The sequence below is a fragment of the Pantoea sp. BRR-3P genome, from assembly GCF_039621635.1.
Classification (GTDB): Bacteria; Pseudomonadota; Gammaproteobacteria; order Enterobacterales; family Enterobacteriaceae; genus Pantoea; species Pantoea floridensis.
Window position 1 is genome coordinate 2,072,294 of sequence record NZ_CP155066.1, and the last position, 57,671, is coordinate 2,129,964.

Consider the following 57,671-nt stretch of genomic DNA (forward strand, 5'->3'; position numbering starts at 1 on the left):
ACAGTAACCACTTCTCCACGCTGTTCCGGCGAGAATTTGGCTGCGCGCCCCGAGCGGAGCGCCAGCAGATGCTATAACCGGAGTGTTTTCTCATGCCGTTGCTCTTAACGCGCGAAGACTATTTCCCGGCCACCAATCTGCCGATTGCCGTGGCCGAGCGCATGCCGCAGCCCTCCTTTCCGCCACATCGCCATGAGTTCAGTGAAATTGTCATTGTCTGGCGCGGCAACGGCCTGCATGTATTAAACGATCGTCCATGGTTAGTGACCTGCGGCGATGTGTTTTACATCCATGACAATGATTGCCACAGCTATGACAGCGTCAACGATCTGGCGCTCGACAATATACTTTACTGTCGCGATCGCTTTCGCCTTGGCCTCGACTGGAGTCAGCTGCTGCCTCCACAGGAAGAGAATTCTCCCGGTTGCTGGCGCTTAACCACGCGCGGTATGGCATTGGCTCGCGGCGTAATTAGTCAGCTAGAACGCGAAAGCCGTAAAAGTGATTCACTTTCGATACAGCTCTCTGAAGCCCTGTTTTTACAGCTGGCGCTCATTTTGCGGCGGCACGGTTATGCAGCCGATCGCCCCTGGGCACTGCCGGAAGGCGAACAGCTTGATCTCCTGATGTCGGCGCTGCAAGGTGCCATCAGTCGCCCCTTCGATTTATCCCTTTTTTGTCAACAGAATCAGTTAAGTGAACGCGCATTAAAACAGCTTTTTCGTCAGCAAACGGGGATGACCGTTGGGCACTATTTACGACAGCTCCAGCTTTGTCAGGCGAAATATCTGTTACGGACGCAAGAGGGATTAATCAGTGAAGTGGCGGCGCGGTGTGGCTTTGATGACAGCAACTACTTTTCGGTGGTGTTTACGCGTGAAACGGGATTAACGCCGAGTGCCTGGCGGCAGCGCTTCCTGCCGCAGCGAGAACTCTTATCAGAAAAGGCCAAAGCCTGACACGCCATTTGGCGCATCAGGCTATTCATCAGGCCGCCATGCCTAAACCCACAATGTTGGCGGCAATGATAATCACCACACAACCCAGAGAAAGGACGCGTACTGGACGTTGCCCCACCGATTTCCACTCTTTCAGCACCAATCCGACCAAGCCGCCGCACAGCACGTAAAGACTCATATGCAGCATCCAGCTGACGAAGTCATACTGCGCTGGGATTTTGGCGTGGCCCCATGCGTAGAAAAAGAATTGCAGATACCACATGGTGCCGCCCAGCACGGCAAAGGCAATATTCGCAAGCAGCATGGGCTTAGCGACCGAGAAATCACGACGCACAGACAAATCGCTTTTTACCGCCAGGCGGATGAAGCAGTAAGCCAAATTCACCAACGCACCACCGCCCATGATTACCACGTAGCTCGGCAATGCCACATAGAGGGGATTGATACCTAAATTGGCAGCGGCTTCATGCATCGGCTTCGCGGCATCCATCGCAAACGACATGCCCGCAGAGAAGATGCCGCACATGACCGCCAGCACCAGTCCTTTTTTCAGGTTGAACTCTTCGGCATTGATACCCAGCGCACGCTCCTTCAACAGACCAGCACGTGACACGATTCCTACACCGATCAGCGCAACAAACACGCCGAGCAGTGTCATTCGTCCACCTGCCGAGCTGAACAACTCGACAAAACGCCCTTGCAGCAGCGGTGTCATCAGGGTTCCTACCACTAAGGTGATACCGATGGCGATACCGATGCCCATCGACATCCCCAGATAGCGCATGGTCAAACCGTAATTGATATTGCCTATGCCCCACATGGCACCAAACAGAAAGACCGGCATCAGCTGTGAAAAACTGAAACTGCCATAGTAACTCCAGAAGTGAGGAAGCAAGACGGCGCTGACCGCCCAAGGCAGAATCAGCCATGACATAATACCCCCGACCGACCACATCGTTTCCCAAGACCACTTTTTCACCTGCTTAAATGGAGCATAAAAACAGGCGGCACTGGCGGCACCCACCAGATGCCAGAAAATACCTGCAATGATGGCACTGTTCATTGTTATTCCTTCGTAAGGTTGAGGCCAACAGGAAACCGGCGGTCTCCCGATTACCGGCAGTCTACGGTGAGCCGCTTTCGCTCAGCCTTTGAATGGCTGCCGGAAAGCGCAGGTGACTGGCAAAATTCGGGGGGTCATCAACATAAGGATCACAAAATCGCATTTGCAGGCAGGGCAGCGGATGATTTTGATAAGTAGCTTATTATTCAGCATATTTTTATTTTTTGTTGTGTCGATCAGCACAGTATTTACTTCACTGCCAAAGCGTCCTTTAACATGGCAGTCACACAAAGCCGTGCGCCAGGCTTTCCCCGCTGACAAATAATCCGTATAACGTTGGGAAAATCATCAGGACGAAGGATTGAGATGAATACCAAAAGATTGAGGCTGCTGCTGTCGCAATCGGTGAGTCGCGTGATGCTCGATGACATCCGCGCTGTCGTGCCAGCGCAGGCGCTCAACGTCTTTATTAATGGACTGGATGAGGCACATTACGCCACGATTGATTGCCTGCAGAGCGAAGAGAACTGCGCCCTGCTGGCGTCGGTGATTGTGGTGTGGCGCCAGCTGGGACACGTCCACAGTATTCATTATCAAAAAGGTGAACATCTGCGTCAGGTTGATGACGCAACGCAATTCCAGCTGTTCAGTATGATGAAAACCCATCGCGCGATCGTTCAACTCGCATAACTCACGGGATTATTATGAAAATCGGACTGCTTTTCCCCATTGCCATCATTATTGCCGGCGTTAGTTTTCTAGCGTGGTTTATTGTAAGTGGTGCAGCTGTACCGGGTTCCTGATAACAATTTAACATTTGCCCAGGCGCAACTAACCACCTGAAAACGCGGCATTTCGCCAGGAATGCTGCGTCCGTCACGCTCTTCTTCCCTTCTTTGCCATCCCACCCTTCGTCCTGGCAATGACGAAAAGGTGCGACACCCTGATCTGTTTCACTCTTTATTTCACAGAATTTTAACGAAAACGATCGCGGGGAGCCTGCATATGACAACACATCACCAACATTATATTAATGGCGCATTTGTTGCCGACCAGAATGATAAATGGATAGAAGTTATTAATCCGGCGACAGAAGTATTGCTTTCGCGCATACCCGAAGGGCGTAGGCAAGATGCCGCGCAGGCGATTCACGCCGCCGAAGCGGCGCAACCTGATTGGGAAGCCCTGCCCGCCGTGGAGCGCGGAAACTGGCTGCGCAAAATTGCGGCAGCTATTCGCCAGCGCGAGCCGGAACTGACCGCGACTATCGTTGCTGAGGGTGGCAAAACGCAAGGCCTGGCGCAAACCGAAGTGCTATTCACCGCCGATTATCTTGAGTACATGGCTGAATGGGCGCGCCGCTATGACGGCGAGATCATTAACAGCGATCGTCCCAATGAAAACATCTTTGTTTTCAAAAAAGCCATCGGCGTCACCACTGGCATCCTGCCGTGGAACTTCCCTTTCTTCCTGATTGCGCGTAAAGCGGCGCCTGCGCTGGTGACCGGCAACACTATCGTGATCAAACCCAGTGAACTGACGCCGAACAATGCGGCAATTTTCGCGCAGATTATTCATCAGGTTGGCCTGCCAAAAGGCGTGATCAACTTTGTTTACGGCTATGGCCCGGAAATTGGCCAGGAGCTAGCAGGCAACCCGAAGGTGGGCCTGGTGAGCCTGACCGGCAGCGTCAACGCCGGCATCGCAACCATGGAAGCAGCGGCGAAAAATGTCACCAAAGTGTCGCTGGAGCTGGGCGGAAAAGCACCAGCAATCGTGATGAATGATGCCGATTTGGATTTAGCGGTTAAAGCCATTGTCAGTTCGCGCGTAATCAACACCGGGCAGGTGTGTAACTGTGCTGAGCGTGTTTACGTGCAGGAGGGCATTTACGACCGCTTTATCAGCGCACTAACTTGCGCGATGCAGCAGGTGAAGTTCGGTAATCCAGCTGAGCAAAACGACATTGATATGGGCCCACTGATTACGTCCGCCGCGCTGGAGCGCGTTGAACACAAAGTTGCAAAAGCGGTCGCTGATGGCGGCAAAGTGGTTCTGGGCGGCAAACGTGCCGGCAATAAAGGCTTCTATTTTGAACCCACCATTATTACTGGCGTGCGTCAGGATATGGAGATCATGCAAGAGGAAATCTTCGGACCGGTGCTGCCAGTGATGAGCTTTAAAACGCTTGATGAAGCCGTCACGCTGGCCAACGATTGCGCATACGGCCTTACCTCATCGATTTATACGCAAAATCTGAATACCGCAATGGTGGCACTGCGTAAGCTGAAGTTTGGAGAGACCTACATCAACCGCGAGAATTTTGAAGCGATGCAAGGTTTCCACGCGGGCTGGCGCAAGTCGGGGATTGGGGGCGCCGATGGACGTCACGGGTTAGAAGAGTTTCTACAGACGCACGTCGCCTATTTGCAGTTCTCATGAGGAAAACCCGGTGCGCATTGCTGCGCACCGGAAAATCATTACGAGACGCGCTTCTGGCTGCGCAGCAAGGCCAGACCGCTTAATAGTGACATCGCCATCAGATAATAGCCCGGCGCCAGACTGGTGCCGGTCGCACTAATCAGTAAGGTACAGATTAGCGGCGCAAAACCACCAAACACCGTTACCGCCACGTTATAGCTAATGGCCATGCCGCTGGCGCGCGTGCCGATCGGGAAGAGATCCGCCATCACTGAAGGCACCGTTGAGAAGTAAATCGACTTCAGCAGCGCCATCCAGCACACCAGCAGAATCAGCGTGGTTGGCGTGGCGTGCTCCACGACCAGCTTAAACGCCGGATAGATGGTGACGATCAGCAGAATCAGTGAACCCCACATCAGCGGCACACGTCCTACGCGCTCCGCCCACAGGCCCATAATCGGTGTCACTACCGTTAAAATCACCCCCGCCAACAGCGTGGCAGTGAACGCGACGCTCCCCGACAAGTGCAGATTTTTAGTGGCATAGGTTGGCACGTAGTTGAGCATGTAATTGACGGCAGTCGAAATCACCATCAGGCCGATCGCCAACAGCATGAGCTCTTTTTGTCGACCCAACAGGCGTTTCAGCGGCGCGGCTTCCGGTTTGTGTTCGGCGAAGCTTGCGGGTTCATGGACGTGACGGCGTATATAAATCCCCAGCGGACCAATCAGCAGACCAAAGGCAAAGGGGATTCGCCAGCCCCACTCCTGAATCTGGCTTTCTGTGAGAGCCTGCGTCAATCCCAGCCCAAATGCTGACGCCATCAAGGTACTGGCACCCTGAGTGGCGAACTGCCAGCTGGCAATAAAAGCTTTGCGCTCCGGAAAATGCTCCACCAGAAAGGCCGTCGAGCTACCAAATTCGCCACCGGCTGAAAATCCCTGCACCAGGCGCGCCAGCAAAATCAGCAATGGCGCTATCACACCAATGCTGCTGTAGCTCGGCATAAAGGTAATCACCGCGCCACCGAGCATCATCAGATTAATCGACAGCAGCAACGCTTTTTTGCGTCCGTGGCGATCGGCGTAGTTGCCCAGCACAATGGCACCCAAGGGACGAATCAGGAACGATACGCCAAAGCTGCCAAACGTCAGCAGCATTGAAACCGAGGGATCGCTGGTGGGGAAGAAAGCATGCGCGATGTAGCTGGCGAAAAAGCCGTAGACGGCGATGTCGAACCACTCCAGCGCGTTGCCAATACAGGTAGCAAACAGGGTTTTATGCAGATTAGGTTTGGTGGTACCCAATGACAAGGTAGTATTCACGCTGCTCATCGCCCACCTCCCACGTGCGCACGATGCTGCGCCACCAGTTCGGTTCCCCGCTCACCCAGATCCCACAGCAGGCGCGTCATGATCTGCAAACCTTCGCGGGCAATTGATTTCAACATGTGCTCGTTCACGCCATGCTGGCCGCAGGCCGGATAGGAGTGCGGCACCCAAAGCGTTGGCAAGCCGAGAATATCGGAGAACACCTCATTCGGCAGCGAACCGCCGAGATTGGGCAGCAGCGCCGGTTTCTTGCCGCACGTTTCCGCCATGCTGGTCAGCACCCAATTGACCAGCGGATCGGTGGGATCGAGACGTGTCGCGGGCGATCCGCGCAGGAACTCAACGTCCACGTAGCCAAAACCGTGTCGTTGCAGATGGGCGCTAATATGCTGCGCAAGGTGCTCCCAATCGGTGCCAACCACAAAGCGCAGCTGGCATACTGCGGTTGCGTTGCCTGGAATCGCGTTCATTGGCTGCGCCGGATTGCCCGTCAGAAATGACAACACTTCCAGCGTGTTCCAGCCATACAGCCGCTCAGTAGGCGAAAGCCCTGGCTCGCCCCAGTTGGCATCAATAGCGGGATCGCCCGGCATGCCGCCGACCTCGATATCCGCCAGAATCTCGCGCACCTGCGGCGTGAGTGAGTTGGGTTTCAACGCATCAACCTGCAATACGCCCTGCGCGTTGACCAGCGAAGCAATGGCATTAGCCAGCTGCGTGCCGGGGTTGGTCAGTAAGCCGCCCCAGTTGCCAGAGTGATAGGCGTTATCACGCGCGTTAACCGTCAAACGAAAGTTAACGGCACCGCGTGAACCCAGAAAAAGCGTTGGGCGAATCGCATTGAGACGCGGACCGTCGGAAGCGATAAACAGATCGGCTTGCAGCAATTCACTGTGCTGATGGCACAGCTGCGCCAGGCCTGGCGAGCTGATCTCCTCGCCCATCTCAAACAGTATTTTGCAGTTGAAGCCCAGCTTGCCGCCGCGCGCCTGGGAAACCTGCTCAAGCGCGGCCAGATTGACGCAGTGCTGGCCTTTATTATCTGCGCTACCCCGGGCATACCAACGATCGCCCTCTTCCACCAGCTGCCACGGTGATAAACCTTCACGCCAGTTTTCATCATCGCCAAACACCACATCGCCATGACCGTAGCTGAGCAGCGTTGGTAGAGCGGGATCCTCAATGCGCACCGCCACGAGGAACGGTCGATGGGCGGCTTCCGGATTGTCGATAAAATGCAAGGTGAAGCCGAGCGCAATCAGCTGTGGGCCGATTTCATCCTGCAGGTAACGCTGTAATTCGCTATCACGATCTTGTCGCTGGCTCTCTGTGCGCTGGGCGACGCGACGCGCCAAAATACGTTGGAATTCCCCGCTATCAAAATAGGCGCTGGCTTGTTGCACCGCTTGTTGTGCCGTCATGTTTGCTCTGTCTTTTATTGTTTTGTCGTAATTTCATCTTTACGGAAACTCTGCTTTGCCACAATTATCAAATTATCGAGTAACATTTGCTTTTAAAGCAAAACTCGCCTGCCCGGTTATGAGGCATGCTCCACGATGAGGCGTCTGCATGTTAAGCACTGAAATCCGCTATTTTCTCGCCGTCGTTAATACCGGCTCGCTAAGCGCGGCCAGTCAACAGCTGTTTGTTGCCGTTTCCGCTATTAGTCGCCAAATTCAACGGCTGGAAAAGCAGGTTGGCGCACCGCTATTTGACCGCCACGCACGCGGAATGGCGCTGAATGAGGCTGGAGAAATCTTCGCGCACCACGTGCATAAAAACATGCTGGATATGGAGTACGCGCTAGCGGAAATTAAAGGATTAAACGCGGTGCGCCGCACGCTGATTCGCATCGCCTGTACCGATGGACTGGCATTTACCCTTTTACCGCGCATGATTGCAGACTTTCGCGTTCACAATCCTGGCGTGTTGTTTGAAGTAAAGGTGTTAAGCACGCAAGGCGTGGCGGAAGCACTGCGCAACGGCGACTGTGATGTGGCCCTGCAGTTCAGCCTGCACGCTGAACGGGGCGTTGATGTTGTGGGTTCGTGGCCTGCTCCAGTACTCATTGTGATGCATCACAGCCATCCCTTAGCCAAAGCTTCACATGTCACGCTGGCCGATCTGAACCACTATCCGCTGGCATTGCCGCAGCAGAACACCACGGTACGGCAGCTGTTTGAACTCGCCAGCCACATGAGCGGCTGCCTGGTAGAGCCGGTAATGACCTGCGATACCTTCTCCATGCTATTTCAATTTCTGCTACGCACGCCGCAGGCAGTGACTATTTGCAGTGCCTTTACCGTACTGCAGGAAGCTGAAACGCACGGTTTGATATTGCGCTCGGTGGGCATTGATCAGCTGAGCCAGCGCACCTTGCAGCTGCAGACGCATTCAGGGCGGCCCCGTAGCGCCGCCCTGAATGTGTTTCTCACTTTTTTGCTACAGCAACTTGATGCGCTGGAAGAGCCTTTACGTCAGCGCTGGAAGCCGTAATTTAGTTCTTAATATCCACCGGATAGAAGATGTGCTTACCGAACGGATCCACCTGATAGCCGCTCACCGATTTGCGTACCGGTTCGAAAATGGTTGAATGAGCAATCATCACCGCAGGCATCTGATCGTGCATCATCTGCTGCGCCTGCTGATAAAGAGCCACGCGTTTGTCATGATTCTGCTCAGCCCGCGCGTCGGTGATGATCTTCTCAAACGGCTGATAACACCATTTCGAGGAGTTGGAGCCGCCGTTAGCTGACGTGCAGCTGTACAGTGGACCGAAGAAATTATCCGGGTCACCGGTTGCGGTGGTCCAGCCCATCAACGCCGCCTGATGTTCACCATCCTTGACGCGCTTGAGGTATTCGCCCCACTCATAGCTCACGATATTGGCTTTGATGCCCAATTTAGCCCAATCGGCCTGGATCATCTCTGCCATACGACGTGCGTTGGGGTTATACGGTCTTTGTACCGGCATTGCCCACAGCGCAATTTCGGTACCCGGCTTGATACCCGCTTCCTGCAGCAGCGCTTTGGCTTTCGCCGGATCGTAGTCGTAATCCTTCAGATCTTTATCCGCACTCCACACGTCTGGCGGCAGGATGTTTTTCGCCACGGTGCCGGTGCCTTTGAAAATGGCATCAATGATCGCCTGCTTGTTGATCGCCATCGCCAGTGCCTGACGTACTTTAACGTTATCCAGCGGTGCTTTGGTGGTGTTGAAAGAGAGAAAACCGGTGTTGAGGCCCGATTTCTGTTCAAGGGTTAAGTCAGGATTGGCGCGCATCTTCTCCAGATCGGCCGGATTGGGGAACGGCATAATCTGGCACTCATTTTTCTCCAGCTTGGCGTAACGCACCGACGCATCCGGCGTGATGGAGAACACTATACGATCGAGCTTCGCCTTGCCCTGCCAATACTCGGGGAAGGCTTTATAGAGAATGCGCGAATCTTTTTGGTACTGCACCAGCTCAAACGGTCCGGTGCCAATGGGCTCCATATCCACTTTTTCCGGCGTTCCGGCTTTCAGCATCTGGTCGGCGTATTCAGCCGAATGTATTGAGGCGAAATACCACGCCAAATCGGCGAGGAATGGCGCTTCGGCATGTGCCAGGGTGATACGCACCGTGTTGTCATCGACTTTTTCAATATTTTTGATCAGCTTCGCCAACTCAAGGCTTTCAAAGTTAGCGTAGTTACCTCCAGAGACATTGTGGTAGGGGTTTTTCGGGTCCATCTGACGCATAAACGAGAAAATGACGTCATCGGCATTGAAGTCGCGCGAAGGCTTAAACAGCTTGTTGCTTTGGAATTTTACCCCTTTGCGCAAGTGGAAGGTGTAAACCGTACCATCCGCGCTGATATCCCAGCTCTCGGCCAGGCTCGGCACCAGTTTGGTTGTACCCGGAGTGAAATCAACCAAGCGGTTGAAAATCGGCACGGCGCTGGCATCCACGCTGGTGCCCGAGGTATACAACTGCGGGTTGAAGTTTTCCGGCGATCCCTCTGAACAATAAACCAGCGTTTTCGCCGAAACCCCGCCGGCAACCGCTAATCCCAGTGCCGTGAGCGTCAGTTTTGCCATCACTTTTTTCATCATTATCCTCGCTTTTTATTGACTTCCATGAGTCAGCTTCGTTATTTAATGTTCATCTGACTAATAAATAACATGATTTAACCAGCACGCGTACTACAGACGCCGCAATGCTAATAAGGAATTGTGATGACAGACCAACTTGCCAGCCAATTGACCCAGCGTTTTTACCGTTATTTGGCGGTTTCCAGCCAGAGCGATGCCAAATCAACCACGCTGCCGAGTACGCCTTCGCAACATGCGATGGCAGAATTACTGGCAAAGGAGCTCGGCGAACTGGGATTGCAGGATATCGTGATCGATAAGCACGCCACGGTAACGGCCGTAAAACCAGGCAATCGTCCTGCTGCGCCGCGTATTGGCTTTATCACCCACATCGATACCGTGGATGTGGGTCTTTCACCGGACATCCACCCGCAAACCCTGACATTTACCGGCGATGATGTCTGCCTGAATCGTACGCAGGATATCTGGCTGCGCGTTGCTGAACATCCGGAAATCCAACCCTACATTGGCCAGGACATTATCTTCAGCGATGGCACCAGCGTGCTCGGCGCAGATAACAAAGCGGCGGTGACGGTAGTGATGACGCTGCTGGAAAATTTAAAGGGCGATCACGGTGACATCGTGGTGGCCTTTGTTCCCGATGAGGAGATTGGCCTGCGCGGTGCCAAAGCGCTGGATCTGGAGCAGCGCTTTAACGTCGATTTCGCCTGGACCATCGACTGCTGTGAGCTGGGCGAGGTGGTGTATGAAAACTTTAATGCCGCCGCGGCAGAAGTGGTGTTTACCGGCGTACCGGCGCACCCGATGTCAGGCAAAGGCGTGCTGGTTAATCCGCTGCTGATGGCGCATGACTTTATCGCGCAATTTGATCGCCTTGCCACACCCGAACACACTGAAGGACGCGAAGGCTATATCTGGTTTAACGATATGAATGCCAATGCCAGCCGTGCCGTGCTGAAAGCCTCAATTCGAGATTTTGATTTGAAAGGTTTTGACGCCAGGAAGCAGCAGCTGGTGGAGGTGGCCGATGAGATTGCCGCGCGTTATCCCACCGGACATGTGGCGCTGACCATTAACGATACCTACAGCAATATCAGCAATGCGATTGGTGAAGATCGTCGCGCAATTGACCTGATTTTTGCCGCGCTGGAGCAAGTGGGCGTGGAACCGAAAGTGATCCCGATGCGCGGCGGCACCGATGGTGCCGCGCTGTCAGCGAAAGGTCTGCTGACGCCGAATTTCTTTACCGGCGCGCACAATTTCCATTCGCGCTTTGAGTTTTTACCGGTTCCATCGTTTGTGAAGTCGTATCAGGTGGCGGAAGCGCTGTGTTATTTAGCGGCGAAATAATACAAAAAGGTCGTCATAAATGACGACCTTACGGTTGGATTGGGGTCGCCTTGTTTGGCGACCTTTTTTACATTATTTGCTAGCTGACACATCAATGCCTGGGAAGAATTTCGCTGCCAGCTTGGTCACGGTTCCATCGCTTTGCACCTTAGTGATGGCCGCATCCAGCTCTTGCTTCAGGCTGGTATCCCCTTTACGCAGACCAAAGCCAATGCCGCTGCCAAGAATGGTGTCATCCTCAACCGGCTTGCCGGCAAAGGCGAAACCTTTACCCTGCGGCTTGTCCAGGAAGCCTGATTGACCGGCTGCAGACATCACCAGCGTGCCGTCGAGACGCCCTGCCACCATATCGTTGTAAACCTGGTTCTGATCCTGGTAAGAGGTCACCGTTACGCCCTGCGCTTCCCAATGTTTCTTCGCGTAGGTTTCCTGGATGGAACCCTGCAGCACACCGATATTTTTGCCTTTCAGCGACTCCGCAGTTGGCTGCAGCTTCTCACCCTCTTTCACAATCAGCATGGTGGGAATACGGTAGATCGGCTTGGTGAAATCAATGCTTTTGGCTCGCGCTTCAGTAATGTTCATCGCTGAGTTAATGGCATCAAATTTCTTCGCCTGCAGCGCCGGGATCAGCGCATCAAAGCTGCTTTCCACCCACTTACAATCGAAGTTACCTACCTGACAAATCGCTTTACCCAGTTCGATATCAAAACCTTCCAGTTCACCCTGCGCATTGCGGCTTTCAAACGGCGGATATTGCGATTCCAGACCGTAGCGTAAGGTTCCCTGTGCCAGCGCGTGCGCCGAGGTCAGCATGCCGAGAGCGACAAACAGTGCGTTCAATTTTTTCATTATATTTACCCCTAAGTTACCCTTTGACCCGGCAGAGCGCTTCTGCACCGGCCTGAAGTGTTGCGTCGTCTTTTGCGAATGACAGGCGAATTAATTTATTGTCAGTGCCGTCCATATAAAACGCCGATAACGGAATGGTGGCCACACCGTGATCGACGATGAGACGTTTTACCATTTCGCTATCGCTCTCGTCACTGAAATGTCCGTAGCTGGCCAACATAAAGAATGAGCCGGCGCTCGGCAGCAGCTTAAACGGTGAATCCTGCAGCAAGGTCAGCAGGCGATCGCGCTTCTCCTGATAGAACGACGATAGCTGCAGGTAGTTTTGCGGCTGTTGCAGATAGTGAGCAAAGCCAACCTGCATCGGCGTATCAGCGGCGTACATCATGAACTGATGCACTTTAACGATCTCCTCCATCAGCGCGGCCGGCGCCAGCGCATAGCCGACGCGCCAGCCGGTAACGTGGAAGGTTTTGCCAAAGGACGAAACCACCACGCTACGCTGCGCCAGCTCCGGATGCGTTGCCATGCCGCAATGCTGGCGACCATCAAACAGAATGTGTTCGTAGACTTCATCAGACAGCACCACAATATCGGTGTTGCGCGTCAGCGCGGCGAGCTGATCCAAATCTGCCGCTGACAGCACCTGTGCGCTGGGGTTGTGCGGCGTGTTGATGATGATCATGCGGGTGCGCGGGGTAATGGTGGCGCGCAGTTCATCCCAATCGATGGCGAAATCGGGCACCTGCAACTTCAGCCCGACTGGCGTCGCGCCCTGCAAACGCACCACCGGCGCGTAGCTGTCGAAGGCCGGTTCGAAGAAGATCACTTCATCGCCGGGATGCACCAGCGCCGAGATCGCCATATAAATGCCCTGGCTGGCGCTGCCGGTGATCAGCACTTCACTGCTGGCATCATATTGCTGGCCATACAGCGTGTGAACTTTCTCGGCCAGCGCTTCGCGTAGCGCCGGCAAGCCGGTCATTGAGGCATATTGGTTGTGGCCTTCACGCATCGCTTTACTTACCAGCTCCACCAACTGCGGATCGCAGGGGAAATTCGGTGCGCCTTGCGAAAGGTTAATAGCCTGATGTTGCGCCGACAGCTGGCCGATGACGCTAAAAATCGTCGTGCCGACATCAGGCTGTTTGGAAGAGATGTTAACACTGCTATTCAGGGTCATCGTTGCCTCGTAAAGTTGCATAACCACGTAATGAAAATAGATTTCTATTCAACGGCGTGTGGCTTGAGTCGACAAGCGAATTGTTGTCATAATAGCCATGATTAAAAATCATAGCTTGAGGTTGTTATGTCCCGTTCCGCTCTGCCGCTGAATGCCATTCACGCGTTTCTGGTGACTGCACGCCATTTGAATCTGACGCGTGCTGCCAGTGAACTCTGCATTACTCAAGGCGCAGTGAGTCGCAAAGTTGCAACGTTAGAAAGCTGGCTTGGATTCCCATTATTTGTGCGTCACGCGCGTGGACTGCATCTCACCGAGCAAGGCGCTGCGTTGCTGCCGGAGCTACAGCAAGGCTTTGCGCTGCTGGTGAATGCAACGGAAAAAGCCAGCCGCAGCAATACCTCGATTCGCCTGAAAGCACCCACCTGCGCTATGCGTTGGCTGGTGCCGCGTCTGGTGGCGCTGGAACAGCACCGGCCTGACATTCACGTTGCGCTTACCACCACGCTCGATCATGGCTCGCAGCTCGAGAATTTTGATGCGGCGATTGTGTTTGGCGCAACGCCCGCAGGTTCGCTTTGTCTGTTTGAGGAGCGCTTAACACCGGTAATGGCCAGCAGCGTTACGCCGCCCACCCAGGTCACCGAACTGGCAAAGCTTACGTTTCTCCATCCCACGCAGGATATGCGCGACTGGCAATTGTGGCTGACAAGTGTTGAAGCAGCGCTGCCTATGGCGCGCAACCAGCATTTCGCCACCATGGATTTAGCGATTAGCGCAGCGATTCAGGGATTTGGCGTCACGGTAGCGGATGTCACCCTGGTACAGAATGACCTGGCGAACGGTCGATTAATCGCGCCGTTCGCCGCGAGTGTGGCAACCGGCGCAACCTACAGTCTGTTGCAGAGAGCGGAAAAAGATGCGCCACCGTTCCTGCCGGAACTGGTGGCGTGGTTAGCGCAGCCTTAGAAGGAAACCCACTCGTCGGTGGTCGATTTAGGCTGAACGCTGGCACCAGATAACACCGGGCGACGCAGTACCGGGGCAGCTGGCGATAAAGGCATGTTGCTCGCGGGTGTGTTGTCCGATAACCGGAATTTTGCCACAGAGGCTTGTAGCTCTTGTGTTTGACGCTCCAGCGCGCTGGCGGCGGCAGAAACCTCCTCAACCAGCGAGGCGTTTTGTTGCGTGACGCTGTCCATCTCCGTCACCGCAGTCCCAACCTGCGAAATTCCCTTGCTTTGCTCTTCCGAAGCGGCAGCGATGTGCTTCATGATTTCATTAACGTCCTGCACCGACTTAAGAATATCGTGCATGGTACTGCCGGCGCTGCTCACCAGTTCTGAACCTTTCTCTACGCGCTGCACGGAATCTTCAATCAATGTCGCGATCTCTTTAGCTGCACCCGCACTGCGCTGCGCCAGGTTGCGCACTTCGCTCGCGACGACGGCAAAGCCACGTCCCTGTTCACCCGCGCGTGCGGCCTCTACCGCGGCATTTAACGCCAGAATATTTGTCTGGAAGGCAATGCTATTAATGACGCTGGTGATTTCGGCGATTTTTTTCGAACTGCCGGAAATACCTTGCATGGTAGTCACCACTTCACCGACCAATCTTCCGCCCTGTTGCGCGGTGCTGGTTGCGGTTTCTGCCAGGGTGCTAGCCTGACGTGCATTGTCAGCATTGAATTTTACCGTGGCGGTGAGCTGCTCCATACTGGCTGCGGTTTGCTCTAGCGCGGCGGCCTGCTCTTCGGTACGTGAAGAGAGATCGTTGTTACCTGAGGAGATTTCAGCCGCACCGCGATAGATGTTTTCGGTACCGCTGCGAATGGCGCTTACCGCCTCACGCAGGCTGTCCTGCATGGCACTGAGTAATGGCACCAGCTTGCCAACGCAGTTGCGACCAAACTCTGCCACCGGCTGACTCAAATCGCCCTGCGCAATGATGGAAAAATGGTTACGCACGCGCTCGAGCGGTTTCACCAGCATTGCCACCAGATAACGATCGGTAAACAGCAGGATGACCAGGCCAATCACCACCGCCACCAATATGATCGCTTTGGTGATGCTGGTGAGCTTATCAACGGTCACCCGCGTCTCATCCAGTTTACTGCCGGCGGCTTTATTGAAGGCTTCAGCACTGGCACCAAAAGCACGGCTAAGCGGCGGCGTAACGTTATTCGCCTGCGCGCGGTAGGCCTCAAGCGTACCCTGCTGCGCCAAAGCAACCTGCGGCGCAATGCCCTCATCCAGCAATTTCTGCCAGTTAACGATTACGCTGTTGGCCGTTTCCTCGTCCATTGGACCGGGAGCCATTGCTTTGAACTGAGTCAGCAGGCTTTTCATGTTATCTAATGCCTGCTGCACCGGTGTGAAGGCCTCGCCTTTGATTGGTGCGCCCGATGCCCGACCTTCCATCACGCGCGACAGGCGCGTCACTACGCGAAAATATTGGTCATTTCCTTTGCTTAATACCGTCATTTGATTAACTAACTGGCGGTCAATCTCATTACCGTCGCCCAGAGCGTTCAACGAGTGGACGCTAAACAATCCGACAGCGCACCACAGCAGGCAAAACAGCCCAAGAATGGTGAGCATGACGGCGCGAATCGTGAAGTTTTTTAAGATACCCATACATAATCCCTTGGTGTGAAACGCGAAGGAGGCCCGATTAAATCGGGCATATTGCGTTTATCGGCATGGGAAAGGGAAAATGTAACGGTTTTGGAAGCTAATAAATTGCTCACTAATTGAGGTTACTAAAGCTAGCTTGTAATACTTATCAGTAAGATAGCGTGAAATTTACCTTAAAAAATCATTTGCGCAATTGCACCATTAGCAAGCTAACTAAAGCTTTACATGGCTACGCATCATCAGGCGGAACAAACGCAGCCGGCCACGCATAAATTTTTTCTTCAATACCGCCTCTGCTTTGCCCCGATCGCCTAACGCTAGCGTGATGTCCTCGCCCGCACGCCAAACCGGCCAGTCCACCTCTCCCGGTAAATGAGCGCTAAACTCGCTGGCTTCACGAGCGAAAGCGATCCAATACGCGCTGACCTTAGCAGCAAACGCTTTATCCTGTGCGCTGTAAGTGCGCTCGGTCAACGGCGTGAAGGTATCGAGCGTATTGAAAACATAAGGAATTTCATTGCCATGCCAGGTGCCGTGCGGATAAAGGTCGCGCGCATTTTCCGAAACATAGTCGAACCAATAGCGCCAGGCCGGCATGCCAATATTGTATTGTGATTGCGCCACGATCAGTGGCAATACGGTAAAGGCCATGTCGCGCGCCACCGCGCGACCGAGCAGTGCATCATCGTGCAGATCATAAAGCCATTTCATCAGGCGATAGCTGATGCGGTTCTTGCTACGCATCTGTTTCAATACCGCGGTGGGATCCACGCCAAAATAATCCAACACGCTGGCTTCATCACTGTTGCTGCCAATCATCAAAGGAATGCGATGCTGTTTGCCCGCCATAAAGGTGTGCAGCATCGGTTTGGGCAAGACAGCATCACCGCTGATGGGAACCGGTGCTAACGCCAGCGGACGCTCCAGTGGCCAGAACCGATCGGCAGGCAGTTCGCGTAATTGTTCTGCACTGGCGTTTTCTGGCAAATTGAAATGCGCGGCGACCTGTAGCCCGAGTTGCTGTGCCTGCTTCTGCGGCACATCCGGTAGACTGTAAGCGCTTTGCACGATGCCTTTATGAAACAACCCTTCGGCCAGTGGCGAACAGCACAGCGATAATACGCTGCGCGCACCGGATGATTCACCAAACAGGGTAATATTATGACGATCGCCACCGAAGGCCGGAATATTGCGTTGAATCCACTGCAACGCGGCAATTTTATCGAGTAAGGCGAAGTTGTTAATAACACCACCGACCGGATATTGCGCATCAAGCGCGGGGTGCGCAAAGAAACCGAAGTGGCCAAGTCGATAGTTTAACGTGACGACAACCACGCCTTGTGCCGCCAACGCCTTGCCACGATAAGGATCGAGGTTGCCTGCACCCATTGTGAAACCGCCGCCATGCAGCCAGACCATTACCGGCAACGGACGCGATGGTTCAACATCCGGTGTCCAGATATTCAGGTAAAGACAATCTTCACTGAAACATCCCGGATCACCGCCGCCTGCCGCCACACAAAAATCGCGATTCTGCCAGCTCGCCGCGCCCCATTCCGTTGCATTCCGCACACCTTGCCAGGGCTGGACCGGCTGCGGAGGACGCCAGCGTAAGGCGCCGGTCGGCGCTGCTGCGTAAGGTATTCCCTTAAAGACAAAAAGATCTTCATCCATCAGGCCTCTGAGTTCACCCTCTGCTGTCATGATCCTCAGACGTCGTTCATTTTTCATCTCGGCTTCCCTGATAAAGCATCGTTCCATTATTTGCAGGCCTTGTGCGAATGTCCATGTTCTGAAAGCATTTGCAGATTAAGCCGAAACGCGGTGTGATTCTTTGAACAACCTCATCAAATATTTTGGTTAACCCTAAGACGACCATTTGTTTTAAGGTTGCAAGTTAACCTGGCGCGGCGGAGAGACAGCATGTTTGGTGGAATCAACCAGATGTTCACCCGGATGAGCGATCACCCGGACTTCGGTAAATTGCTGTTACGGTTAACCTTTGGCGGGCTGCTGTTGTTTCATGGCGCATTCAAAGCGGTGCATGGCGTGGGGTGGATCGCGCACATGCTCAGTGTCAAAGGCATGCCAGGTTTCATCGCTTACGGTGCTTACATCGGGGAAATAGCGGCACCCGTAATGGTTATCATCGGATTAATGACCCGCCCTGCGGCGTTCATTATTGCGGTGAATATGATTGTTGCGACACTGCTGGTAAAAATGGGCGACGTCTGGCATCGCACTGATGTCGGTGCCTGGGCACTGGAGACAGAGGCACTTTACCTGCTTGGCGCACTCGCCATTATGTTTTTAGGGGCTGGGAAGTACACGCTGGTGCGGGATTCGCGCTTGCAATAACCATAAGAAAAGCAGCCGGTCTGCTGAACTTCACAGACCGGCTCTCTTATTTACGCCGATGCAACACCACAGCGTTCCAGACTGCGCTGCTGCATCTGCTGATACAACGCCATTTCATCCAGTACCGCTACACCCAACGCGCTTTCAAACTCGGCTTTGCTGGCATTGCCCGCACTGCGTGCTTGTGCCACATCACCTAAATTCGACTGAAAAATTCCTGCAGCGCTGACCGGTAAAAAATCCTCGTAAACGATCGGTTCGACGGCTAAGCGATCTTCTGCCAGCAATTGTGCCACGCTTTCACCTGCACGCGGCGGCACATCCGTCCCTTTCTCGGTCAGGCGATAGCGGAACCAGGCCAGCTGCTGTTCACGTAACGTTTCTTCATCATCGGGGAAATCACGGAACACAGCGCTGAGATGCTGCTGATGATGCTGGTTGTCGCTACCGGTGCCGGCTTCAGCCAGCAACCGATCGTACAGCGCGCGTCCTTTCGGCGTCAGTGCTGCGCCACGCTGCTCAATCTCACCGAAGCGCGCGGTATGGGTACCCGGCGTGCCGTCGTTAAAGTGTACCGCTTCTTCCAGCGCTTTAAAGCTGGTCTGACGTAAGAGGATCGGTACCTGGCGCTGCGGCGGGCCTTCAATCAGGGTTTTGGGATCGATGCCGCGCGAGGGCATCAGCGCTTGCACGCGATCAATATCCAGCGTGCGCGGCGTCAGATGGTTGATATGGCAACCGCGAAAACACACGACATCCGCGATCAGGCGGTGCTGTTCACTGAGCGCGCGATAGGTACCGCTATCCACCGTGGTGTGCGCGTGCCAGCGGAAGGTTTCCAGCGCTTCCTGCACAAAACGGGCGGCATCATTCGCGTTGAGACCGCCCTGCTGCTGATGTTGAGCAATCAGCGCGCGGCAGCCAGGCGTAAAGATATCGCGTGCGGCAAGAATCGCCGCGGCTTTAGCGCGCAATGCCGCATCGTCAATTAACTCCAGACGCAGCAATGAGGTAAACACGCGGAACGGATTGTGCCGCAGCGCACGGTCGCTTACGGGGCGAAATGCCGTGGAGTGCACCGGCACTCCAGCTTGTGACAAATCGTAATAACCCACCGCTTCCATCCCCATTACGGCAAACATCTGGCGCAACGTGCTGAGTTCTTCTGCTGTGCCAACGCGAATCGCGCCGTGACGTTCCACGCTCAGCCGACTGAGCTCATCAGCCGCCGATAGACGGTTTTTTAACGCGGGATTAGCTTCCAGCGTGCGTTCATTGACAGCGATGACCAGCTGCGTCAGCGTGCCATATTGAGGCACTTCCTGCTGATACATGGCTGACATCGCCTGAGAGAAAAGCGTGCGGATCGCATCGCTGCTAAGGAAGTTTGGCATCATCATCACCTTGGGCTAAAGGGCTGCTGCTACTGTAGATCAACCCTTTAGCGCTGGGTGAGAATTTCGTGGAACTGTGATCGCCTTGTCACTCAATGGCGGTTGGATGGTCACCAAAGCGGCATTTCAATACCAGCATGACGGTAGTCAGTACCGCAGGAATCGCCAGCAGCAGAAAAATTTGGCTAAATGACCAGCCGAGAGTTAACAGCTCAGCGCCGACAAACGCGCTGATGATGGCTCCCACGCGGCCCACGCCGTGCATCCAGCTGGAACCTGTCGCGCGCGCATGAGTGGGATAATAGCTGGCAGAGAGCGCATTCATACCGGTGTTAGCACCGTTAAAACAGAAACCGCTAAAGAAGGCGATGGCGCTCATTAGGCCGACCTGCGCTGGCGAAAAACCCAGCGCGACAATAGCAATGCCGCCGCAGAAGTAGATCGCTGCCAGCGCTAGATTGGCATTGATGCGGTCCATTAACCAACCGGCAAACAACGAGCCGAGAGTGCCGCCCGCTTGATACATTGCGGTAACAATTGCCGCTTCCGTCACCGACATACCTAGCGTGCTGATTAGCGAAGGCATCCAACTACCAATTAAATAAACCAGGAACAGCCCCATAAAATAGCCGCCCCACAGCATCAAACTGCCAAACAGATAACGTCGTGACACTACCGTGGCGACAGATCCCCGGCGGGCCGTTGGCAGTTCAGTACTCTGATAATGACTATTTGGCTGCACGACGCCGGGCAGCATGCGTTCAAGAATGGCGTGGATACGTGCGGCGGGTGCGCAGCGACTGATGAGAAAACGGACCGATTCGGGCAAGCCACGCAGCAAAAAAGGCAGTACAACCAGCGGCAGCACGCCGCCCATCAGCATAACAGAGTGCCAATCATAGCGTGGTAGCAACCACGAGGCGGCAAAGCCCCCGGACGCGGCGCCAAAGGTGAAGCCACAAAATACAACGGTGATGATAAATGAGCGCCGGCGCTCAGGCGCATATTCAGCAACCAGCGTGCCAACGTTGGGCATCGCCGCGCCAAGCCCTAGCCCCGTCAGGAATCGAAACAGCATCATCTGTTCGATGTTCTGTGCCATGGCGGTGGCTAACGTCCACAGTCCAAAAAAGAGGACGCTGAGCAAAATCATTACGCGACGGCCGTAGCGATCGGCTAACGGGCCCGCAACCATGGCACCCAGCGCCAGACCAATTAGCGCGGCGCTGATCACCATGCCAAGTTGATGATTGGTCACTCCCCAACTGGCTTTAAGCGTAGGTGCAATGAATCCCATGAGGGCAATGTCCATGCCATCAAGCGCGACCACCACGAAGCACAGCGCAATTAAGCGCTTCTGCCAGCTGCTTAGCGCACTCTGATTGATGAGCTGGCGAACGTCTACTGCTTCAACGCTGGTCACTTAACGACTCCTGCACTTTTCAACCGTTTAGGGCATCAGTTTTAGTAAAAAAAACGGCGCTTATCATAGCTCATCGTTAAGAATAACTGGCAGAAAATTTGGATGTAATTGAGAATTATTCAATGTTTTGCTCGATAAGCACTTGATTCTAAGCGGCATAACGATAATGCAAAAAAAGTCATTTTTATAAAGCCCCATCAATACAAGGGGTTAGCTAGCACCCTAACTTTGCAGCATTTTTGTTAATATTATTTTGCAGGCAGGTTAACATAATTTCAGTTTCCCCATTGCCGCAGCTCGGCAGAACTCATTATGTTGAGTGTATGGACAAAAATATCCTTTTCAATCAGCGCATTCGCTTGCGCCATTTACATACCTTTGTTGCGGTAGCGCAGCAGGGCACACTGGGTCGTGCGGCTGAGACACTGAATCTCAGTCAACCCGCCCTATCGAAAACGCTTAATGAGCTGGAAGAACTGGCGGGAGCGCGGCTGTTCGAACGCGGCCGCCTTGGCGCCCAGCTCACCACTTTGGGTGAGCAATTCCTCATCCATGCCGTGAAGGTGCTGGATGCACTGAATCATGCCGGGCAGAGTTTTAACGCTCCGCAGCCTGGTCGCCCAGTGGTGATCCGCCTCGGCGCGCTCACAACGGCGGCCATGGGTATGCTGCCGCAAATCCTCGATCGTTTCCACGAGCAGCAACCGAATACCACCGTGCAAGTCGCTACCCTGCATAATAATGTGCTGTTGGCGGGCTTGCGTGCAGGCGAGTTTGATGTGGGGATCGGCCGCATGGCCGACAGCGAAATGATGGCGGGACTCACTTATGAACTGCTGTTTCTGGAATCGCTCAAGCTTGTGGTGCGGCCAGATCATCCGTTATTAAGTGACAACGTGATGCTTTCACGGGCGATGCAATGGCCGGTGGTGATTTCACCCGAAGGCACCGCGCCGCGCCGCATTGCGCAGCACATGTTGAATGAACAGGGTTGTACCCTTCCGGCCAACTGCGTGGAAACCTCCTCTACCTCGCTGGCGCGTCAGCTGGCGCTGCGTTATGACTATGTGTGGTTTGTACCTTCAGGCGCAATTAAGGAAGATTTGAGTCACGACGCGCTGTGCGCACTACCGATTGCGTCGCCGGGCCCGGGCGAGCCAGTTGGCATCATTACACGCAGCGGCAGTCCTTTGAGCCTTAGCGCTGAAGTGTTGATTGCGACCATCCGCAAATTCCATAGTTAGCGGCTGTGCTTAGCATGCCGCTCGCGATTTTCGAGGCGCGCTTTGTCGGTTTTGCGCAAGCCGACATAGAGCGCCCCTGCGCCGCCATCCTGCGGGCGAGCCATGCAATACGTCTGCACTTCTGGAAATTCCCATAACCAGCGCGCAAGATAACTACGCACAATGTTGGCATGCGACTCATCATCACGCCCTTTACCATGAATAATCAGCAGATTGCGTAAGCCGTGTTTGTTGGCTTGCTGCATAAAACTAAACAGTGATTGCCGGCAGGTTTCAACTGGCTGCCGCAGTAAATTCAGACTGGCATCAATGGGATATTTACCTAACCGCAACTTATCCAGCACGCCTTGCTGGATGCCCTCGGCTTTATACTCTAGCGCGGTGGTGAGCGGGATAATGTCCAGAAAGCCGCGCGTCAGAAAGTTTTCCTGCTCCTCGCTCTGCTCTGGCACACGCGGTGCCTTAGGCGAAGGCGCACGCAGCCTCTGAGTATTGGCGCAATTTTTAAGTGGTGTCACATCACCCATGGCATCCCGGAAAAGGTCTTCATCATCAAGATTCATGGTGTTTCCTCTCGCCTGGTGTTTAACTGAGCGCCCTTTTTCGACGCCAAAGCCAAAGAGTAGCAAAGGATTTTAAGCAAAACATCTGTCACATATTGCGTTGTAACAAGGCTGGTTAACTGTAAAGCTGGCAAGAAAACGTTCCAGATCAATTATGGCCCTGCAAAAAAACCCGCTCAAACCCTGGAATACCCGACAATAGTAGGGTTTTAGGTACATTTACTGCTCGGATGAGTTCCCTTCGCTTAGAAAAATGTTAAAATTGACCACAGTCAATAATCATCGAGCGAAATTATATGATCCCGGAAAAACGCAGCATACGACGTATTCAGTCTGGCGGTTGTGCCATTCATTGCCAGGATTGCAGCATCAGTCAATTGTGTATTCCTTTCACGCTGAACGAGCACGAACTGGATCAGCTGGATAATATTATTGAACGCAAAAAGCCCATTCAGAAAGGCCAGACGCTGTTCAAAGCCGGTGATGAACTGAAATCCCTTTACGCTATCCGTTCCGGCACCATCAAAAGCTACACCATCACCGAGCAAGGTGATGAGCAAATTACTGGCTTCCATCTGGCGGGTGATTTGGTCGGTTTTGACGCCATTGTCGGTGCGAAACATCCGAGCTTTGCTCAGGCGCTGGAAACGGCGATGGTATGTGAAATCCCCTTCGAAACGCTGGACGATCTTTCCGGTAAAATGCCTGCGCTGCGTCAGCAGATGATGCGTCTGATGAGCGGTGAAATTAAAGGCGATCAGGATATGATTCTGTTGCTGTCGAAGAAAAATGCGGAAGAGCGCCTGGCCGCTTTCGTGTGGAATTTGTCCCGTCGTTTTGGTCAACGTGGCTTCTCCCAACGTGAGTTCCGCCTCACTATGACGCGCGGCGACATTGGTAACTACCTGGGACTAACCGTAGAAACCATCAGCCGTCTGCTCGGTCGCTTCCAGAAAAGTGGCATGTTGGCCGTAAAAGGCAAATATATCACCATTGAGAACCATGCTTTACTGGCAGAATTAGCGGGCCAGACTGAACAAGCCGCATGATTCTTTGCCGGGTCAGTAAAAGTTATTTTATTGATCCGGCAACAACTTTTCCTCTTCTGCCCTGCACAAACTTAGGCTATCTTTAATCCAACTTGCTTTGGTTTAGGAGATCGGCTTATGTCCCGGTACCAAAATATTCTGGTCGCTATTGATCCCCAACAGGATGACCAGCCCGCGCTGCGCCGTGCGGTTTATCTGAATCAACGTATTGGCGGAAAAATCAAAGCTTTCCTGCCTATCTACGACTTCTCCTACGAAATGACGACGTTACTGTCACCCGATGAGCGCTCAAACATGCGCAAGGGAGTGATCAGCCAACGCACGGAGTGGATTCGCCAGCAGGCTCACGCGTATCTGGAAGCCGGGGTGGAAATTGAGATCAAGGTGGTTTGGCATAACCGGCCTTACGAAGCCATCATTCAGGAAATTCTGGCGCATCAGCACGATTTGGTGCTGAAAATGGCACACCAGCACGACCGCCTGGAAGCGGTAATTTTCACGCCTACGGATTGGCATCTACTGCGTAAATGCCCTTGCCCGGTGTGGATGGTAAAAGATCAGGCCTGGCCTGAGGGTGGTAAAGCCGTGGTGGCGGTTAATCTGGCGAGCGAAGAACCGCATCATGACGAACTCAACCAGAAACTGATTCGTGAAACCACACTGCTCGCCGAGATGGTAAATCACACTGAAGTGCATTTAGTGGGCGCCTACCCGATTACCCCCATTAATATTGCCATCGAATTACCGGACTTTGATCCCAGCGTCTACAACGACGCCATTCGTGGCCAGCACTTGGTGGCCATGAAAGCGCTACGCCAAAAGTTCTCCATCAGTGAAGAGTTCACCCACGTGGCGAAAGGCTTACCTGAGGAGGTGATTCCGGATATCGCATCGCATCTTGATGCCGGCATCGTGGTGTTGGGCACCATTGGTCGCACCGGTCTTTCTGCGGCGTTCCTCGGTAACACGGCTGAACAGGTTATCGATCATTTGCGCTGTGATTTGCTGGCGATCAAGCCGGACGATTTCAAATCGCCGATTGAGTACGATGATGAAGAAGATGAAGACGATTAATTAAACCAGGGCGGTCCACAATGGCCGCCTTGGTTATTACGTTCAGGGCGGTGACTCACATCACCGCCCTGCTTTATTACAGCGCCCGCAGAATACCTTCTACGCTGGCTTTGGCGTCACCAAACAACATCTGCGTATTATCTTTAAAGAACAGTGGATTTTGCACGCCGGCATATCCCGTGCTCATTGAGCGTTTAAACACAATGACGTTCTGCGCTTTCCACACTTCCAGCACTGGCATGCCAGCAATTGGGCTGCGAGGATCTTCCAGCGCTGCCGGGTTGACGGTGTCGTTCGCGCCGATCACTAAAACAGTATCAGTGTCGCTAAAGTCATCGTTTATTTCGTCCATTTCCAGCACCACATCGTACGGCACTTTAGCTTCCGCCAGCAGAACGTTCATGTGGCCAGGCAGACGACCGGCAACCGGGTGAATACCAAAGCGAACTTTGATGCCGCGCGCGCGCAGCTTCTCAGTAATTTCAGCAACTGGATACTGCGCCTGCGCCACTGCCATACCATAACCCGGGGTGATGATCACCGAAGAGGAGGCCTTTAGCATTTCAGCCGTTTCTTCTGCAGTGATTTCACGGTGTTCACCCGCTTCTTCGCTTTCACCACCCACACTTACATCAGTGCCAAAACCACCTGCAATCACGCTGATAAATGAACGATTCATCGCTTTACACATGATGTATGAGAGGATGGCCCCCGAAGAACCCACCAGCGCACCGGTCACGATCAGCAAGTCGTTGCTCAGCATGAAGCCTGCCGCCGCCGCCGCCCAACCCGAGTAAGAGTTGAGCATGGAGACAACAACCGGCATATCGGCACCGCCAATCGAAGCCACCAAATGCCAGCCAAATACCAGCGCAATGAGGGTCATTAGCAGCAGCGCGAACACTTGAGCACCGGTGCTATTGGTCTGCACAAACCACAGCATCAGCAGGAAAGAGACCACCAGCGCGGCGAGGTTCATCTTATGGCGATGCGGTAACATCAGCGCTGAAGAGGAGATCTTCCCGCGCAGTTTGCCAAATGCCACCAGCGAACCGGTAAAGGTCACGGCACCGATGAAGATGCCAAGAAACACCTCGGTGAGATGGATATTTTCCATCACGGGCGCCAGGCCCGGTGCGTGATCGATGTAGCTATTAAAGCCCACCAACACCGCAGCCAAACCGACAAAGCTGTGTAGAATGGCCACCAGCTCAGGCATTTCAGTCATTTCGACTTTCTTCGCCAGACGCAAACCAATCGCACCACCGATGACCATCGCCACGATAATCCAGGCAATGTTACCGGTATGAGGGCCAAAAATAGTTGCGAGCAGCGCAATCGCCATGCCGCTCATGCCAAAAATATTACCCTGCTTAGAGGTCTCGTGCTTCGAGAGACCCGCAAGGCTGCAAATAAACAGAATCGCGGCAACAATATATGCTGCAGTAACTAATCCGCCAGACATGTTGCTACCCCTTAATTCTTACGAAACATTTTCAGCATGCGCTGGGTGACGGTGAAACCACCGAAAATATTGATGCTGGCAATCAGCACGGCAATAAAGGACAGGAATGTTACCCATCCGCCATGACCCATCTGCAGCACCGCACCCACCACAATAATGCCGGAAATGGCGTTGGTGACGGCCATCAACGGCGTGTGTAAAGCGTGACTTACGTTCCACACCACGTAATAGCCAACCACGCATGAGAGCGCAAAGACGGTGAAGTGTGACAAGAAGTCAGGCGGCGCCACATTCGCCAGGCAGGCAAACAGCACCACTGCCAGCGCCAGTAGCAGATACTTGCGCCACGGTGAAACCGGTTTGGCTTCTTCCTTCGGCAGCGGTTGTGCAGCTGGTTGCGCTTTTGGCGCCGCCGAAACCTGAATCGGCGGCGCCGGCCAGGTGACTTCGCCATCACGAATCACCGTCACGCCGCGCACTACCACGTCTTCAAAATCAACGGTGATTTCGCCGTTTTTCTCTTTACACAATAATTTCAGTAGGTTGACGAGGTTGGTGCCGTACAACTGGGAGGATTGCGTTGGCAAACGGCTGGGCAAATCGGTATAGCCGATAATCTTCACGCCATTGCTGGTTAGCGTCACCTGATCGGCAACGGTCAATTCACAGTTACCGCCGGTTTGCGCGGCCAGATCGACAATCACGCTGCCTGGTTTCATACTGGCCACCATTTCTGCGGTAATCAGCTTTGGTGCTGGACGTCCTGGAATTAGCGCGGTGGTGACAATAATATCGACTTCTTTCGCCTGCGCCGCGAACAGTTCCATCTCCGCCTTGATAAAGGCTTCAGACATCACTTTGGCATAACCGTCGCCGCTACCCGCTTCTTCTTCGAAGTCCAGCTCAAGGAACTCGGCGCCCATACTTTGCACCTGCTCTTTTACCTCCGGACGCGTATCGAAAGCACGCACAATGGCACCCAGGCTCCCCGCTGCACCGATGGCAGCCAGACCAGCCACGCCCGCACCGATGATCATCACTTTAGCTGGCGGTACTTTACCTGCCGCAGTGATTTGGCCGGTGAAGAAGCGACCGAATTCGTGGGCCGCTTCAACGATGGCGCGATAACCTGCGATGTTCGCCATTGAGCTGAGTGCATCAAGCGCCTGCGCGCGTGAAATACGCGGCACTGAATCCATTGCCATCACGGTAACGTTTCGCGCAGCCAGTTTTTCCAGCAGTGCAGGATTTTGCGCCGGCCAGATAAAGCTCACTAGCGTACTGCCCGCACGAGTCAGTTCGATCTCCTGATCGTCTGGCGCATTGACTTTTAATACGATGTCGGACTGCCACACATCGGTGCCATTGGTGAGGGTGGCACCGGCAGCTATGAAGCTCTCATCATCAAAACTGGCGCGCAGGCCGGCATTTTGTTCAACGGTTACGCTGAATCCCAGCTTGATCAGTTGCTCAACGGTCTTTGGCGTGGCGGCCACGCGTGACTCATTGGCTAACCGTTCTTTGGGTATTCCAATTAACATACTGTTTCCTTTCAATAATTAAAGGATGGAGTTCTGTAAGTGGCAAAAGCTCAAAAGCCGAAACAGTGTTTCAGCTTTTTATGAGCAAAATGCACAATGTAACAAAGTCTTTATAACCTACTGAAAATGTGAAGAGTGATCCACAGCGATAACGCGCACTTATGACATTCACACAAATATTCAGACGCAAAGAATGAATGCCATGGTTTGCCACTGCATTTGGAACGTATTAAAAAATATTCTGCTGCGTAAAATCGTGTCATGTCGAATTAAGTGTTTTTAAAAACCTTTATTTAACAATACATTAACTGTATTAGCACTAAGTGTTACCAGATTAAGTGGTTATCTGTGCAAAAAAGGGGCTTAACAACAATAAATGACAGGCCAGCGAATAAGGTGCCGTTATTGTCAATCTGATGCGTATAAATTGGCTGAGACAGGCTGATTATTACATGCAATAATCAGCGGCTAATCTGTTATACATCAAGAGTCCAGCACGTTTTCGTACTCATTTTGCGTAAGGCGAAGGATCATTTTTATGAAGCTGAAGAACACTATTCTGGCGTCTACCTTGTTATCACTGCTGGCAGCAAATGCTTTCGCTGCTAAAGAGTTAACGCCAGATCAAGCGGCCGCGTTGAAACCATTCGAACGTATTAATATCAGCGGTCGTTTCAATGCCATTGGCGATGCAACAGATGCCATCTCTAAACAAGCCGATGCCAAAGGCGCAGACTCTTTCTATGTTCAGGGTATCAATGACAGCAACGGTAATGGCGGTAACTGGCGCGTAACGGCTGATCTGTACAAAGCCAATGCGCCGAAAGCGGATGACTCAACCAAATACCGCAGCTTCTCAGGCGTGAAAGAGCTGCCGAAAGCAGAAGCCTATCGCCTTGAGCCTTACGATACTGTGTCGGTCAACGGATTCTTCTCTAGCCAGCCGGATGTGAACGAAGCAATTGGTAAAGCGGCGAAAAATAAGGGCGCGGCCTCGTTCTTTATTGTGCGTCAGGTTGATGCCAATAACGGCGGCAATCAGTACGTCACCGCTTATGTGTATAAAGCCGATGCGCCAGAGCGTAAGGTGCAAAACACATCAGACTCCATCCCTGCTGATTCAGAAGCCGGTAAAGCCGCGTTGGCCGCCGGTGGCACCGCAGCGACGAAAGTGGCAATCCCGGGAGTCGCCTCTTCTGAGACGCCGAGCCGTAATGTGGGTCGTTTCTTCGAAACCCAAAGTTCAACCGGTCAACGTTATACGGTGAAAACCGCGGATGGTCGCAGCGTACAGGAAGTTAATGCTATTACCGCTGCTCAGATGCAGCCGTTCGATACCATTACTTTCTCCGATCACTTCGGTACACCAACTGAAATATCTGAAGCGGTTGGCAAACGTGCCGTTGAGAAAGGTGCGAAGTACTATCACATCACACGTCAATGGCAGAACCAGAGCGGTGGCAACCTCACCGTCACCGCCGATCTCTTCAAGTAATTTCTCTCAAGGGCGACGTCTGTCGCCCTTCTCTGTCGTTTGCATAATCTCTGCGCAGATTTGCATATTCTTGCATTGCCTTACCTGCCTGCTCTCCGTAAAATCTGCCGCCTGTTTTCAGGTGATTCCGTTCTAAAGTTGGCAAAACACCCTGCAACACGCCAACGGAATGACCACCACCCAGCATACTCTGCTGCTTAGGATGGGCGTTTTGGATAAAAAATTAGGTCTTAGCGCGCTCACCGCGTTGGTACTCAGCTCAATGCTCGGCGCTGGCGTTTTCAGCTTGCCGCAAAATATGGCTGCGGTTGCGGGCCCGGCAGCACTGCTGATCGGCTGGCTCATCACCGGCGTTGGCATCATCTTCCTGTCGCTTGCCATGCTATTACTCACGCGGCTGAAACCTGAACTGGATGGCGGTATTTTTACCTACGCACGCGCGGGTTTTGGCGAGCTGATGGGCTTTTGCTCAGCGTGGGGATATTGGCTGTGTGCGGTAATCGCTAACGTCTCCTATCTGGTGATCGTCTTCTCCGCGCTAAGTTTCTTTACCGATACCCCCGATCGCGTGGTATTCGGCGATGGAAATACGTGGCAGGCCATGCTCGGCGCCTCTGTGCTGCTATGGCTGGTGCATTGTCTGGTATTGCGCGGTGTACAGACTGCGGCCAGCATTAACCTGCTCGCGACATTAGGAAAATTAGTGCCGTTATTGCTGTTCGTGGTATTGGCATTGCTGGCATTTAATTACGATCGCTTCCGCTTTGATTTTAGCGGCGTAGAACTCGGTCAGCCGCTTTGGCAGCAGGTGAAGCAAACCATGCTGATCACACTGTGGGTGTTTATTGGGGTTGAAGGTGCGGTGGTAGTATCCGCGCGCGCGCGCAATAAAAAAGATGTGGGTCGCGCCACGCTAATGGCGGTGATTGCCGCGCTACTGGTTTATTTACTGGTGACGCTGCTGTCGCTGGGCGTGATACCGCGCGCCGAACTGGCGCAAATGCGCAATCCGTCGATGGCCGGCCTGATGAAGCATCTGCTGGGGCATTGGGGGGATGCGGTAATTGCGGTCGGTTTAATTATCTCGGTATGCGGCGCTTATCTGAGCTGGACGATAATGGCGGCCGAAGTGCCGTTCCTGGCGGCACAGCAGGGTGCGTTTCCACGCAGCATCGCACGTCAGAATCGTCACAATTCGCCGTCTGCCTCGCTATGGCTGACAAATGGCAGCGTGCAGGTTTGCCTGATCTTGATTGCCGCTACCGGTGCAGATTACAACACGCTACTTACCATCGCCTCGGAAATGATTCTGGTGCCTTATCTGTTGGTTGGTCTCTACTTAATTAAAATGGTGCGCGGCCAGAACAGGCCGCTGGCGATGTTCACCGGTCTTGGCGCCAGCGCGTATGGTATATGGTTGCTATATGCATCGGGCCCGCTGCATCTCTTACTTTCTGTGGTGCTGTATGCGCCTGGTCTGATGCTGTTCCTGTATGCACGACGCGGTGGCCGTGGCGACAAGGTATTGTCACAGCTGGAACGCATCGCGATCGTATTATTGATTGCAGCCGCTCTGCCCGCTACCTGGCAGCTGACGAATTAATGCGGTTGGATGGGAATTGAAACGCACAGCAGGTCATCCTGCTGTGTCAGGTTAAGCGGCTTACGGTATTCCTGATGAATAGCGTCAAGCTGCTCGGCTGACAAAGGATAAGGTAACTGAATATCGAAACGGCTGATGTGCTGCTGCTCGGCAAGCGTAATTAAACGCGCGATGTTAATCTCATCGCTGACCTGCGTTGAAATGATTTGTAATGCTAAATCTTTGAGATGATCGTCGCTGGCCTGCAGATTATGCGTCGATTTACGCGTCACCATGCCAAAGATCGGCATTACGCCGTAAATGGCGTCAACAAAGCTCCAGCGTTTTTTGCAGGAAGCGGAGAGAAAATCACTGTAATTGAAGCAGATGCGATCACTGTATCCGGCTGAAGCCAGCTCTTTATCAGACACCCTCGCACTCCCCCTATTTTTCGTTACGGTTCCGAACCTTGCGCGACAACGCGCCGCTAATAATGGCACATTTCACGGTATACATACCAGTAAGGTAGGGATATTTCGTGCGGTAGCGTAGAGCTCAGGACCAGGAAAAGCTATGCTGCTGACATTCTTAGCCGCCACAGTGAATTATGAACAAAATCGTTTATGTGGAAGATGAGCCAGAGGTTGGCGAATTGATCGCCGCTTATCTTGGCCGCCACGATATAGAAGTGATTGTTGAAACCCGCGGTGACCGCGCCGAAGCGACCATTGCTGCGCACGATCCCGATTTAGTGATGCTTGATATCATGCTGCCCGGCAAAGATGGCATGACATTGTGCCGCGATCTCCGTGCCAGCTGGCAAGGTCCGATTGTGCTACTGACCTCGCTTGACAGCGACATGAACCACATTTTGTCGCTGGAAATGGGCGCAAACGACTACATTTTGAAAACAACGCCACCGGCGGTGTTGCTGGCGCGTCTGCGCCTACATCTCCGCCAGGCGCAGGTTGGTCAACCCGAAGTGACGCCAGCCATACAAAGCTCACAGCGCGTACTGCGCTTCGGTTCATTGACCATCGATTCCCTCAATCGCCAGGTTACGCTATTTGATGAGAATATCATTCTCTCCACCGCCGATTTCGATCTGTTATGGGAACTGGCCAATCACGCAGGACAAATTCTCAATCGCGACGCGCTGCTGAAAACCCTGCGTGGCGTCAGTTACGACGGTATGGATCGCAGTATCGATGTGGCCATTTCGCGCCTGCGCAAAAAGTTATACGACAGCGCCACCGAGCCGTTTCGCATCAAAACGATTCGTAACAAAGGCTATCTGTTCGCGCCGCAGGCCTGGGATACCCGTTCCGCATGAGAAAGCTCTTTATTCAGTTCTATTTGCTGCTGTTCGTCTGTTTTCTGGTGATGACGCTGCTGGTTGGCCTGGTGTACAAATTCACCGCCGAACGCGCCGGCCGCCAGTCAATGAATGATCTCATGGCCAGCTCGCTGTTTTTGATGCGCAGCGAACTGCGTGAGATCCCACCGCGCGACTGGGGTAAAACCATTCGTAGCCTCGATCTCGATCTGTCATTCGACCTGAATATCGAACCGATGAGTAAATATCAGCTGGGTGAAGCCGATATGAAGCGCCTGCGCGCCGGGGAAATTGTGGCGATCGACGATCAATACACTTTTCTGCAGCACATTCCGCGCAGCCATTACGTACTTTCCGTTGGCCCTATTCCCTACCTGTTTTATCTGCACCAGATGCGTATTCTGGATATTGCGCTGCTGGCATTTATTGGCATGTCGCTGGCGCTGCCGGTATTTATCTGGCTGCGTCCACACTGGCAAGAGATGCAGCGGCTGGAAAAAGCCGCTCAGCGGTTTGGTCGCGGCGAGCTGGATGTACGCACCCATTTTGAAAGCACCTCTAGCCTGCACAGTCTGGGCGTGGCCTTCAACCAAATGGCCGATAATATCAACACGCTAGTGGCCAGTAAGAAGCAGCTGATCGACGGCATCGCCCACGAACTGCGCACGCCGCTGGTGCGCCTGCGTTACCGGCTGGAGATGAGCGATAATCTCACCGAAGCAGAATCCGCGGCGCTGAATCGTGACGTTGGCCAGTTGGAGAGTTTGATTGAAGAACTACTGACCTATGCGCGTCTTGATCGTCCGCGCGTCGATCTCAATCTGCAGACCTTTGATCTCGCCCAATGGCTGCGCGTGCATATCGAAGATGTGCAGACCATGAACCCGCAGGCGCAGATCGCACTCGACATCCCACAGCTCCAGAACGTCGGCAGCGCGGATACCCGCCTGATGGAGCGCGTGCTGGATAACCTGGTGAATAACGCCCTGCGCTATGCGCAACAACGGCTGCGCGTCAGTTTGTGGTTTGACGGTGCGATTGGCTGTTTACAGGTGGAAGACGATGGCCCGGGCATTCCGCAAGAAGAACGCGCCCGCGTGTTCGAACCTTTCGTACGCCTCGATCCCAGCCGCGACCGCGCCACCGGCGGATGCGGTTTGGGCCTGGCGATCGTGCACTCTATCGCGTTGGCAATGCAGGGAAATGTCTCTATCGAGAGCAGCCCGTTAGGCGGCGCTAGCGTTCGCTTTTGCTGGCCGGTTGATCTACCCTTGCGGGACATTGCACCACGCTTACCGTCATAAGGAGCTTTTTACGTGACTTCAGCTTATCAAGAACTTAGCCGCACATTTCAGCGTCTTTCTCGCTTTGGTCACTTAGGTGCCATTGCAGGTGTCGATATGCAGACCACCATGCCACCGGGCGGCAGCCAGGCCCGCGGTGAAGCGATGGCTGAGCTGAGCGTGTTCATGCACGAAGTGCTTACCGATAAACGTCTCGGTGGATTATTCGATGCGGCGCAGCAGGAATCGCTCAACGACGTTGAGCAAGTGAACCTGAATGAGATGCAGCGTGCATGGCAGCAGGCCACGCTATTACCGGCAGCGCTGGTTGAAGCCAAATCGCTCGCTGGCTCTCGCTGCGAACATGCATGGCGCCAGCAACGGCCTGCGAATGATTGGCAAGGTTTCTCTGTCAATCTAAAGGAAGTGGTAAAACTTAGCCGTGAAGAGGCGCAGTTACGCGCCGACGCGCTCGGTGTTTCGCGCTATGACGCGCTGCTGGATGTTTTTGAACCCGGCATGACCAGCGCGCAGCTGGATAAAACCTTTGGTGACTTGAAAACCTGGTTGCCCGATCTCTTGCAGAAAGCGGTTGCAAAACAGCAGCAAACGTCCATCGTTCAGCCAGTGGGCCCTTTTGCCATCGAATCGCAGAAGCAATTAGGCCTGAGCGTGATGAAGACGTTAGGTTTCGATTTTAATCACGGTCGCCTTGATGTCAGCGCGCATCCGTTCTGCGGTGGCGTACCCGAAGATGTGCGCATTACCACCCGCTATAACGAGAATGATTTTCTCAGCGCCATGATGGGTGTGATCCACGAGACAGGCCATGCGCGTTACGAGCAAAATCTTCCGCAACAGTGGCGCGGCCAGCCCGTCGCTCAGGCGCGTTCAACCGCCATCCATGAATCGCAAAGTCTGTTTATGGAGATGCAGCTTGGGCGTAGCAAAGCCTTCCTGCAGCACATCCATCCGCAGGTGGTGGCGCTGATGGGCGATCAGCCGGCGCTGGAGCTGCAAAACTTTATACGCCAGACGCAGCGTGTGAAGCCGGGCTTTATTCGCGTCGATGCGGATGAGCTGAGCTATCCAGCGCACGTGATTTTACGTTACGAAATTGAGCGCGCGTTAATTGAAGGCGAGATTGAAGTGGATGATATCCCAGCGCTGTGGGACGAGAAGATGCAGCAATCGCTGGGCATTGACACACGCGGTAACTATCGCGATGGCTGCATGCAGGACATTCACTGGACCGACGGCGCGTTTGGCTATTTCCCAACGTATACGCTGGGAGCGATGTACGCCGCCCAGCTGTTCCAGGCGGTGAAGCGTGCCATTCCGCAGGTCGAGACGTTAATTCAGCAAGGTGAGCTGCAGCCTGTGTTTGATTGGCTACAGCAAAACATTTGGCAGCATGGCAGCCGCTTCCCTACGCAACAGCTGCTGATCAATGCCACCGGCGAAGCGCTGAATCCGCACTATTTCCGCCAACATCTTGAACAACGCTATCTCTCTGCGTAAACTGCGCGGCGGCCATTAGGCCGCCCTTTTTCCCGCCTATACCCCGCTTTGTACAATCGGTTACACGCCGATACCAATGCCTCACGGAAAGCCTCAATTGTTTTTCATATAGTGTTTTCACCGGCCCCGCAGTGGGCTACACATGAAAAAATAGTTCGAGGATTTTGCAATGAAAAAATTATTTGCACTGGTGATCGCCGCTGCTATGGGTATGTCTTCTGTTGCTTTCGCTGCTGAGACTACAGCTGCTCCTGCAACTCCAGCGACTACTGCTGCTCCAGCGAAACACAAAGCAGTACATCATAAGAAACCTGCTGCTCAGAAAGCGCAGGCTGCTAAGAAGCACAAAAAAGTAGAGAAGAAAGCGCCAGCGGCACAGAAAGCTCAGGCTGCTAAAAAGCACCATAAAAAAGCCACCAAGCCGGCTGCACAGAAAGCCCAGGCTGCTAAAAAGCACCACAAAAAAGCAACTAAGCCAGCTGCACAGAAAGCCCAAGCTGCTAAAAAGCACCACAAAGCAACCAAGCCAGCTGCACAGAAAGCGCAGGCTGCTAAAAAGCACCACAAAAAAGTAACTAAACCTGCTGCGCAGAAAGCGCAGGCTGCTAAAAAGCACCACAAAGTGAAAAAAGCGGCTAAATAAGGTTGCCTTGTCGCGCCAACACCGCCTTAACGATTGACAACACCCGGTTATGCCGGGTGTTTATTTACTGGAGTAGCGAAAAATGGTGCGTCGCTATCGCTTCGAAATTATTCTGATTGTGATGATCCTCTGTGGCATAGTTGCAGCCAGCTTTTTTATCTAGTCGTTGTAGCGTGCTGATTACTCCAATATTTCTCCCTTTTTCATCGCTCACCGACTATAGTTATCGCTCAAGCGTGATGACAATAACCTCTACTTATTCTCGCCATTGAGAGAACTATGCGCCTGGCTACCCTTTTTCTTGTTGGTCTTTTCAGTTTCAACCTCGCAGCACATGCCGATGATGAAGATGGGCCAAGCCCGGAAGACATCAAAACGTTGTTCTTTGGTAAAGATAATCGCCAGGCGATACGCGACGTAAGTGCTGCGCCCTGGGATGCCATCGGTCAGTTAGAGACCGAAAGCGGCAATCTTTGTACCGCCACTTTGATTTCAGCCCATCTGGCATTGACTGCCGGCCACTGTTTGCTGGCGCCGCCGGGGAAATTTGATAAGCCGGTAGCGTTGCGCTTTATGGCCAGTGCGAAAGGTTGGCGTTATGAGATTCATGATATTGATGCGCGCGTAGAACCTTCGTTAGCACGCCGATTGCAAGCTGACGGTGAAGGCTGGATCGTACCGCCAGCCGCCGCACCTTACGATTATGGGCTGGTTATTTTGCATAACCCGCCGTCGGGTATTGTGCCGATTCCCCTGTTTGACGGCTCACGTGGTGATTTAACCGCCGCGCTGAAGACCACCGAGCGCAAAGTGACGCAGGCAGGTTACCCTGCCGATCATCTGGATACGCTCTATTCACACAGTGATTGTTTGATTACCGGTTGGGCGCAGCGTGCGGTGTTGTCGCATCAGTGCGATACCTTGCCGGGCGACAGCGGTTCACCGTTGCTGTTGAAAAATGGCGATGAGTGGCAGTTAATTGCGGTGCAGAGTTCGGCACCGGCACCGGCCGATCGTTATCGTGCCGATAACCGCGCGATTGCGGTGCCATCGTTTAAAGATAAGCTGGAAGAGTTGGCGCAGTAAGCTGCGGGTGCTTTATACTCCACTGCCCACCTTTTTCTCCTTAATGTGATATTGATGCCCGCATTGTAGGGTCGCCATTCATGGCGACCGCCTCACATGCGAATCGCTTAACTCAGCTGCTCCATCGCCTGCAAAATACGCTTTTCCGAGATGGGATAAGGCGTACCCAGCTGCTGCGCGAAATAGCTAATCCTTAACTCTTCCAGCATCCAGCGAATCGCCTGCACTTCGGCATCATCCTGACGCTGCGGTGGCAATTTATTGCGCCAAACCTGCCATGCTTGTTCCACGGCCTGCACTTTCAACATCCGCGCGCGGTCGCTATGCGGATCAACCGGCAGTTTCTCCAGGCGTCGCTCAATACCCTGCAAATAACGTAGCGTATCGCCCAGATGCGACCAGCCGTTGCCGGTCACAAAACCGCGGTAGACCAAACCATTCATCTGCGCTTTGATATCGCCCAGCGCCAGCGCCAGCGACATATCCACACGTCCTTTCAGGAACTTATTGATATTGAATACGCACGTCAGAATCTGCTCAACCTGTTTGGCGATAGTGACAACGGTTTCATTCAGTTCAGCGCGTATTTTGTCGCGCAGCTGCTCAAAATTCTCCTGCTGCCACGCCGGACCGCCCGCCTCCGCCATCAGCTTATCCACGCCGCAGGCGATGCAGTCATCAATCAGCTCCAGCACTTTGCCATACGGGTTGAAGTACAAACCAAGCTTGGCTTTGTTCGGCAGCTTTTCGTGCAAATATTTCGTTGGTGATGGGATGTTCAGCAGCAGCAGACGACGCTGACCGCGCCACATCATTTTTTGCTGCTCTGCTTCGCTATCAAACAGACGGATCGCCACGCTGTCTTTCTCATCGACCAGCGCAGGCCAGGCTTTAACCTGATAGCTACCGCGCTTCTGCTCATAACTTTGCGGTAAGTCGCCAAAGCTCCAGATATGCAAACCGCTCTGCTCTAAGCCATCGTCCGCCACTTTCGACAGCGTTTCTTGCACTTTGCCCTTCAGCAACAGCTTGAGCTGATGCAGATTTTTACCTTCCTGCAGCTTGCGATTATGTTCGTCAACGATACGGAATGTCATTTTCAGGTGATCGGGCACCTGATCCCACTGCCAGGCGTCGCGGTCGATGGTGACGCCGGTCATGCGGCGGAATTCGCGCTCTAGCGCATCCAGCAGCGGCTGCTCCATCGCGGTAACGCGGCCGAGGAATGCTTCAGCATAGTTGGGCGCGGGTACCAGATTACGGCGCAGCGGTTTCGGCAACGATTTAATCAGCGCAATCACCAGTTCACGGCGCACGCCCGGAATCTGCCATTCAAAACCCGTGTCTTCAATTTGGTTCAACAGCGGCAGCGGAATGTGCACCGTCACGCCATCGGCATCCGCGCCCGGCTCAAACTGGTAGCTCAGTTTGAGCTTCAGGTTGCCCTGATGCCAGAAGTTGGGGTAATCGAGCTGGCTGACTTTATCCGCACCGTCCTTGATCAGCATTTGCTTATCAAAGCTCAGCAGATCCGGATTCTCTTTGCTGGCCTGTTTCCACCAGCTATCGAAATGTCGCGCCGATACCACCTCGCTGCCAATGCGACGATCGTAGAAAGCGAACAGCGTTTCGTCATCAACCAGGATGTCACGACGGCGTGATTTGTGCTCAAGATCTTCAATTTCGTTACGCAGTTTCAGGTTATTGCGGAAGAACGCATGGCGCGTCTGCCAATCGCCTTCCACCAGCGCATGACGGATAAACAACTCGCGGCTCAGCTGCGGATCGATACGGCTGTAGTTAACCTTGCGCGCCTGCACAATCGCCAGGCCATAGAGCGTCACTTTCTCCGTCGCCATGACCGCGCCCTGCGCTTTTTCCCAGTGCGGTTCACTGTAGCTGCGCTTGATCAGATGCTGCGCCAGCGGCTCGATCCACTCGGGATCGATACGCGCGGCAACGCGCCCCCACAAGCGGCTGGTTTCCACCAGTTCCGCCACCATGGTCCACTTCGGCGGCTTCTTAAACAGACCGGAACCCGGGAAGATGGAGAAGCGCGCGTTGCGAGCGCCAGTAAACTCCTGTTTCTCATTGTCTTTCTGACCAATGTGCGACAGCAAGCCGGTGAGCAAAGCACAGTGCACTTCGCGATAAGGCGCGGGTTCGCTATTGACCGGCATGCCTTGTTCCCGCACCACCTGACGCAGCTGAGTGTAGATATCCTGCCATTCGCGCACGCGCAAATAGTTAAGGAATTCGGTTTTACACAGGCGGCGGAAGTGATTGCTGGAGAGCGCTTTTTGCTGCTCCTGCAGGTAATTCCACAGGTTCACGAAGGCAAGAAAATCAGACTCTTTATCGGCAAAGCGGCGATGTTTCTCATCAGAGGCCTGCTGTTTGTCGGATGGACGCTCGCGCGGATCCTGTATCGACAGCGCGGCGGTGATGATCATCGCTTCACGCACGCAGCCAAATTTCTGTGCTTCCAACACCATGCGCGCCAGGCGCGGATCGACCGGCAGTTGTGCCAGCTGGCGACCCGAAGGCGTCAGCTTATAGGTTTCGTCTTCACTTAAGGTGATGGCACCGAGCTCTTCCAGCAGGCGCACGCCATCCTGAATGTTGCGTTTATCCGGCGCTTCCACAAACGGGAAGGCGGCAATATCACCCAGCCCCAGCGCCGTCATCTGCAGAATGACCGATGCGAGGTTGGTGCGCAGAATTTCCGGATCGGTAAATTCCGGGCGGCTAAGGAAATCATCCTCCGAGTAGAGACGAATACAGATCCCTTCGGACACGCGTCCGCAGCGGCCTTTTCGCTGGTTGGCGGAGGCCTGGGAAATCGGCTCAATCGGCAGGCGCTGCACTTTGGTGCGGAAGCTGTAGCGGCTGATACGCGCAGTGCCGGGATCGATAACATATTTGATGCCAGGCACGGTCAGCGAGGTTTCCGCCACGTTAGTGGCCAACACAATACGACGACCGCTGTGCGACTGGAACACGCGGTTTTGCTCGGCATTCGATAAACGCGCATACAGCGGCAGAATCTCGGTGTGCGGGATATCGCGCTTCATCAGCGCATCGGCGGTATCACGAATTTCACGCTCGCCGCTCATGAAGATCAGGATATCGCCGCGACTCTCCTGACCCAGCTCATCCACCGCATCAAAAATGGCCTGCAGCTGATCGCGATCGGTGTCCTCAGCGTCTTCCACCATCGGGCGATAGCGCACCTCTACCGGATAGGTACGTCCAGAAACTTCAATCACCGGCGCATTGTGGAAGTGACGTGAGAAACGCTGCGGATCGATGGTCGCCGAGGTGATGATCACCTTTAAATCGGGACGACGCGGCAGCAGTTCACGCAGATAGCCGAGCAGGAAATCGATGTTCAGGCTACGTTCGTGCGCTTCATCAATAATGATGGTGTCATATTGCAGCAACAGGCGATCCTGCTGGATCTCCGCCAGCAAAATACCGTCAGTCATCAGCTTAACCTGAGTGGTTTCGCTCACCTGATCGTTAAAGCGCACCTTGTAACCGATGGTGCCACCGAGTGACGTTTCCAGTTCGTCCGCGATGCGATTGGCCACGGTGCGTGCCGCCAGACGACGCGGCTGAGTATGACCAATCAGCCCTTTTACGCCGCGACCGAGCGCCAGACAAATTTTTGGCAGCTGGGTGGTTTTACCCGATCCGGTTTCACCGGCAACGATCACTACCTGATGCTCACGGATGGCATCGGCAATATCCTGCTGTTTCTGACTGACCGGCAGGTTTTCCGGAAAGGTAATGCGCGGCGTAGCGGCGGTGCGCTGGGCAATACGCTGCTCGGCAGCGGCAAATTCTGGCTCAAGTTCAGCCACAATGCCCCGCTGTGCGTCAGGATTTTTTACCTTCGCCGCACCTTGCAAACGTCGGCGCAGGCGTTGACCATCACGCAGCATCAGATTATCGAGCCGCGTCCAAAGGGAGGCTAAAGAAGTGGGTGCGGGTGATGACATAGCGATGAGTTACCTATTGTTGCAGCAAACCGGACACTTTCCCGGCGGATTCAAGCAATTAATGGTCGGCATCATAGCACAATCTGGAAAACCTGCCTGAACGCGACGTGCGAGCTTATTCAATTATTTCGAACATCGAGCTCGAAATATTGCGCTTTTACCGCACGGGCTTACTCCGTACAGTGTAAAGCATTGAGCGGTAAGCCAACCGCGTAACGCACAGGAAAATACCATGAGCAACGTTTTAGTTCTGAAATCAAGCATTCTGGCTGGTTATTCTCAGTCAAATCAACTGGCCGACTTCTACGCTGAAGAAGCACGTGGCAAAGGTGATTCGGTTACCGTTCGCGATCTGGCTGCTCAGCCAATTCCGGTACTGGATGGTGAGCTGGTTGGCGCACTGCGTCCGTCTGACGCGCCGCTGTCTCCGCGTCAGCAGGAAGCGCTGTCTCTGTCCGATGAACTGATTGCTGAACTGCAAGCCCATGACACTATCGTTATCGCGGCACCGATGTACAACTTCAACATTCCAACGCAGCTGAAAAACTACTTTGACCTGATTGCTCGTGCTGGCGTGACCTTCCGTTACACCGAAGCCGGCCCTGTAGGTCTGGTCACCGGTAAGCGTGCAGTGATCCTCTCCAGCCGCGGCGGCATCCATAAAGACACCGCCAGCGATCTGCTGACACCCTACGTGAAGCTGTTCCTTGGCTTTATCGGTATCACTGACGTGAACTTTGTGTTTGCGGAAGGCATTGCTTATGGTCCAGAAGTGGCGACCAAAGCGGCTAACGATGCGAAAGACGCCATCAAACAGATCGTGGCTGCATAATCCGTATTAAACCATAAATACCCGCCAATAACGGGTATCATGCCATCATTGCCGGGCCTGAGTGCCCGGCTTTTTTATGCGTTCTATTTACGCAGCCACTGGCCATTAATACCGCGCACATACTCGCCGCTGCCCGCACGGTTCACCAATTTTTCGCCGGCGATGCGTGCTACTTCGCTGGTAGTGAGATTATTTTGCTGAGCGACACGTTGATACTGCTGCATCCGTCCATCGTTAATACGCTTGACCAGCGCGAGCGTCTCGTCGTCCTGCTGGCGTGCAGCCACATAACCGCTCAGCGTTTCCCCAACGCGCCCTTGCTGACGCGCTTCATCCAGCGTTAGCGCCCAGGCCGATGGCACGAGCAGCAGCGCGGCAATCAGGGCAATCCCCTTGCGTTTCATCATGCTTCTCCTCAAAACAGCCCGCTTTGATTCTTCAGCAGCGCTTCCACATCTTTATCCACCTTGATGTGAATTTCATGCTCAATTTTGACGTTCATATTGATGGTGATCGGCTCTTTCGGCGCGGCGACTTCAATACGCGGGACGCAACCGCTCAATGGCAGTAGCACCAGCACCAGTAATGACCTGAGGCTCATGGTTGGGGATCCTTCTTCGAGGGTAAGGTGGCATTTTGCTCCACCCAGGATTGCAAATTATCGCCAAAACGCAGGCTGCGCCACAGCTGGAATAGATTCTCTTGATGACGGTAGTTGAGATTGACGGACTGACGGCGATTACTGAACTGGCTGGTCCCTTTCACCTCTGATTGCATCGTCAGATTGCCAAGATTATCCAAATCGATCGTGGCCCATGAACGCGATATCTCCATATAGCGCAGCCAATCCAGCGCCGCACCGGCGGCAAAATTATTACTGACGATGGCATCGGCCATATCTTTATCCAGGCGGAACGTCAGCGGACCGCTGTTGGCGATCCAGCCCTTTTCCACCAGCCAATGGGGATTGTTCACCCATAGCGGCAACTCGCCGTTAACCTTGCCTGACATAGCAAACTGCTTCGGTTTAATCGCCGTCACCAGCTTGCTCAGGTTGATCTCTTTGAGCGAGACGCGCGCGGGCTGATGCTGCGGCATGCGCAGCTCGGGCATACTCACGTGTCCGCCGAGCAGATCGAGATTCACATTGCTGAGCGTTAGCGGCTGGCGCTCCCGCCAAGGATAATGACCCTGCAAATCGGCGGTAATATTCTGCAGTGAAAACTGGTTTTTCACTTCGGCAATGCGTAATGAAACCGGTCCACGTCGGCCAAGCTGCCACTGATGATCTTTTAAACGGAACGGTAACGAGAAATCAATACCGTTGATTTCACTGTCGGGCATCCACAGGCTGCCCTCTTTTACCGTCCAGTGACCACCTGCTTCAAAACCCTGCTCGCTCGCTGCCGAAAACGCCACTTGCGCACGCAATTCACCTGACTGAATGCGCATTTTCAGGTCGCTGCTGAGTAAGGGCTGGAATACCGTCAGCGATTGCGCGGGCCACCAGGCTTCACCCCGTAAACGTTCCCCATCCCAGCGGCCATGGACGCGTACCGGGCCGATATCTTCCGCCATCAGCTGACCGCGCCAGATAAACTGGCTGGGATCGCTGCCTTTGGCTGCGAAATTGAGTTCTGAAGGGGGCAGCCAGCCGCCGTAACTGAACTGGGTTTGGCCGGATTTCAGCGTAAAGCCACCGTTAAAGGCGGGATGCTGGGGATCGCGCTGCCAGCGCACCGGTGCAGAGAGCGTCAGGCGCGGTTTAGCGACTTGCACCATGCCATAGGCCAGCTGATCGAAGCCGGTATCCAGCGTGCTAAGGGTGATTAATGTGTCTCGCCAGCTGCCGGTGCCTTTCACATCCCATTTGGCCGCCAGCGGTTCAATCACGCCCTCTCCCCAATAACGCCAGTTCCATACGCCGCTGTCCGGCCAAAAATCCGTGGCGCGGCCATCAAGATGCAGCGTGAAACGACCAAAGTTGGGATCGTGCGCCTTGAGTATCGCCTGCAGGCGACCATTAATGCCGCGCGTGGCTACGGTAACACCGGCCAGCGGCCAGCGTGCTTCATCCACTTCCAATGTTGAGAGTAAACGACCGCGCAAACGAAGCAGTGCTCCTTGCTTCAGGCTGAGCTGCGGATCCGTCAGCATGCCATGCAGCAAACCGGGCATGCTGCCATATAGTTGGAGATCGGCGAACTTACTCTCACCCGTCAACTGAAACGGCAACGCGCTCTCTGTCAGGCTCAGTTTGCCGGGGCCGATGCTTAATACCAGATTTCCTTTGCCACCGCGCCCTTGCGTCAGCAAATTGAATCGTCCGCTGACCTGGGTGTTTTCCAGCCCTTGTTGCCAGTTTTCAAGCGTTAATGTAACGCCACCCGATAGCGGCTGCTCGGCTTGCGGCCAGCGCCATTGACCTTGCGTAATACGGATTTGGCGATCGTCACCCTGCCATGGCAGCTGCAAAAGCGGGTGATCGTCGCCCTGTTGATTGACTACTAGCATCCCTTGCTGTTGTTGCCAGTTAAGCGTGAACGCCAGTGGCTGCGGCCATTGCAGCAAATTTACCGCTGCGTGCAGTTGGCCAGCGACGGGTAACCCATCGGCAAAGGTTGGCAAGGTGACATCACCCTGTAAATTCAGCGGCTGGGGCAGTAAAGGATGAGTGAGCTGCAGCTGGGCAATATGCATCTGCTGCCCCTGCAAACGGGCATCAACCTTGAGATTGTCGCCCTGATAGTGCAGTTGCTGCACATCTTTATCTAAGGTGAGGTCAAAACGACCAGCATATTGCTGAAACGGCAAAATGGTGACCGTTTGCAAGTGCACATCCGCGCCCGGCAACATCTTCTGCCACTCGGCCAGGCTACGCGGCGTACCGTTTGTCTCATTTCGCGGCAGCGATTGGAGGCAATCGCTGTTGAGCTGCACGTCTTCGGCATTAAGCTGCCAGCGCTTGTGCTGCCAGCCGAGTGCGGCATCGCTTACCTTCGCCAGCTCGCACTCGCCCGCCAGATAGCGCACCGCAGGAAAATGCAGCGCACCTTGCTGCCAGCGCGGCGTGCCGTGGAGTTCAACGCGGGTATTTTCTGGCAGCCAGATACCCACCAGACGCGGCAGCCACTGCGTGAGTGTCAGCAGCAATCCTAATAGCAGCAGTATCAGCGCCAGTAGTGCAGCAAGTGTTCGGCGAAGGCCACGCGTCATGCAGTTAACTTTCCTGTTCTTTACACAATCCTGACGAGGAGCCAAATGATGGCATGTTACGTCTCGCAAATGAAGTTTTCAGCCATATAGTCTGGCTGAAGACCAGCAAAATGCCGCGGAAAACGTTATCCTTTGATGATACCGACGTAGCATTTTTCAGGAGCGAAACAATGAAAGTTGCGGTTTACAGCACCAAGCACTACGACCAGAAGTACCTTGAACACGTCAATGCCAGCTTTGGATTTGAGCTGCAGTTCTTTGACTTCCTGTTATCGCCAGCCACCGCGAAAAATGCCGCTGGCTGCGATGCGGTGTGCATTTTCGTCAACGATGATGCCAGTAAAGAGGTGCTGGAAGAGTTGGCGACGCTGGGCGTGAAGCATATCGCGCTGCGCTGTGCCGGTTTTAATAACGTCGATCTCGCAGCTGCTAAAGCGCTGGGATTAAACGTGGTGCGCGTACCGGCTTATTCGCCAGAAGCGGTGGCCGAGCATGCCGTTGGCCTGATGATGACGCTCAATCGCCGTATTCATCGCGCTTATCAACGCACCCGCGACGCCAATTTTTCGCTGGATGGCTTAACCGGCTTCAACATGTATAACAAAACCGCAGGCGTGGTCGGCACCGGCAAAATCGGTATTGCGGCGATGCGCATCCTGAGGGGCTTTGGCATGCGCCTGCTGGCGTATGATCCCTATCCAAGCCAGGCGGCGCTCGATCTGGGCGCGGAATATGTCGATCTCAAAACGCTGTTTGCCGAATCCGATGTGATTACGCTGCACTGTCCGCTGACGCCGGAAAACCATCACTTGCTCAATGCGCAGGCGTTCAGCCAAATGAAGGATGGCGTGATGATCATCAACACTAGCCGCGGTGCGTTAATTGACTCACAGGCAGCCATTGATGCACTTAAACAGCAAAAGATTGGTTCGCTAGGCATGGATGTGTATGAAAACGAGCGCGATTTGTTCTTTGAAGACAAATCGAATGATGTGATTCAGGATGATATTTTCCGTCGCTTATCAGCGTGCCACAACGTACTCTTTACCGGTCATCAGGCCTTCCTGACGGCCGAAGCGTTGACGGCGATTTCAGAAACTACGCTCGGTAACCTACAACAGCTAGAGCGCGGTGAAACCAGTCCCAATCAGGTAACGGCGTAATCGCATTGCGCCTGCGTTAGCGGGCGCAATTTCCACCCATCAGCGCCTGTTCGTCACAGCGACGACCATTCGCCAGCTGGCACATACCGATACGTGAACCGTCTAACTGACGGGAAAACGCCAGCGATCCTCCGGCATTACTGCAATTCACTTCAGCCATCGATGACATAATAACGCGCGGTTGTACGTGTGCGGCAGTAGCTTGTTGCGGCGGTTCGTTATCACTATTGCTGCTGCAGGCAGAAAGTAACAGTGTCGTTCCGGCCAGCAGGAAGAGAGCGGCTTTCATCGGTTGGGCTCCGGGGATGAGCGAAAAAGTCGCACCAGCATATGTCAGGCTTAGCAAGGGATCGAGGGGTGACACAGCTTTTTACAAAATTTTCTTCCACGCTTTACAAGCAGAATTATCCTGATTGGGATATTTACCCCATTTTATTCCTGTGACATTCCCATTTTTCAATGACTAAGGAGAGATAAATGCTAACGGATATGTTGATTCGTATCGCTCTGGCCGGGATTCTCGGTGGCCTGATCGGGTTGGAACGCCAGCTGCGCGCCAAAGAGGCGGGTTTACGCACCCACATTCTGGTGGGTATCGGCAGTGCAATGTTTATGCTGGTTTCGAAATATGGCTTTGCCGACATGTTAGCCAGCGAACACGTGGCGCTCGATCCCAGCCGTATTGCGGCGCAGGTAGTCAGCGGTATGGGCTTTCTCGGCGCAGGCACCATCATCATTCAGAAACAAGTGGTGAAAGGCCTTACCACCGCCGCCGGTTTATGGGTCACCGCGGCGATTGGTCTGGTCATCGGTAGCGGCATGTATGAAATCGGCATTTATGGCACGGTGCTGGCGCTGGTCGTGCTGGAAACCTTCCGTCGCATCAGCCATTGGCTGATTGGCCGTCATCACACGCTGCTGGTCCATCTCAAACCGAAAAGCGTGCCAATCGTATTGTTGGTATTACAGCGCGAAAACATTCGCTACGGGCATATAGCAGTGGTCAATCGCGATGAAGAGAGCGGCTTATGCGAGCTGAGCGTTGAGGTGACGTTGTCACGCAGATCGCCAATTCACAATATTTACGACAAGGTGATGGAAATCAAAGGAGTACAATCGCTGGAGATGATGTAAAAACCATCAAATTTAGAGGCTTGTGCGTTCACAGCATACGAGCACACAGATGAAAAAGTCGCTTCATGACACTTTGCTAGACTGAATTGATTACCCCCGTAAATTTTGCGGGTTTCTCAGCGTAGCAAAGGACGATTTATGATTACCGTCGACGGTAACGGTGCAGTGGCTTCGGTCGCCTTCCGCACCAGTGAAGTAATTGCCATTTACCCCATCACGCCCAGCTCCACTATGGCCGAACTGGCAGATAGCTGGTCTGGCGAAGGCCGCCCTAACGTCTGGGGCGACGTACCGCGTGTCATCGAGATGCAATCTGAAGGCGGCGCGATTGCCACCGTGCATGGCGCGCTACAAACCGGCGCGCTCTCCACCACCTTTACTTCGTCGCAGGGATTACTACTGATGATTCCAACGCTGTACAAACTGGCCGGTCAACTGATGCCGTTTGTGCTGCACGTTGCAGCGCGTACCGTGGCGACTCACGCACTGTCTATTTTTGGCGATCATTCCGATGTGATGGCCGTTCGCCAGACGGGCTGCGCACAGCTTTGCGCATCCAGCGTGCAGGAAGCGCAGGATTTTGCCTTGATTGCGCACATTGCCTCGCTTAACAGCCGTATCCCCTTTATCCACTTTTTTGATGGTTTCCGCACTTCGCATGAGATTAACAAGATTGTACCGATCAGCGATGAAACCCTGCAGGCGCTGATGCCCGCTGACGCCATTGCCGCCCACCGCGCGCGCGCACTCACGCCAGATCGTCCTGCCATTCGCGGCACGTCCGCGAATCCCGATACCTACTTCCAGGCACGCGAAGCCACTAACCGCTGGTACGACAATTGCACCCAACACGTTGAAGATGCGATGGCAGCATTTGGCGCAAATACCGGACGCCACTACCAGCCGTTTGAGTTTTATGGCCATCCACAGGCCGAACGCGTGATAGTCATGATGGGTTCTGGTTGCGGCACTGCGGAAGAAGCGATTGATGAGATGCTGCCGCGCGGGGAGAAAGTTGGCTTAGTAAAAGTGCGCTTATATCGCCCGTTTTCGGCGAAGCATTTACTCAGCGTGATCCCAGCGTCCGCGCAGCGCATTGCCGTGCTGGATCGCACCAAAGAGCCGGGCGCGCTGGGTGAACCGCTGTTCCTTGATGTGATGACTGCGCTGGCTGAGGCTTACAGCCGTGGCGAGCGTGCATCGCTGCCAAAAGTAAGTGGTGGGCGCTATGGCTTATCTTCGAAAGAGTTCGCACCCGATGCGGTCCTGGCCGTATTCCGGGCGCTACAGCGTGAACAACCTCCGGCGCGCTTTACCGTCGGCATTTACGATGATGTCACTCACCTTTCCCTGCCGCTGGAAGCCAACATTGTGCCTAACCGCGCGCGACTTGAGGCGCTGTTTTACGGCCTGGGAAGCGACGGCAGCGTCAGCGCCAGCAAAAACAATCTGAAGATTATCGGCAACGCTACGCCGTGGCACGTGCAGGGCTATTTCGTTTACGATTCAAAAAAAGCCGGTGGACTGACGGTATCCCATTTACGCGTCAGTGAATATCCCATCCAGTCCGCCTATTTGATTCAGCAAGCTGACTTTATCGGCTGCCATCAGCTGCAATTTATCGATAAGTATTCGATGATTGATCAGCTCAAGCCCGGCGGGATTTTTCTGCTCAACACGCCTTACCGCGCGGATGAAGTGTGGTCACGTTTGCCACAGGAAGTTCAAAGCAAGCTTAACGACAAACAGGCACAATTTTATGTGATTAACGCTGCGCGCATTGCCCGTGAATGCCAACTGGGCGCACGCATTAACACGGTTATGCAGATGGCCTTTTTCCAGCTGACGCAGATCCTGCCAGGCAACAGCGCACTGAGCGAATTGCAAAACGCGATTGCACGTAGCTACAGCAGCAAGGGCGAAGCGCTGGTGCAGCGCAACTGGCAGGCGCTGGCGCTAGCTCAACAGGCATTGCACGCGGTGCCGCGACAGCCGGTTGATCCCCGCAGCCCACATCGGCCGCCGGTGGTGTCAGATAGCGCACCCGATTTCGTCAAAACCGTGACTGCCGCAATGCTGGCAGGCCTTGGCGACAAGCTCCCCGTCTCGGCTTTGCCACCCGACGGCACCTGGCCGGTCGGCACTACGCAGTGGGAAAAACGCAATATTGCCGAAGCGGTCCCCATCTGGCAGCCTGATCTGTGTACGCAGTGTAATCATTGTGTCGCCGCCTGCCCCCATTCGGCCATTCGTGCCAAAGTGGTGGCCCCTGAAGCGCTGGCCGATGCACCCGCTTCGCTCGCATCCCTTGATGTGAAATCGCGCGATATGCGCGGGCAGAAATATGTATTGCAGGTGGCACCGGAAGATTGCACCGGCTGCAACTTATGCGTAGAGGTGTGTCCAGCCAGCGATCGCCAGCACCCAGAGATTAAAGCCATCAACATGAAATCACGGCTGGAGCATGTTGAGACTGAAAAGATCAATTACGCTGCCTTCCTCGCACTTCCTGAGATAACGGCAGAACAGCTGGAAAGGATTGATATCCGTACCTCGCAGCTCATTACCCCGCTGTTTGAATATTCCGGTGCCTGTTCCGGCTGTGGTGAAACGCCTTATATCAAGCTTCTGACGCAGCTATATGGCGATCGCCTATTAATTGCTAATGCTACCGGTTGTTCTTCGATTTATGGCGGCAACTTGCCCTCCACGCCCTATACCACTAACGCTGAAGGGCGTGGTCCGGCGTGGGCTAACTCACTCTTTGAAGATAACGCCGAGTTTGGTTTGGGTTTCCGTTTGAGTGTCGATCAGCAAAAACAGCGCGCACTCAGGTTGCTCGATCAATGTGCTCCAGAATTGCCCGCTGCATTAGTTGCTGACCTTAAAGGTGACAACGTCACCATATCACGGCGGCGCGAACAGATTGCCCAACTGCGCGCCCTGCTCGCCGCATCGTCGCAGCCTGCAGCCGTAGCATTAACTGCAACCGCCGATGCATTAGTAGAGAAATCCGTTTGGCTGATTGGTGGCGATGGCTGGGCCTATGATATTGGTTACGGCGGACTCGATCATGTGATGAGCCTGAGCGAAAACGTAAACGTGCTGGTGCTGGATACACAGTGCTACTCCAACACCGGTGGTCAGGCATCAAAAGCGACACCGCTGGGCGCCGTGACCAAATTTGGCGAGCAAGGCAAACGTAAAGCACGTAAAGATCTTGGCATGTCCACCCTACTGTATGGGCATGTGTATGTGGCGCAGATCTCACTGGGTGCGCAGCTTAATCAGACGGTGAAAGCGATTCAGGAAGCCGAAGCCTGGCCAGGGCCGTCGTTGATCATTGCCTATAGCCCGTGTGAAGAACATGGCTACGATCTCGCCTATAGCCATGAGCAAATGCGTTTGCTTACGACCAGCGGCTTCTGGCCTTTGTATCGTTTTGATCCGCGCCGAGCGGAACAAGGTAAAGCCGCGCTGTCACTGGATTCTCGTCCACCCACCTCAGAGCTGGAACAGGCATTAATGAACGAGCAGCGCTTCCGTCAATTACAAAGCCAGCGCCCTGAAGAGGCGTCTCAGTTATGGCGTGACGCGACGGAGGCCGCTGAGCAGCGCTATCAACGGCTGGCGGAGTTAGCAGGAAAAAGGGAGAAAAGTGAGTAAATGGAAAAGCCCGGCGCAGATGGCCGGGCTTTTTGCTGGTTTAACAGGGTTTAAGCTGGACGATTGCCATCTCCACGGCGCGATTCGGTGCGCCGGTTAATTCACGATAACGCACTTGCAGGTTACGTAACTCAGTCGCTAACACTTCTTTCTCGGTTGCGGCACCGCGCTGTGCCAGCTCCAGATAACATTGCCCCACCAGCCGGCATGCTTCTTCAAACACCATGTCATACGTTTGCATTTTTCACTCCTCACCTTAAGAAACTAAAAAAACTATTTGGCCATCCTGTCAGGGCCGGATGAGGAAAATATTTGCTTAGATCAATAAATACACAGATTGCGCTGGCAAAGTGTGCGCTTTGCTATCAAGTGCAATGCGTGACTCGCAGAAAAGAGATCACTTCAGGCTAGCATTCGCGCCCGCAATCCGTACCATACGCAGTCATGTTAAAAGGGTTTATTGCCGCTGAAGTTTGCTTCAGCCGCTAACGGTCCTTGTCTTCACTCTTAAGCGTGAAAATAATGTCAGAAAATCAAGAAGTAACAAAAAAAGAGCAGTACAACCTCAATAAATTGCAGAAGCGTTTGCGTCGCAACGTGGGTGAAGCCATTGCTGACTTCAATATGATTGAAGAAGGCGATCGCATCATGGTTTGCCTGTCTGGCGGCAAAGATAGCTACACCATGCTGGAGATTTTGCGCAATTTGCAGCAGAGCGCACCGGTGAATTTCTCGCTGGTAGCGGTGAATCTGGATCAGAAACAGCCGGGATTTCCTGAGCATATCCTGCCAGCCTATCTGGATGAATTGGGCGTTGAGTACCACATCGTCAACGAAGATACCTATTCGATAGTTAAAGATAAAATCCCTGAAGGGAAAACCACCTGCTCACTCTGCTCGCGCTTACGCCGTGGCATTCTATACCGCACTGCCACCGAGCTGGGTTGTACCAAAATCGCGTTAGGTCATCATCGTGACGACATCCTCCAGACGATGTTCCTGAATATGTTCTACGGCGGCAAGATGAAAGGCATGCCGCCCAAGCTGATGAGCGATGACGGCAAGCATATCGTGATTCGTCCGCTGGCTTACTGCCGCGAGAAGGACATCATTCGTTTTGCGGAAGCACGCCAGTTCCCGATCATTCCGTGCAACCTGTGCGGCTCGCAGCCAAATCTGCAACGTCAGGTGGTCGCCGATATGCTGCGCGACTGGGATAAACGATATCCAGGCCGCATCGAAACCATGTTTACCGCCATGCAGAATGTGGTGCCATCACATATGGCAGATATCAATCTTTTTGATTTCAAAGGTATCAAACACGGCGATGACGTTGTTGATGGCGGTGATTTAGCATTTGATCGCGAAACGTTGCCGGTGCAGCCTGCGGGCTGGCAGCCTGAAGAAGATGATGCGCCGAGCCTTAGCGTACGTCTGGACGTGCTGGAAATTAAGTAAGCGTTTTTTGAGAGATAAAAGGCGCGTCGCTTCGGCAACGCGCCTTTTTTATTTGCAATTAGCGATGCGGCGGCGGATCTTGAATCGGTGGAAACTCCGGGTCGTAAGGCGGTTGCTCCGGTGGAATCGGCTGTGGTTGTGGAATCGGTTCGGGAATGGGGGGTGGATCGGTAGGAATCGGTTCGCTAGCGGTGATCGGTTGCATGCCCTTCTCCTTATTGCTGAATGTCTTGTAAGCATAGGAAAGGATGGCCGAGCAAGCCAAGCGGGCAAAAAAAAGCCGGCGGATAGGCCGGCGTCGTACGAATCAAATGTGCTATGCAGTAATTCTAAAAAAGGAAGTAAGACAATATGGAGCGCAACGCCCATCGCTTGACGTTGCATTCACCTGCGGGAGAGAGTTTGCCCCGATTGGTCTCGGGAGATATTGATATCGATCAGGTTTAAACCGCTTTTCTGTTTTACAGCCAGTTACGTCTTTTAAGCCATACCGCAACACCTGCAACCATCATCAGCAGCAGCACACAGAAGGCCGTGAAGCCCAGCGGCCAGCTGCCGCCGGGGATGCCACCCAGATTAACGCCAAATAAGCCGGTTAAAAACGTCGCGGGCAGGAAAATCATCGCCATTAGCGACATGGTGTACGTGCGGCGGTTCATTGACTCCGCCAGGATCGAAGCGACTTCATCCGCCAGAATTGAGGTACGCGCCACGCCGGCATTGAGATCGTCGAGTCCGCGTCCCAACCGGTCCGCAACTTCTTGCATACGACGGCGATCGTCATCATTCATCCACGCCATTTTTTCGATGGCCAGCCGCGCATACACATCACGCTGCGGCGCCATATAGCGTCGCATCACAATCAGCTGCTTGCGTATCAACGCCAGGTCACCGCGTGCAGGCACTTCCTGGTTCATCAAGCCATCTTCCAGCGCAATGATTTTGTCATGTATCTCTTCAATGAATTCACTGGCGTGATCGGTCAACGCATCGCAGACATCCACCAGCCAGCTGCCGCCATCAATCGGGCCATTGCCATTTTGGAGATCGGTTAACACTTCATCGACGGCGTACACCTTGCGACGGCGCGTGGAGACAATCAGCTTGTCGTTGATAAACACGCGCATGGCGACCAGCTGATCGGGCCGCGAATCGGCGTTATGGTTAACGCTACGCAACACAATCATGAAGCCGTCGCCGAGGCGCGTCACGCGCGGGCGCATACTGTCACCTGCCAGCGCATCGCGCACTGAGTCGGGGATGAGCGGCGTGTTTTGCAGCCATTCTGCGCTTTGGCGTTGGGTATAATTGAGGTGGAGCCAGCAGGGGCGCTCGCAATTAATCACATCTTTATCTTCGATGGGAATCATGCCACCTGCGCCATCAAGCTGACAGGCCACAATGGCATCAGATACTTGCAGTGCTTTTCCTTCAATGACGTTCACGAACTGGCCTCACTATCAAAATCAATACGATACAGTCTAGCGCGGCGCAGAGCAGTTGCAATCATCAGGCTGTGAGCAAAGATGACAGTCGAGCATAAAAAAAGGTGCGCATCAGTGCGCACCTTATCAGCTCTAAGAGCATCACTACTGCGTTAGTTCACGTACCAGGCCTACGATCGCCTTGTCTTGCCCATGTTCAAACAGGCACTGCTGCAAGCGCGGGCCGCTTACCGCCGTCTTTACGAGCTCAGGATCGATGGCGCGTAATGCATCCAGCGTGTTCTCTTTCAGCAGTGCGGCTTTCACTTCGTTCAATAGGCCGGCGTTGCGCACCTGCGGCGCTTTACGCTCCGGCGGATAGCCCAGCCCTTTTTCTCCGGTGAAGGCTTTTTCGAAGATAAAGCGCAGGTTCAGCTCCGCGCCCCAGCCGAAACCTTTCGCGAACGGCAGCGACAGCGCATTACCGTTATTAATTTGCGCAAACAGATAGGCGTCCGCCGGATCGATGCAGTAACCGCACACCACGCCCGGATGCAGGTTAAGCGACATCAGCGCGCCCTGGCCGGTGCCGCAACCGGCCACGACAAAGTCCACCGCTTTACTGTTCAGCAGCACGTTGGCCATGATACCGAGGTGAATGTATGTCAGATGATGATCCTGCTCGTCGCTCATGCCAACGTTAAACACCTGATGCCCGAGCGGCTGTGCCACCGACTGAAGCTCCTTCAACACCGTTGCGTTCTTCGCAGCCTGGCTGTTTTCCATCATCAACGCGATTTTCATGATCCATCCTCAAATTAAATTGAAACACCGTTTCATTTTAATCAGTGAGCGGTAAAATGCAGCCCTTAAATGCTTTATTGCCTGTGATTCAAGTCACAGACTGATCATGCAATCGACGAAGCGAGAACATATTGTTCTGCAAAAATGCGATGTTGCTGGCGGCACGTGCATGTGCCGCCAGTGAGCTTATCGGGATGCCCACCACAGGCGGAGTTTCAATCCCCAACCGCTGGTCCAGCCGCTGCTGGTGCTAACGACTTTTCCCTGGTGTAACACGATAAAGGTCGGCGTCGCGTTGATATCCCAGCGCTGACCTAGCGCTCCGTTTTCATCATTGATCGCCACACCGTGCACCCCTTTCTTCTCAAGCCAGGTGGCAACGCGCGCATCGCTGCCAGAGCGCAGCGCCACGCTAACCACCTTTACTCCCTGCTGGCTGAGCGCCGCCACGGTTGGCGTGGTGAGTTTGCACACACCACACCACGTCGCCCAGACGTAAACCAGCACCGGCTGATGCTGACTCATTTCAGCGAGATTGACGTCACCTTGTAGCGAAGTCAGCGGCTGTTGCGCCAAATCCGCAGGCAGTTGCGGCGCACGCCACCAATCCATGCCCCACAATACTGCTCCGGCAATGAGGACCAGCAATAGCGCTTCACGTAGCCAGCGCTTCAGGCGACTCATTTCTTGGCCTGCAGCGCGCCTTTCACTGCCGCTTCCAGCTGTTCATAAGGGACCGCACCGCTGATCATCTGATCGCCCACCAGCGTTGCTGGCGTCCCCTGGACGCCAAGCTGCTGTGCCAGCGTCAGATTGCTGTTAATGGTGTCAAGACTGGCTTTGCTGGGCTCTTTCAAGGTGATGCCGGTTTTTTCCAGTGCAGCTTCAATGCTGGCCGCATCGTGATTGCCCTTTTTAGCCATCAAACGCTCATGCAGCTTAAGAAAGTTTTTAGGCTGCTGCTCCCAAACGGTGAGCGCCAGTCGTGCTGAGGTCAGCGAGGTTTCGGCACGATACGGCAGCGGTTTAATCACCACCGCTACCTGCGGATAGTTTTTGATCAGCTTTTCGATATCTGCTTCAAATTTCTTACAGAACACACAGTTGTAATCGGTGAAGTACACCAACGTCAGCGCGGGCTTTTCAGCGCCAATGCGCGGTGAGGCGGCATCGTTGAACAGCACATCGCGGTTTTTCTCCACCATCTGCGCCACCACGCTTTGCTGCTGGCGCGCGGCTTCTTTGTCCAAGGCGTCGGCCGCTTCGGCCAGAATCGCTGGGTTTTGCACCAGCGTCTCTCGAATCAGCTCTTTAATGCGCGCTTCCTGTTCTGGGGTAAACGGCGCAGCAGCAAGTGCGGGCATGGCAAGGAGCATCAGTGGCAGTAACAGGGATTTCTTCATTATTTTTTCGCCTCAGAGAGTGTTGAAATCACCGCTTCACGCGTCAGCAGCGGTGACAAAATCTGGCCTTGCGGCAGCGCCGGGCCATAAATCTGGTTAAATGGGATGGCGACACGATCGCGGCGGCGCAGGAATTCACCAATCGCCGCATCGGGTTGTGTCCAGTCGCCGCGCAGCAGTACCACGTCGTCGGCTTTTAGCGCAGCACGCACATCAGGCTGATTCAGCACGCGGGATTTGTTCACTTTGCAGGTGATACACCAATCAGCAGTGACATCAATAAACACGCGTTTATCCTGCTCAAGTGCCTGATTGAGCGCCGCTTCTGTCAGCGGCAGCCAGTGCAGCGAATCCTCTTCCGGCTCAATACGCGTCATCAGGAACAGTGCGCCTGCCAGCGTAAGCGTGATGAGCACGACGCCAGCCTGTTGGAGCGCCTGCTGTTTCACGAGCCAGATGCAAAGCACCACCAGCAGCGTGAGCGCCAGCATCAGCGCAAAGGTCGCGCCCCAGTGAGGTATGAGCAGCGTGACCAGCCAGAAGGTGGCAAGCAGCATAAACAAGCCGAGTACGCTGCGCAGATGCACCATCCAGCGCCCGGGACGCGGTAAACAACGCGCCATACCCGGCAGCGCGGCCACCAGCAGCCATGGCAAACTCATGCCCACGCCAAGCGCCACAAACAGTAGCCATAGCTGCGGCAGCGGTGCAGTCAGCGCATAGGCGACAGCGGTACCAAGGAACGGTGCGCTGCACGGCGTGGCCAACAAGGTGGCAAACGCGCCCTGCCCGAAGTGTCCGAGCAGACCATCACTGCCCCGTGTCGCCAGTGTGGTATTGAGGCCCGACGGCAAGCGGAAGTGCAGCAAATCAAACAGGCTGGCGCTGAACAGGAACATCACCAGCACCATCACCAGCAGGAAACCGCTGCTCTGGAACTGGATGCCCCAGCCAAGTGCTTGGCCGCTTAGCCGCAGCCCGGTCATCAGTAATGCCAGTAGCAGGAAAGAGAAGATGATGCCCGCGCTGGAGGCAAGGAACTGCTGGCGCGTTTGACGCTGTGTTTGCCCCTGCTGTTGCACCAGGCTGCTGAGCTTTATCGCCAGCACCGGCAACACGCAGGGCATCAGGTTGAGGATCAATCCGCCGAGCAGCGCCAGCAGCACAACGGACCACAAGGTCGACGCTGCCCCGCCCGAAACCAGGCTTTCAGCGCCAATCGTCACTGAGCTTTGCTGCGCGATACCGCCATCGGCTACCACCAGCGACAGCGTTTTGCCGCGCAAGTCCGGTGCCGCTTCGCCCCATTCGTCGGTCACCGCCACCCGCGCGCTGAGTGTGTCACCGCTAACGCTGATGCTGGGTGCTGCCAGCATGCTGCCCGGCGGATAGTCAAAGAACAGCGCCGGTTTTTGCCAGCCATCCTGGCGCTGGGCGCGAATTTGCAGTTCGCCGTTAACAAAGCTGGCGTTGAGCCGATCGGTTAATCCGCCTGCGGCGGGAATTTGCCCCATCGCTTCAGCATAATCGCGGGCAAAATTCACATCCGCAGGTCGGGTGAGATCGAGACTGAATGGGAAATCGGTCAGAATGCAGACATCGCTGCAGGTCGAGAGCGT

At 54.1% G+C, this 57,671-nt stretch carries 50 protein-coding genes (2 of these 50 running past the window's edge); 24 read left to right on the top strand and 26 right to left on the bottom strand.

Going from position 1 to position 57,671, the window contains the following annotated elements; all coding sequences use genetic code 11:
• Both rhaS and rhaR read left to right on the top strand, forming a co-directional pair.
• On the top strand, positions 1 to 77 hold the 3' end of the coding sequence (gene rhaS, locus AAGR08_RS09550; RefSeq protein ID WP_097097380.1) for an HTH-type transcriptional activator RhaS. It extends 745 nt beyond the left edge of the window; 77 of the gene's 822 nt are visible here — the last part of the coding sequence; its start codon lies off the left edge, out of view; its stop codon occupies positions 75 to 77.
• A gap of 15 nt (positions 78 to 92) precedes the next feature.
• The gene (gene rhaR / locus AAGR08_RS09555) at positions 93 to 959 is read left to right on the top strand and encodes an HTH-type transcriptional activator RhaR (RefSeq protein ID WP_345829789.1); all 867 of its coding nucleotides are present in this window, start codon (positions 93 to 95) and stop codon (positions 957 to 959) included.
• 28 nt (positions 960 to 987) lie between these two features.
• Here rhaR and rhaT read toward each other — a convergent pair whose 3' ends face one another.
• Positions 988 to 2,022, bottom strand: a complete 1,035-nt coding sequence (rhaT, locus tag AAGR08_RS09560; protein ID WP_097097382.1) for an L-rhamnose/proton symporter RhaT — start codon at positions 2,020 to 2,022, stop codon at positions 988 to 990.
• A 366-nt stretch (positions 2,023 to 2,388) separates the two neighbouring features.
• On the opposite strand from rhaT, the gene AAGR08_RS09565 reads away from it, so the two are divergent.
• The 3 genes from AAGR08_RS09565 (at position 2,389) to aldA (ending at position 4,464) form a co-directional block, all read left to right on the top strand.
• Positions 2,389 to 2,712: a hypothetical protein gene (locus AAGR08_RS09565; protein WP_097097383.1), complete on the top strand. Its 324-nt coding sequence runs from the start codon at positions 2,389 to 2,391 to the stop codon at positions 2,710 to 2,712.
• Positions 2,713 to 2,726: 14 nt separating this feature from the next.
• Positions 2,727 to 2,825, top strand: a complete 99-nt coding sequence (locus AAGR08_RS09570) for a YoaK family small membrane protein (protein ID WP_141400252.1) — start codon at positions 2,727 to 2,729, stop codon at positions 2,823 to 2,825.
• 202 nt (positions 2,826 to 3,027) lie between these two features.
• Entirely contained in the window at positions 3,028 to 4,464 is a 1,437-nt protein-coding gene (gene aldA, locus AAGR08_RS09575; RefSeq protein WP_097097384.1) for an aldehyde dehydrogenase, read from the top strand.
• 38 nt (positions 4,465 to 4,502) lie between these two features.
• Here aldA and AAGR08_RS09580 read toward each other — a convergent pair whose 3' ends face one another.
• Both AAGR08_RS09580 and AAGR08_RS09585 read right to left on the bottom strand, forming a co-directional pair.
• Positions 4,503 to 5,777 carry an MFS transporter gene (locus AAGR08_RS09580; RefSeq protein ID WP_097097385.1) on the bottom strand — a complete coding sequence of 425 codons (1,275 nt, stop codon included), beginning with the start codon at positions 5,775 to 5,777 and terminating at the stop codon, positions 4,503 to 4,505.
• The gene (locus tag AAGR08_RS09585) at positions 5,774 to 7,195 is read right to left on the bottom strand and encodes a M20 family metallopeptidase (RefSeq protein WP_345829791.1); all 1,422 of its coding nucleotides are present in this window, start codon (positions 7,193 to 7,195) and stop codon (positions 5,774 to 5,776) included. The genes AAGR08_RS09580 and AAGR08_RS09585 overlap by 4 nt, the downstream gene beginning before the upstream one ends.
• 148 nt (positions 7,196 to 7,343) lie before the next feature.
• Here AAGR08_RS09585 and AAGR08_RS09590 point away from each other — a divergent pair, with 148 nt between their 5' ends.
• Positions 7,344 to 8,270 carry a LysR family transcriptional regulator gene (locus AAGR08_RS09590; RefSeq protein ID WP_345829792.1) on the top strand — a complete coding sequence of 309 codons (927 nt, stop codon included), beginning with the start codon at positions 7,344 to 7,346 and terminating at the stop codon, positions 8,268 to 8,270.
• 1 nt (position 8,271) lies between these two features.
• Here AAGR08_RS09590 and AAGR08_RS09595 read toward each other — a convergent pair whose 3' ends face one another.
• A complete protein-coding gene (locus tag AAGR08_RS09595; protein WP_345829794.1) occupies positions 8,272 to 9,867 on the bottom strand; it encodes an ABC transporter substrate-binding protein in 1,596 nt (531 codons plus the stop codon).
• A gap of 126 nt (positions 9,868 to 9,993) precedes the next feature.
• On the opposite strand from AAGR08_RS09595, the gene pepT reads away from it, so the two are divergent.
• Entirely contained in the window at positions 9,994 to 11,220 is a 1,227-nt protein-coding gene (pepT, locus tag AAGR08_RS09600; RefSeq protein WP_097097389.1) for a peptidase T, read from the top strand.
• A gap of 72 nt (positions 11,221 to 11,292) precedes the next feature.
• Here pepT and AAGR08_RS09605 read toward each other — a convergent pair whose 3' ends face one another.
• Together AAGR08_RS09605 and AAGR08_RS09610 are read right to left on the bottom strand one after the other, a co-directional pair.
• On the bottom strand, positions 11,293 to 12,072 hold the full coding sequence (locus AAGR08_RS09605; RefSeq protein ID WP_345829795.1) for a transporter substrate-binding domain-containing protein: 780 nt from the start codon (positions 12,070 to 12,072) through the stop codon (positions 11,293 to 11,295).
• 16 nt (positions 12,073 to 12,088) lie between these two features.
• Complete coding sequence (locus AAGR08_RS09610; protein WP_345829797.1) at positions 12,089 to 13,255, bottom strand: methionine aminotransferase; 1,167 nt, start codon at positions 13,253 to 13,255, stop codon at positions 12,089 to 12,091.
• A 126-nt stretch (positions 13,256 to 13,381) separates the two neighbouring features.
• Between AAGR08_RS09610 and AAGR08_RS09615 the strand changes: the two genes are divergently transcribed.
• Entirely contained in the window at positions 13,382 to 14,224 is an 843-nt protein-coding gene (locus AAGR08_RS09615) for a LysR family transcriptional regulator (protein WP_345829799.1), read from the top strand.
• Here AAGR08_RS09615 and AAGR08_RS09620 read toward each other — a convergent pair.
• Positions 14,221 to 15,891 carry a methyl-accepting chemotaxis protein gene (locus tag AAGR08_RS09620; RefSeq protein WP_345829801.1) on the bottom strand — a complete coding sequence of 557 codons (1,671 nt, stop codon included), beginning with the start codon at positions 15,889 to 15,891 and terminating at the stop codon, positions 14,221 to 14,223. The two genes, AAGR08_RS09615 and AAGR08_RS09620, sit on opposite strands and share 4 nt — an antisense overlap.
• Before the next feature lie 213 nt (positions 15,892 to 16,104).
• Positions 16,105 to 17,622 (bottom strand): carboxylesterase/lipase family protein, encoded by a 1,518-nt coding sequence (locus tag AAGR08_RS09625; RefSeq protein WP_345829803.1) that lies wholly within the window; start codon positions 17,620 to 17,622, stop codon positions 16,105 to 16,107.
• 192 nt (positions 17,623 to 17,814) lie between these two features.
• Between AAGR08_RS09625 and AAGR08_RS09630 the strand changes: the two genes are divergently transcribed.
• Positions 17,815 to 18,249, top strand: a complete 435-nt coding sequence (locus AAGR08_RS09630; protein WP_097097395.1) for a DoxX family protein — start codon at positions 17,815 to 17,817, stop codon at positions 18,247 to 18,249.
• A gap of 50 nt (positions 18,250 to 18,299) precedes the next feature.
• On the opposite strand, the gene AAGR08_RS09635 is transcribed toward AAGR08_RS09630, so the two are convergent.
• The gene (locus AAGR08_RS09635; protein ID WP_345829805.1) at positions 18,300 to 19,643 is read right to left on the bottom strand and encodes a VOC family protein; all 1,344 of its coding nucleotides are present in this window, start codon (positions 19,641 to 19,643) and stop codon (positions 18,300 to 18,302) included.
• 88 nt (positions 19,644 to 19,731) lie between these two features.
• Positions 19,732 to 21,066: an aromatic acid/H+ symport family MFS transporter gene (locus tag AAGR08_RS09640; protein WP_345829807.1), complete on the bottom strand. Its 1,335-nt coding sequence runs from the start codon at positions 21,064 to 21,066 to the stop codon at positions 19,732 to 19,734.
• A gap of 323 nt (positions 21,067 to 21,389) precedes the next feature.
• On the opposite strand from AAGR08_RS09640, the gene AAGR08_RS09645 reads away from it, so the two are divergent.
• Positions 21,390 to 22,310 (top strand): LysR substrate-binding domain-containing protein, encoded by a 921-nt coding sequence (locus AAGR08_RS09645; RefSeq protein WP_345829808.1) that lies wholly within the window; start codon positions 21,390 to 21,392, stop codon positions 22,308 to 22,310.
• Here the strand turns inward: AAGR08_RS09645 and smrA are convergent.
• A complete protein-coding gene (gene smrA / locus AAGR08_RS09650) occupies positions 22,307 to 22,873 on the bottom strand; it encodes a DNA endonuclease SmrA (protein ID WP_345829809.1) in 567 nt (188 codons plus the stop codon). The two genes, AAGR08_RS09645 and smrA, sit on opposite strands and share 4 nt — an antisense overlap.
• A gap of 296 nt (positions 22,874 to 23,169) precedes the next feature.
• On the opposite strand from smrA, the gene AAGR08_RS09655 reads away from it, so the two are divergent.
• Entirely contained in the window at positions 23,170 to 23,922 is a 753-nt protein-coding gene (locus tag AAGR08_RS09655) for an FNR family transcription factor (protein WP_097097399.1), read from the top strand.
• Between the two features lie 117 nt (positions 23,923 to 24,039).
• Positions 24,040 to 24,996 (top strand): universal stress protein UspE, encoded by a 957-nt coding sequence (gene uspE / locus AAGR08_RS09660; protein WP_099686945.1) that lies wholly within the window; start codon positions 24,040 to 24,042, stop codon positions 24,994 to 24,996.
• A 76-nt stretch (positions 24,997 to 25,072) separates the two neighbouring features.
• Here the strand turns inward: uspE and pntB are convergent, their stop codons facing one another.
• Positions 25,073 to 26,461 carry a Re/Si-specific NAD(P)(+) transhydrogenase subunit beta gene (pntB, locus tag AAGR08_RS09665; RefSeq protein WP_345829811.1) on the bottom strand — a complete coding sequence of 463 codons (1,389 nt, stop codon included), beginning with the start codon at positions 26,459 to 26,461 and terminating at the stop codon, positions 25,073 to 25,075.
• 11 nt (positions 26,462 to 26,472) lie between these two features.
• Positions 26,473 to 28,002 (bottom strand): Re/Si-specific NAD(P)(+) transhydrogenase subunit alpha, encoded by a 1,530-nt coding sequence (pntA, locus tag AAGR08_RS09670; protein ID WP_345829812.1) that lies wholly within the window; start codon positions 28,000 to 28,002, stop codon positions 26,473 to 26,475.
• 538 nt (positions 28,003 to 28,540) lie between these two features.
• Between pntA and ydgH the strand changes: the two genes are divergently transcribed.
• Positions 28,541 to 29,497, top strand: a complete 957-nt coding sequence (gene ydgH, locus AAGR08_RS09675) for a DUF1471 family protein YdgH (RefSeq protein WP_097097402.1) — start codon at positions 28,541 to 28,543, stop codon at positions 29,495 to 29,497.
• Between the two features lie 211 nt (positions 29,498 to 29,708).
• A complete protein-coding gene (locus tag AAGR08_RS09680) occupies positions 29,709 to 31,100 on the top strand; it encodes an amino acid permease (RefSeq protein ID WP_345829814.1) in 1,392 nt (463 codons plus the stop codon).
• On the opposite strand, the gene AAGR08_RS09685 is transcribed toward AAGR08_RS09680, so the two are convergent.
• Positions 31,097 to 31,510, bottom strand: a complete 414-nt coding sequence (locus AAGR08_RS09685; RefSeq protein WP_097097403.1) for a hypothetical protein — start codon at positions 31,508 to 31,510, stop codon at positions 31,097 to 31,099. The genes AAGR08_RS09680 and AAGR08_RS09685 overlap by 4 nt on opposite strands.
• A 176-nt stretch (positions 31,511 to 31,686) precedes the next feature.
• Here AAGR08_RS09685 and rstA point away from each other — a divergent pair, with 176 nt between their 5' ends.
• From rstA to AAGR08_RS09710, 5 genes are all read left to right on the top strand, one after another.
• Entirely contained in the window at positions 31,687 to 32,412 is a 726-nt protein-coding gene (gene rstA, locus AAGR08_RS09690) for a two-component system response regulator RstA (RefSeq protein WP_097097404.1), read from the top strand.
• Entirely contained in the window at positions 32,409 to 33,719 is a 1,311-nt protein-coding gene (gene rstB, locus AAGR08_RS09695) for a two-component system sensor histidine kinase RstB (RefSeq protein ID WP_097097405.1), read from the top strand. The genes rstA and rstB overlap by 4 nt, the downstream gene beginning before the upstream one ends.
• A 12-nt stretch (positions 33,720 to 33,731) precedes the next feature.
• Complete coding sequence (locus AAGR08_RS09700) at positions 33,732 to 35,219, top strand: carboxypeptidase M32 (RefSeq protein WP_345829817.1); 1,488 nt, start codon at positions 33,732 to 33,734, stop codon at positions 35,217 to 35,219.
• 169 nt (positions 35,220 to 35,388) lie between these two features.
• Complete coding sequence (gene asr / locus AAGR08_RS09705; protein WP_097097407.1) at positions 35,389 to 35,862, top strand: acid resistance repetitive basic protein Asr; 474 nt, start codon at positions 35,389 to 35,391, stop codon at positions 35,860 to 35,862.
• Positions 35,863 to 36,141: 279 nt separating this feature from the next.
• Complete coding sequence (locus tag AAGR08_RS09710) at positions 36,142 to 36,948, top strand: serine protease (protein WP_097097408.1); 807 nt, start codon at positions 36,142 to 36,144, stop codon at positions 36,946 to 36,948.
• Positions 36,949 to 37,055: 107 nt separating this feature from the next.
• Here the strand turns inward: AAGR08_RS09710 and hrpA are convergent, their stop codons facing one another.
• Complete coding sequence (gene hrpA, locus AAGR08_RS09715) at positions 37,056 to 40,952, bottom strand: ATP-dependent RNA helicase HrpA (RefSeq protein ID WP_345829820.1); 3,897 nt, start codon at positions 40,950 to 40,952, stop codon at positions 37,056 to 37,058.
• Between the two features lie 232 nt (positions 40,953 to 41,184).
• On the opposite strand from hrpA, the gene azoR reads away from it, so the two are divergent.
• Positions 41,185 to 41,784: an FMN-dependent NADH-azoreductase gene (gene azoR, locus AAGR08_RS09720; RefSeq protein ID WP_345829822.1), complete on the top strand. Its 600-nt coding sequence runs from the start codon at positions 41,185 to 41,187 to the stop codon at positions 41,782 to 41,784.
• Positions 41,785 to 41,867: 83 nt separating this feature from the next.
• On the opposite strand, the gene AAGR08_RS09725 is transcribed toward azoR, so the two are convergent.
• Genes AAGR08_RS09725 through AAGR08_RS09735 form a run of 3 tightly spaced genes read right to left on the bottom strand, consistent with a single transcriptional unit; the run spans position 41,868 to position 45,000 of the window.
• The gene (locus tag AAGR08_RS09725) at positions 41,868 to 42,188 is read right to left on the bottom strand and encodes a YdbL family protein (RefSeq protein WP_097097411.1); all 321 of its coding nucleotides are present in this window, start codon (positions 42,186 to 42,188) and stop codon (positions 41,868 to 41,870) included.
• Positions 42,189 to 42,199: 11 nt separating this feature from the next.
• Complete coding sequence (locus AAGR08_RS09730; RefSeq protein ID WP_345829823.1) at positions 42,200 to 42,385, bottom strand: YnbE family lipoprotein; 186 nt, start codon at positions 42,383 to 42,385, stop codon at positions 42,200 to 42,202.
• Positions 42,382 to 45,000, bottom strand: coding sequence for a YdbH family protein (locus tag AAGR08_RS09735; protein ID WP_097097413.1), 2,619 nt, complete (start codon positions 44,998 to 45,000; stop codon positions 42,382 to 42,384). The genes AAGR08_RS09730 and AAGR08_RS09735 overlap by 4 nt, the downstream gene beginning before the upstream one ends.
• A 170-nt stretch (positions 45,001 to 45,170) precedes the next feature.
• Between AAGR08_RS09735 and AAGR08_RS09740 the strand changes: the two genes are divergently transcribed.
• Positions 45,171 to 46,163, top strand: coding sequence for a 2-hydroxyacid dehydrogenase (locus AAGR08_RS09740; protein WP_345829825.1), 993 nt, complete (start codon positions 45,171 to 45,173; stop codon positions 46,161 to 46,163).
• A 16-nt stretch (positions 46,164 to 46,179) separates the two neighbouring features.
• Here AAGR08_RS09740 and AAGR08_RS09745 read toward each other — a convergent pair whose 3' ends face one another.
• Positions 46,180 to 46,452, bottom strand: a complete 273-nt coding sequence (locus tag AAGR08_RS09745) for a DUF333 domain-containing protein (RefSeq protein ID WP_097097414.1) — start codon at positions 46,450 to 46,452, stop codon at positions 46,180 to 46,182.
• Between the two features lie 188 nt (positions 46,453 to 46,640).
• Between AAGR08_RS09745 and AAGR08_RS09750 the strand changes: the two genes are divergently transcribed.
• Both AAGR08_RS09750 and nifJ read left to right on the top strand, forming a co-directional pair.
• Positions 46,641 to 47,297, top strand: coding sequence for an MgtC/SapB family protein (locus tag AAGR08_RS09750; protein ID WP_097097415.1), 657 nt, complete (start codon positions 46,641 to 46,643; stop codon positions 47,295 to 47,297).
• 138 nt (positions 47,298 to 47,435) lie between these two features.
• Positions 47,436 to 50,963 carry a pyruvate:ferredoxin (flavodoxin) oxidoreductase gene (gene nifJ, locus AAGR08_RS09755; protein ID WP_345829828.1) on the top strand — a complete coding sequence of 1,176 codons (3,528 nt, stop codon included), beginning with the start codon at positions 47,436 to 47,438 and terminating at the stop codon, positions 50,961 to 50,963.
• 40 nt (positions 50,964 to 51,003) lie between these two features.
• On the opposite strand, the gene AAGR08_RS09760 is transcribed toward nifJ, so the two are convergent.
• Positions 51,004 to 51,204, bottom strand: a complete 201-nt coding sequence (locus AAGR08_RS09760; protein ID WP_097097417.1) for a DUF2767 family protein — start codon at positions 51,202 to 51,204, stop codon at positions 51,004 to 51,006.
• Between the two features lie 281 nt (positions 51,205 to 51,485).
• On the opposite strand from AAGR08_RS09760, the gene ttcA reads away from it, so the two are divergent.
• The gene (gene ttcA, locus AAGR08_RS09765; RefSeq protein ID WP_097097418.1) at positions 51,486 to 52,421 is read left to right on the top strand and encodes a tRNA 2-thiocytidine(32) synthetase TtcA; all 936 of its coding nucleotides are present in this window, start codon (positions 51,486 to 51,488) and stop codon (positions 52,419 to 52,421) included.
• Between the two features lie 58 nt (positions 52,422 to 52,479).
• Here ttcA and AAGR08_RS09770 read toward each other — a convergent pair whose 3' ends face one another.
• From AAGR08_RS09770 to AAGR08_RS09795, 6 genes are all read right to left on the bottom strand, one after another.
• Positions 52,480 to 52,626, bottom strand: coding sequence for a hypothetical protein (locus AAGR08_RS09770; RefSeq protein ID WP_176519178.1), 147 nt, complete (start codon positions 52,624 to 52,626; stop codon positions 52,480 to 52,482).
• Positions 52,627 to 52,882: 256 nt separating this feature from the next.
• A complete protein-coding gene (zntB, locus tag AAGR08_RS09775) occupies positions 52,883 to 53,866 on the bottom strand; it encodes a zinc transporter ZntB (protein WP_345826755.1) in 984 nt (327 codons plus the stop codon).
• Positions 53,867 to 54,010: 144 nt separating this feature from the next.
• A complete protein-coding gene (locus tag AAGR08_RS09780) occupies positions 54,011 to 54,649 on the bottom strand; it encodes an RpiB/LacA/LacB family sugar-phosphate isomerase (RefSeq protein WP_097097420.1) in 639 nt (212 codons plus the stop codon).
• Positions 54,650 to 54,835: 186 nt separating this feature from the next.
• Entirely contained in the window at positions 54,836 to 55,333 is a 498-nt protein-coding gene (locus AAGR08_RS09785; protein WP_097097421.1) for a protein disulfide oxidoreductase, read from the bottom strand.
• Positions 55,330 to 56,052, bottom strand: coding sequence for a DsbA family protein (locus AAGR08_RS09790; RefSeq protein WP_345826756.1), 723 nt, complete (start codon positions 56,050 to 56,052; stop codon positions 55,330 to 55,332). The genes AAGR08_RS09785 and AAGR08_RS09790 overlap by 4 nt, the downstream gene beginning before the upstream one ends.
• Positions 56,052 to 57,671, bottom strand: the 3' portion of a protein-coding gene (locus AAGR08_RS09795; RefSeq protein WP_345826757.1) for a protein-disulfide reductase DsbD domain-containing protein. Its footprint extends 381 nt past the window's final position; 1,620 of the gene's 2,001 nt are visible here — the last part of the coding sequence; the start codon falls outside the window, past its right edge; its stop codon occupies positions 56,052 to 56,054. Before AAGR08_RS09795 ends, AAGR08_RS09790 begins: the two co-directional genes overlap by 1 nt.

What these genes read in the sequence shown, in the direction of transcription:
- AAGR08_RS09710 (WP_097097408.1), top strand. Translation starts at nt 36,142, where the DNA reads ATGCGCCTGGCTACCCTTTTTCTTGTTGGTCTTTTCAGTTTCAACCTC.
- pntB (WP_345829811.1), bottom strand. Translation starts at nt 26,461, where the DNA reads ATGTCTGGCGGATTAGTTACTGCAGCATATATTGTTGCCGCGATTCTG.
- AAGR08_RS09785 (WP_097097421.1), bottom strand. Translation starts at nt 55,333, where the DNA reads ATGAGTCGCCTGAAGCGCTGGCTACGTGAAGCGCTATTGCTGGTCCTC.
- AAGR08_RS09790 (WP_345826756.1), bottom strand. Translation starts at nt 56,052, where the DNA reads ATGAAGAAATCCCTGTTACTGCCACTGATGCTCCTTGCCATGCCCGCA.
- uspE (WP_099686945.1), top strand. Translation starts at nt 24,040, where the DNA reads ATGTCCCGGTACCAAAATATTCTGGTCGCTATTGATCCCCAACAGGAT.
- AAGR08_RS09645 (WP_345829808.1), top strand. Translation starts at nt 21,390, where the DNA reads ATGGACAAAAATATCCTTTTCAATCAGCGCATTCGCTTGCGCCATTTA.
- rstB (WP_097097405.1), top strand. Translation starts at nt 32,409, where the DNA reads ATGAGAAAGCTCTTTATTCAGTTCTATTTGCTGCTGTTCGTCTGTTTT.
- pepT (WP_097097389.1), top strand. Translation starts at nt 9,994, where the DNA reads ATGACAGACCAACTTGCCAGCCAATTGACCCAGCGTTTTTACCGTTAT.
- smrA (WP_345829809.1), bottom strand. Translation starts at nt 22,873, where the DNA reads ATGAATCTTGATGATGAAGACCTTTTCCGGGATGCCATGGGTGATGTG.
- AAGR08_RS09580 (WP_097097385.1), bottom strand. Translation starts at nt 5,777, where the DNA reads ATGAGCAGCGTGAATACTACCTTGTCATTGGGTACCACCAAACCTAAT.
- ttcA (WP_097097418.1), top strand. Translation starts at nt 51,486, where the DNA reads ATGTCAGAAAATCAAGAAGTAACAAAAAAAGAGCAGTACAACCTCAAT.
- AAGR08_RS09620 (WP_345829801.1), bottom strand. Translation starts at nt 15,891, where the DNA reads ATGGGTATCTTAAAAAACTTCACGATTCGCGCCGTCATGCTCACCATT.
- rhaT (WP_097097382.1), bottom strand. Translation starts at nt 2,022, where the DNA reads ATGAACAGTGCCATCATTGCAGGTATTTTCTGGCATCTGGTGGGTGCC.
- AAGR08_RS09760 (WP_097097417.1), bottom strand. Translation starts at nt 51,204, where the DNA reads ATGCAAACGTATGACATGGTGTTTGAAGAAGCATGCCGGCTGGTGGGG.
- AAGR08_RS09725 (WP_097097411.1), bottom strand. Translation starts at nt 42,188, where the DNA reads ATGAAACGCAAGGGGATTGCCCTGATTGCCGCGCTGCTGCTCGTGCCA.
- AAGR08_RS09635 (WP_345829805.1), bottom strand. Translation starts at nt 19,643, where the DNA reads ATGCCAAACTTCCTTAGCAGCGATGCGATCCGCACGCTTTTCTCTCAG.
- AAGR08_RS09590 (WP_345829792.1), top strand. Translation starts at nt 7,344, where the DNA reads ATGTTAAGCACTGAAATCCGCTATTTTCTCGCCGTCGTTAATACCGGC.
- aldA (WP_097097384.1), top strand. Translation starts at nt 3,028, where the DNA reads ATGACAACACATCACCAACATTATATTAATGGCGCATTTGTTGCCGAC.
- nifJ (WP_345829828.1), top strand. Translation starts at nt 47,436, where the DNA reads ATGATTACCGTCGACGGTAACGGTGCAGTGGCTTCGGTCGCCTTCCGC.
- ydgH (WP_097097402.1), top strand. Translation starts at nt 28,541, where the DNA reads ATGAAGCTGAAGAACACTATTCTGGCGTCTACCTTGTTATCACTGCTG.
- AAGR08_RS09605 (WP_345829795.1), bottom strand. Translation starts at nt 12,072, where the DNA reads ATGAAAAAATTGAACGCACTGTTTGTCGCTCTCGGCATGCTGACCTCG.
- AAGR08_RS09565 (WP_097097383.1), top strand. Translation starts at nt 2,389, where the DNA reads ATGAATACCAAAAGATTGAGGCTGCTGCTGTCGCAATCGGTGAGTCGC.
- pntA (WP_345829812.1), bottom strand. Translation starts at nt 28,002, where the DNA reads ATGTTAATTGGAATACCCAAAGAACGGTTAGCCAATGAGTCACGCGTG.
- hrpA (WP_345829820.1), bottom strand. Translation starts at nt 40,952, where the DNA reads ATGTCATCACCCGCACCCACTTCTTTAGCCTCCCTTTGGACGCGGCTC.
- AAGR08_RS09585 (WP_345829791.1), bottom strand. Translation starts at nt 7,195, where the DNA reads ATGACGGCACAACAAGCGGTGCAACAAGCCAGCGCCTATTTTGATAGC.
- AAGR08_RS09730 (WP_345829823.1), bottom strand. Translation starts at nt 42,385, where the DNA reads ATGAGCCTCAGGTCATTACTGGTGCTGGTGCTACTGCCATTGAGCGGT.
- AAGR08_RS09625 (WP_345829803.1), bottom strand. Translation starts at nt 17,622, where the DNA reads ATGAAAAATGAACGACGTCTGAGGATCATGACAGCAGAGGGTGAACTC.
- AAGR08_RS09740 (WP_345829825.1), top strand. Translation starts at nt 45,171, where the DNA reads ATGAAAGTTGCGGTTTACAGCACCAAGCACTACGACCAGAAGTACCTT.
- AAGR08_RS09770 (WP_176519178.1), bottom strand. Translation starts at nt 52,626, where the DNA reads ATGCAACCGATCACCGCTAGCGAACCGATTCCTACCGATCCACCCCCC.
- AAGR08_RS09655 (WP_097097399.1), top strand. Translation starts at nt 23,170, where the DNA reads ATGATCCCGGAAAAACGCAGCATACGACGTATTCAGTCTGGCGGTTGT.
- AAGR08_RS09615 (WP_345829799.1), top strand. Translation starts at nt 13,382, where the DNA reads ATGTCCCGTTCCGCTCTGCCGCTGAATGCCATTCACGCGTTTCTGGTG.
- AAGR08_RS09570 (WP_141400252.1), top strand. Translation starts at nt 2,727, where the DNA reads ATGAAAATCGGACTGCTTTTCCCCATTGCCATCATTATTGCCGGCGTT.
- asr (WP_097097407.1), top strand. Translation starts at nt 35,389, where the DNA reads ATGAAAAAATTATTTGCACTGGTGATCGCCGCTGCTATGGGTATGTCT.
- azoR (WP_345829822.1), top strand. Translation starts at nt 41,185, where the DNA reads ATGAGCAACGTTTTAGTTCTGAAATCAAGCATTCTGGCTGGTTATTCT.
- AAGR08_RS09780 (WP_097097420.1), bottom strand. Translation starts at nt 54,649, where the DNA reads ATGAAAATCGCGTTGATGATGGAAAACAGCCAGGCTGCGAAGAACGCA.
- AAGR08_RS09750 (WP_097097415.1), top strand. Translation starts at nt 46,641, where the DNA reads ATGCTAACGGATATGTTGATTCGTATCGCTCTGGCCGGGATTCTCGGT.
- AAGR08_RS09630 (WP_097097395.1), top strand. Translation starts at nt 17,815, where the DNA reads ATGTTTGGTGGAATCAACCAGATGTTCACCCGGATGAGCGATCACCCG.
- AAGR08_RS09735 (WP_097097413.1), bottom strand. Translation starts at nt 45,000, where the DNA reads ATGACGCGTGGCCTTCGCCGAACACTTGCTGCACTACTGGCGCTGATA.
- AAGR08_RS09595 (WP_345829794.1), bottom strand. Translation starts at nt 9,867, where the DNA reads ATGAAAAAAGTGATGGCAAAACTGACGCTCACGGCACTGGGATTAGCG.
- rhaR (WP_345829789.1), top strand. Translation starts at nt 93, where the DNA reads ATGCCGTTGCTCTTAACGCGCGAAGACTATTTCCCGGCCACCAATCTG.
- AAGR08_RS09745 (WP_097097414.1), bottom strand. Translation starts at nt 46,452, where the DNA reads ATGAAAGCCGCTCTCTTCCTGCTGGCCGGAACGACACTGTTACTTTCT.
- AAGR08_RS09610 (WP_345829797.1), bottom strand. Translation starts at nt 13,255, where the DNA reads ATGACCCTGAATAGCAGTGTTAACATCTCTTCCAAACAGCCTGATGTC.
- rstA (WP_097097404.1), top strand. Translation starts at nt 31,687, where the DNA reads ATGAACAAAATCGTTTATGTGGAAGATGAGCCAGAGGTTGGCGAATTG.